Raw genomic sequence first — 42,663 nt, 5'->3', positions numbered from 1 at the left:
GCCCGAATATACTGGCGCAAGCACTCTGGAAAATCAGGGAGACTAAAAGCGAAGGGGAAGCAAAAAGGTTGATAAGCAAGCTCAGAGTATACACGATTTCGGACCAGGACAATTCGGGACCATGGATACGCAGGAATTTCCCCGGCCTGTTCTACATCGCAAGCCCGGGAAATTATTATACGGCTACATGGTCGGCCATCTTAAGTGTATTTCCCGGCGCCAACAACGAAGTCGTGAGCAATGATTGGCTTATGCGAAATATCCAGCAGGGACATGGGCCGCTGGGGGCAATTTATCCGGATGTGTCTTTTGGCATGGAGGGTGATACCCCGTCCTGGCTCTCGCTGATCCCCAATGGACTGAGCAACCCGGAGCATCCAAACTGGGGAGGTTGGGGCGGACGTTATGAATATTACAAACCACCCTTTGACCCCAAGCTGAAATGGATTGTTCCGCTGGAAGAAGAGACCAGACCATTTTGGACAAATGCCGAAGACGAATATACACCCTGGGTGCCGGGCAAATGGGGGAGAGCCATGGTAAAAGACACAGGTACATACAAAGACAACCATGTAACCATTTGGAGATGGAGAGCAGAAATTCAGAATGATTTTGCGGCACGAATGGCCTGGTGTAATACGGATTATAAAGCTGCCAATCACCCCCCGGTTGTTAAACTCCATATGCCTGAACAACTCACAGTAAAATCCGGCGAGACATTTAGTCTGGACGGCAGTGCATCCTATGACCCCGATGGAGATGCCCTGAGTTTTCATTGGTTTCAATACCGCGAAGCGGGAACGTTGCACAACACAATAGTTGTCGGTCCGGCAGAAAACATGTCTGTCATTCCAGAGTTAAAAGCGCCGGAGGTAAGTAGTCGCCAAACTACTCACTTCATCCTGAAGGTTACCGATAAAGGAACGCCCCGGCTAACCCGGTATAAAAGAGTAATTGTAACCATTCTGCCGAAGTAATGAACGACAACAACATGGCATTTTTTTACAGCCAATAATAGTCGAAAAGGGGAGGTGGAAAATTTCATTTGAGCTTACGTCCAAAGGCCGCGGTTAATGCGGCCTTTGGTTTTATGCGGTGTCCGTCCGTCCGGTTGTGCCGGGGGGATGGTTGGATAGGCGGGCAAGGTTTTAACGGTGCTTATCTCCTCCATGTCGAGGAACGAAGCAATCTCCGGGCTGTGCATGGTGGCTATGCATGGCGTATACTTAGCATGCGGACCACAAGGGTGGACCCTTGCGGTAGCGAGGAGGAAAGCGTGTCTTGGAACAAGCAATGACTAGTTAAAAAATCAACCAGTCTTTATTTGCTCGTTAATGTAAATAACACTAACTTTATTAGTCTATACACCACCAATTTTGAGTAAGAGCAAACAGAAACCGAAGTCACAACATCAGGAAAGGGTAGCGAAGTTTTTGACTAATTTCTATGTCAATGCAAAAACTCAGGCTATCCAGTTACGTCCTTTGCTCGGCGTACTGAAAGATGATTATTCCCTTGGTGAAATTTTTGCCGCAGCAAAGGCGCTCGACAAACATCCACTCGCTTATAACTATTTCTACGGGACGCCATTACCGCGGTCTTATGACCAGCTTAGAAGTGGGAATTGGACGTTGCAGGTGAGTGTCGAAAAAGAAATTGGTTGGTATTCACTTTCCATCGTCCGCTTTTCAACGCAGATAAATATCTTCGTACAATACCGCGATTTGTATGAAAATGCGATGCTAATGGGAGACTATAGTAACGCATCATCTATCTTAGATAAGATAGATGCAGAAGTCTGCTATTCATTTTGGGGAATGGAACAGCGTTTCATTGTGGCTGAACTGAGCGGGGGCTTAAAGAGTAATAAAGATTTTTTAAGTGCTATCAATAACTCGAGTCAGGATATTTTCGTCACCACCTTTGCCTATTTTTTCAGTAATCGTTCCGAAAACAAAATGTCTATACAGCGATTCAATAATTTTTTTAATAACTTTTTTCAGACCCTCGGAGATGAGATCCGCGAGTATTTTCTGTTCGTGGCTAATAGTTTTTCAAGTGATGAGTTTAAAGAACTGGAGGGCATTTTATCCTATCACAGTCTATCTTCGGTTATTGATCGCTACCTTACTTTCGTAAAAACGACGCATTCATTGTTGACTTGGAATAGTGGACGGGAATTCTTACCGAAAATCGTATTACGCGTTAATAAAGTGATTCACGACAGGTTGATCGATAGTATTTCCTTGTTTTTGTCGGCTAAAACACCTGTAGATAATATGCAGGAGACAATTAATGCACTTGATATCTTTGATCTCTATTCAAAGGGCAATTATCAAGAAGCGATTGTTCAATCGAAAAGTTTCATATTGCGTTGTCCCTCCGAGCTCAGTATTTATGAGATATACATTAAATCGCACCTTTTTTTAAAAAAAGAATTTGTCAGCGCTGTTTCCCGCGAGAGTCTGGTCAGCGAAGTACTCGATAATATGTACAATATCTTACGTAAGAATGAGGCGACATCTCAATCAATTACTAATATTTTAAAGATTGCAACAACGTTACAGAATACGACTTTCGGCCATCAGTTGTATATTTTTTACAATCGGTCGATATTAGATAATAAATATGCAAATTGGAAGTATTTGGATATCCTCAACTCACAGATTTTAAATCCTCTTTTTGTTAAACGCCATCCCGAAAAAGCTGAAGCTGAGAATTATTTCGATAATCTGAAGGAGCAGTTCCCTGGTTCTGTTACTGTAGCGTTATTTAATAATTATCTTGAACAAACGGGAAATAGCAGCAATGATTGGCTACTTAGCGGTGTTCCAGACTATCGCAAAACGTTTTACAAAGCCGAGTTCTACAAGGAAATCGGTGAAACGGCAAAAGCAATCGGTCTTTATAATGAACTGCTTGATATCGATAAAGTAAACATTGTTATCTATGAAGAAGCGCTAGTTAATCTGCTGGACTGTTATTATAAAACCGAACGTTATGAAGATTATCTGAACTCTTATGTACAGCACCACTTTTTTAATCCCAATTTGCTCATACGGGTGGAAATTAAAAACGTAGTGCTTCGACTGCAGTTGGCTAAGTTCCGTAATGTATTACCATCAATTCAACTGCCAATATTCTTTTCTATTACGAAGCAGGATTCTCATAACATCAATATCGCGCTTCGAGTCTTTCTTAAAGGTCTAGGCCTTGTTCGCTCAGCCGACCTCAAATTGAAAGTAGAGATTTTAAGTATAGAAGCTTTAAAGTTTCTTTTGTCGGCCATTTGTACCCCCGAGATTCTTAAATACAGCACATACTTCGAGAATGCCAACGATATCCTCTTGGAACGTGTAGAGGTATTGCAAATTCTGGTTAGCATTGACAAAGCTAATTCAGCACCATACGATGCTGAAATTAATAAGATTAGTCAGGATCTTGCGGTAAGCGATGCGATACGACAAATAGACGAAAGTAAGATATATGTTGATGAAGTAAGCCTAATTAATTCCGAGTTTACCGACGTTCGGAATAATTTCACCCGATATATTGAGATAAGTAAATTAATTTCAGATCAGGGGTCAAGTTTTATAGATATTTCTTTAAATCGAAAACTTCTATTGAAGGTAAAAAATAATAACGTTGTTGCTGAAGATTTGGGGCATTCCCGCGTTTCAAAAAATGTCAAATTTGAATTGTTTAAAGATGTTTTCTTTGAAATTCGCGATCAGTTTCTTTTTAATAACCGTTATGGTTTGGAAGTGTATGTAAGCACACGCATTCGGCACGGAACTTTGTTAGGCCAGTTTCGAAATGAATTTCTGACGCAGCACCTTATCACCCAGAAGGAGAAGTCAAGTGAAAATTATTACCGTAATGAATATTGGGACGATAAGCTGACTAATCTTGATGATACCCAGAAAAATAAAATTCAAGAACTCTTGTCTGCTTTTTCAGAGAATATCGATAAGACTGCTAATAAATTAAAAGAGCAAACTATACAAATTAAAACTGAAGATCGGAACAGGTTCGGCCTGTTTGACTATACTATACCCAGTGATCGGTTGCTAGTTTATTATGATCAGGTATTTAAAGAAGTAGACGTTTACACTGATTTCGTGTTTATGGCGATGCAGTTTCTATGGAGATTGACAGAAGTCAATCTTGAATATATTCGCCAATATATATCCGAAATTATCAAAAAGCGGCTGATACAATATCTTTCAGATCTGGAAACGGACCTTCGAGCCACAGTCCAAAAAGAGAAAGATATTCAGGAATTGATTAATAGCATCACAACCTGTAAAACTCAGATACATCTAGAGTTGGATAAGATTGCCGCTTGGTTTAGGATTCGCAAGATCAATATTCCTGACTTCGAGCTGTCTAAAGTAATTAACAGCTCATTAGAGATTACAAATAAGATTTCTCAAAATGCCAAAATTATTGCTCCTGATATTGATATAAACTCCCCTACACTATTCAAAGGGAAGTTTTTTATTCACCTCTTTGACTTGTTGCGTATTTTTCTGGAAAATATTGTCAATTATGCAGAACTTGACTCAGAACAACTTAAAGTAGTAATCTCTGCGCAAGAAGAAAATGAAGTCTTGCATTTCAGGATACTAAACAATCTGGATCCAGATGTGAATAGAAAAGAAATACAGGAAAAGTTTAAGGCGAAAAGAGACGAGCTGATAGCCGTAAACTGGGATATGAATCGAATACGAAAGGAAAAAGATACAGGTTTTTACAAAGCGAAGAAAAACTTGACGAGTGACTTGCAGGATGAGAAGAACTATTTCGATTTCAATATTAACGAAACCGATCAGATCGAAATAAATATCTTTATACACACAGAGAAGCTAAAAGCATGAAAATATTGCTCGTTGAGGATGATGAAATTAAGATCAAGAATCTGGAAGCATTTCTATCGACTCTCCGGCCTGATTATAATATTGAGTTCGATATCCGGAGGTCCTATCAATCAGGTTTAAAGGCCATACTTAATAAATTGTATGATCTCATTTTACTAGATATGAGCATGCACAATTTTGACAAGACAATCGATCAGTCCGGGGGCTCTCATATGCCGTTCGCAGGCGAAGATATACTTCGAGAAATGGCATGGAACGATATTGCTACTAAGACAGTAATCGTAACGCAATATGACTTAATCGGTAATAAAGTGTTGACAGAGCTTAAAGAGTCATGGGCAATCAACTTCTCGGACAACTATATTGGAACAGTTTTTTATCGCGACAACGAAACTAGCTGGCAAAACGAACTAAGTACATTCATATTTGATCACTATAACCAATGATTTCAATCTTAATCGTAGACGACATCCCTGCCAAAATTTCAGAGATTGAGAAAACGTTATTAACTGTAACTCCGATCATTAGAGATCAAATTACAATTGCGTCGGATATAATTAATGCCAAACGTTTGCTGGCCGCGAAACAGTTCGACCTAATGATCCTCGATCTATCCCTACCGCAGCGGTTCGGCGATGACCCCGATGATAATGGAGGTACCCAATTTTTGGAAGAAATTGGTGCCGATCCGACTATGAATGCCCCGTTTCATTGTCGGTCTTACGGAGTATCCGGAATTGCTTGATAAGCACACCGGTTTCTTCAATAGTAATTTGTGGTATTTGATTAAATATGAACCGGAATACAGACTTTGGGAGGAACAGATTGCCAACTATGCACGCTACCTTATCAAATCAAAAATGGAACTAGCGACTCCCTCTAACGTTAGATTCGAATACGACCTGGCCATTGTGACAATTTTGAATGAAACAGAGCTAAAAAAGGTAAAAGAATTAGACGGACATTGGAAAGAGCAGAAATTTCCCAACGATCCAACCTTTTATTATACAGGATATTTTAAAAAAGGTGACAAAAATATTAGTGTTGTCGTCGCCTCTACGGACAATGCTATGGGTATGCCGGCAGCTTCGGTTCTTTCAATGAAGATGATCCAGCGTTATCGCCCTAAATACATTTGTATGGTCGGCATCTGTGCTGGTGTTAAAGGTAAAGGCAACATCGGAGACCCCATTATTGCTGATAGGGTGTGGGATTACGGCAGCGGTAAGCATATCATTAAAAAGGTTGATGGCAAGCGCATAGAGGCATTCAGACCATATATTAACCAGATTGCGTTGGATCGGGAACTAGCCGCTCAATTTTCTAATATCATTTCGAAGAATCTATATTTTGAACAAATACAGTCCGCTTGGTCGCAAAAATACAATTATGCTTTAGCAGCTAGGATTGGCCCATTTGCGTCAGGCTCAGCTGTTATTGCAAACGAGAATAAACTTAATGAAATCAAAGAGCAGCATGGACAGTTGGTAGGATTTGATATGGAGTCTTATGCGATATTCTATGCTGCAGACAACTGTTCTCATCCTAAGCCAACCCCGTTTATTATCAAATCCATTTCAGATTACGGAGATTCCCATAAAAACAACCCTAAAAAAGATGAATTTCAGGAATATGCTGCTTTTACCAGCGCAAATCTGCTGTATCACTTTTTAATAAACCATTTATATCAATAAGATTAAACTGTGCCATTGTTTAGTCTTTGGTCGATGATTTTCCGAGACTGGCGCACGCGAGTCACGTGAACCCTAACTCCTCAACTCCCACCTCCCCCGTTAGCGATTGAAACGGATACCGGCCAGGCGCCTAATGCCTTATGCGCGTATGAGTGTAAAGCGCGGGCCGCAGGCAACGGCAAGAAAAGAATCAAGAGTCAAGAATCAAGACAAAAATGTTCGGTATGTTAAGGACGAAATTATTTCCTTTGTTTTCCGGTGGTAAAAAGTTCATTAATAGATGCTTCCTTCGCCAGCATGACAAGTTATATTTTTGAGTTGTGTGGGTCTGTCACCGATGCTGGTGCAACGCGTGTCGTGTGTGCCCCACATGGTTGGATATCCGAAATTCAGTGTTCGATATTATTTTTCATCCAACTGACAACTAATTTGGCAATTGCAGCTAAAGAGCCGTCGGCCCGGCACATGATGTAGCGCTGGGTTTAACGCCGGCGAATAAAACCAACAATAACGTAGCGTGCCATGGGCAGGGTTTATATTAGCCACCAGGTAGCTTTGCAATCACGAAACCGCCCCCATCTCCCGCAGCCGAATTAATCCAATGAATTTAACGCCACACATCGCCGGAATTAAAAATATTAACCACCGGTAGTGCACCACCCCGTACCAGGGTGTCTCCCCGTGCTGGTACACACAGTTTGCGGTTAATTTAATCGGTTTTGAACGCCTCTTCCACAGGTCGATTTAATATTCAACACCGAATGTCCAATTTCGAATAATGGAGGAAAAACTTCGGTGTTGGATATTCGATGCTTTCTTTGTCAGCATGACATATCCCATTTTCCTGTTATCCTGGGGAACGAAGGATCTATCAGCTATGCATGACCGATAGAAAAGTTCGCGAATAGATGCTTCGTACCTCAGCATGACAGTCTTTTATTTTTGTATGTCACCCCTCCTTCAGAGTTTACCTAAATTTGATAACTACCCAAAGCAAGTTAAAAAACGGAAGTCATCCTGAACTTGTTTCAGGATCCCACAGGACAGGTGACCCGCATGAAGTACACTTAGCATGTGGGGTGCCGAAACAAGTTCGGCATGACATTGGGGATTAACCGATGTAATCCACCTTCAGAATTTTGCGAAATTTTACCACTCAGCATGACAAGTTATATTTTCGAGGCGCGTAGGGCTGTAATCATTCGCAGTAAAAGATCATTTACCTCTATACTCAAAAGCCCTCACTCCCTGGTACCCACAATCCCTCCACACAAATAACTTACCTGCCATAGGTTGTTGTTCCAGCTGGCGGGCAGTAAGGCCTTTTTGGGCGGTGGTGATGTATATATCGGTCAAATCCGGGCCGCCAAAGGTGCAGGAGGTTACGTTGGCTACGGGTAGGGGCAGGGTAAATAATTTGGTTGCGGTGTGCGGGTTCCAGCGGCTTACCTGCCAGCCGTTCCAGTGGGCAATCCACAGCATGCCTTCGGTATCAATGGTCATGCCATCGGGGTAACCATCTTTTTCGTCGATAGTAATCATCGTTTTTTTGTTGGAGATTGTGCCGCTGTGTACATCAAAATCATAGGCCACCACGTTCATGGTCGGCGTATCGATATAGTAAAACGTTTTGTGGTCGGGGCTCCAGGCCATTCCGTTAGATATGGTTGTGCCATGTATTTTGGGCGCGGTTTGCAGGTTACCATCCAGCGTATACAGTTTCCCGGCGTTCGGCGTTTCGTCAATAGCCATCGACCCGATCCAGAACCTGCCGGCCGGGTCGCATTTGCCATCGTTAAAACGATTTTGCGGCAAATGAGCTTCGGGCTGGGCAAAAAATGCCGGTTGGCCGGTTTCTCGGTCAACCATAGCCAGCCCGTTTTTTAACGCGGCAAGCAATTGCCCATCGCTGCAAACCGTTACCGCGCCAACCATTTGTTTAACATCAATGGTTCTGAAAGCCTTGTTTTCGGGGTTGTATTCATGAATATGGCCGCCCATAATATCAACCCAGTATAAAATGTTATTACGCCAGTCCCAAACCGGGCCTTCGCCCAAAAAACTGGCGTGGTTAATTACTACTTCTACCATCCTGTTATTTTATTTAATGCCATCGGGCAAAGTACTTACCGATGTCCAGCCGCCATCAACAATCAGGCTTTGGCCGGTAATGTGTTTGGCCTCATCCGATACCAAAAACAGCGCCGTATGGGCAATATCGGTAACATAAGCCGGCCTGCCCATGGGGGTAATGGCCGACCATACCCGTTCATAATCCGCCTCCTGCGTAGTACGTTCGGTTAAGGTGGCGCCTGGCGCAACGGTATTTACATTGATGCGGTACTGCGAAAGCTCGATCACCAGGTTTTTAGCCAGCATCTCTAACGCGGCTTTTGTCATGGCATAGGCCGCAAGGCTTTTAAGCGCCTGGTGCCCCACTACCGACGATGTAAAAAGGATTGCCCCGCCATTGGTCTGCGCCTTCATTTGTTTAGCGGCGGCCTGCGCTAAAAAGAATGAGCCGCCGAGGTTTACGTCCATTACTTTGGAGAATGCTTCCTTGGTATAAGCAAAAAAATCGCCATACAACGTAATGCCGGCATTGGCTATCACAATATCCAGCCGGCCGTATAACTTTACGGCAGTATCAACCATGTTATTGATGAAACCTAAGTCGCTTGAATCGCCGGGCATAGCTAAACAACTATCCGGATGGTTTTGGTTGATCAGGCCTTCCGCGTTTTTTGCTAAATCGATATCTATATCATTTAATATTACGGTAGCGCCTTTTTGGGCCAGCATGCGGCAAATTTCGAACCCTATGCCCTGGCCTGCGCCGGTTACTATGGCTACTTTATTGTTAAAACTCATTATATCAACTTAATGTGAATCTCTTAAAACCTTACTGCCCGAACCACCCACCAGGAAATCCATATCGGCCCCCAGGTGCGCCTGCTGCACATGGTCGATATACAATTTTACATAACCACGATTGGTAACCGGTTCGGGCGGAATGTATTGACGCTTTCGTTCGGCAAACTCTTCGGTACTGATAGCCACATTTAATGTTCGGTTGGGCACATCAAGCGTTATCAGGTCGCCGGTTTTGATGAGGGCAAAATTGCCGCCTGCGGCTGCCTCCGGCGATACATGTAGTACTACGGTGCCAAAGCCGGTTCCGCTCATGCGTCCGTCGGATATGCGCACCATATCGGTAATTCCCTTTTCCAATAGCTTTTTGGGGATGCCCATATTGCCAACTTCGGGCATACCGGGATAGCCTTTGGGGCCCACATTTTTTAATACCAAAACGCTGGTTTCATCTACCTCCAGTTCGTCGGTATCAATACGGGCTTTAAAATCTTCGATGTTTTCAAACACTACGGCTTTGCCGGTATGCTGCATTAAATGCGCGCTGGCCGCTGATGGTTTGATAACCGCGCCCGACTCGCACAGGTTACCTGTTAAAATGGCCAGACCGGTAGCTGTATTAAAAGGCGCATCAACGGTAGTAATTACGTTGCTGTTATAACCCACGGCATTGCTGTAATTATCGGCAATGGTTTTGCCGTTTACCGTTATGGCATCCCGGTGAAGTATGCCATCCAGTGCTTTTAAAACAACAGGCAGGCCGCCGGCATAAAACAGGTCTTCCATAAAGTATTGGCCAGATGGCTGCAGGTTGGCTATCAGCGGGATGTTTTTTGATAAGGGGTCAAAATCCTTCAGTTCAAGCGGCACTCCAATGCGGCCAGCAATAGCCAGCAAATGGATCACAAAATTGGTTGATCCGCCTATGGCGGCGTTGGTCATGATGGCGTTTTCAAAAGCCTGCCGGGTAAGTATGTCCGAAAGTTTCAAATCTTCCTTAACCATTTCCACAATGCGTAATCCCGAGAGCTGGGCCAAAACCTTCCGCCTGGAATCAGCAGCGGGGATGGCAGCGTTGCCCGGCAGCGAAAGGCCCAATGACTCTACCATACAAGCCATAGATGAAGCTGTGCCCATAACGGCGCAATGCCCCTGGCTGCGGCACATGGCCGCCTCGATGGTGAGCAATTCCTCTTCTATGATCTTGCCAGATCGTACATCATCATGATAGCGCCAAACGTCGCTGGTGCCTATTTGCTTGCCCCGGTGGTTGCCGGTAAGCATTGGCCCGCCAGATACCACAATGGTGGGGATATTTACACTACAGGCCCCCATTACCAATGATGGGGTTGTTTTGTCGCAGCCGCAAAGCAATACTACACCATCCAACGGGTTGGCGCGGATTGATTCTTCCACATCCATACTGGCCAGGTTGCGGTACAGCATGGCGGTGGGTTTCATTAACGTTTCGCCAAGGGACATCACCGGGAACTCGACCGGGAAACCGCCGGCCTCTAAAATGCCCCGTTTTACCGATTCGGCAAGCTCGCGAAAATGAGCGTTGCAGGGGGTAAGCTCGCTCCAGGTGTTGCAGATGCCTATTACCGGTTTGCCTTGAAATTCATAGTCGGGGATGCCCTGGTTTTTCATCCAGGCGCGGTAAATAAAGCCATCCTTGCCTTTACGGCCAAACCATGCCCCGCTTCGTAGTTCTTGCTCGTCCATTGGTTGATATTGTTTTGCAGCCCGGGGGCCAAGCCTGCGGGTAAGTTTTAACTGGTGTTCAACAAATATAACCGCAATATTTAATTATTGGGGGGGAATGGATGGCTGGTTTTCTTTTTTCTGCGGAGGCGCATAATTTGCTTTTGTGTTAAAAAGGGAGGGAAAGTGCGATTCCCCTCTTGAGAGGGGCGGAGGGGTGTGTTAATGAAGCGGCAATGAACGCCGGTTAACACACCCCTGCCACCGCTCAGTCTTTCGCACCCCCTCTCGAGAGGGGAACCCCAATAATGGTGTGATTTGCATGTTCAATTTGCATGCGAGAGACGCAATTATGCTCTCTACGAAAAAAATATGTTCCTTTTCATTTCTTGTTGTAGGTCAAGTTTCCCTTGCCAATCTCGCCTTACTTTTGATGTAAATAAAACAGCAACACATAAAATAATCAACATCATGGAAAATACAGTAAACGGCATTCACCACATTACAGCAATAGCAGGCAATGCCAAACGCAATTATAATTTTTATGCCAACGTACTGGGTTTACGCCTGGTTAAAAAAACCGTAAACTTCGACGATCCTGAAACTTACCATTTATACTATGGCGATAAAGAGGGTACGCCCGGTACTATCCTTACCTTTTTCCCCTGGGAAGGTATTACTGCAGGCCGCAGGGGCGCACGCCAGGCTACCGAAATTGGTTACTCGGTTCCTGAAAGCAGCTTTGATTTTTGGCTAAAACGTTTTGATGCCAACAATGTCATATACAACAAGGTATCCGAAAAATTTGGGGAACCATACCTTACCGTTTTAGACCCCGATGGCTTAAAACTGGAATTGATAGCTTCAAAAACTTCCGATAACCGTTTGCCATGGGAAACAGCTGACGTTAAGGCCGAAAACGCTACCAAAGGTTTCCACAGTGTAACTATTACCACCAATAAAATGCAGCCTACGGCCGATATTTTAACAGGCGTATTTGGCTACCGTTTGCTGGAGCAGCATGTAAACCGTTACCGCTTTATTACCGATGCGGTTGAAAACGCCGCCATTGTCGACCTGGTTGAAGTTGCCGGCGAAGTTGCTGGCCATGTGGCCGGTGGTTCGGTTCACCACGTAGCATTCCGCGTTAAAAACGAGGAAGTGTTGATGCAATACCGCGAAAAAATTGCCGCCCTTGGTTTGCACATTACCGATAAAATAGACAGGAACTATTTTTACTCGTTGTACTTCCGCGAACCAGGTGGTGTATTGTTTGAATTGGCTACCGATAATCCCGGCTTTGCTGTTGACGAACCGGTTGACGAATTGGGCACCCATTTAAAATTGCCTGCACAACACGAAAGGTTCCGCAGCACTTTAGAGAAAACATTACCTCAATTATATTGATCATGTACACACATCAAAAAAATTATATAACCACAGGCACCCCGGCTACCGAAGCCGGGGCCGCCCTGGTCATGATTCACGGTCGTGGCGGCACTGCCCAAAACATTGTCAACCTGGCCGAGAGCTTAAATGTACAGGGCATGGCTATTTACGCCCCGCAGGCAACCAATAGTAGCTGGTACCCCTACAGCTTTATGGCCGGCGATAAAATGAATCAGCCGGCTTTAAACTCGGCCCTGGATACGATAGATCAACTGGTGCAACAGATTAAAGCTGATGGCATCCCCGAAGAAAAAATTTATTTCCTCGGATTTTCGCAGGGTGCCTGTTTAACGCTGGACTGTATTACCCGTCATGCCAAAACATATGGCGGTGCCGTAGCGTTCACGGGCGGCCTGATAGGCGAGGGCCTCGACCTTAGTAATTACCAGGGTAATTTTAACGGAACACCGGTACTGATCACCACCGGTAATCCCGATCCGCATGTACCTTTAACAAGGGTTGAGGAAAGTGTTGCCATCATCAAAAACCTTGGTGCCGATGTAACCCTTAAGGTGTACCCCGGAAGGCCACATACTATTAGCCAGCAGGAGATAGACCTGGCCAATCAAATAGTGTTTAAATAAGGAGTGACAATAGCAGACGGGTTAAACTTCCATGTTCCAGAACATTGGAGGGTTTAACCCGCCCTGCTATTTTTTGCCTGCCTGTTTAATGATTGCCGCTACCGGCGAATAGCTTTTCGCCGGCTTTTACGGCCATGGCCAAACGGTTTTCATCCGGTGGCTTAGGGCACGAGTAATTAGGGCTAAAGGCGCAGTAAGGGTTATAGGCCTTATTAAAATCTACAGTCAGGCTGTCCCCTTTAAACTCGCCCTTTTTCAGGTCGATATAACGACCACCGCCATATGTTTCCTGTCCGTTTGTGTCATCGGTAAATGGCAAAAACAGGTAATCGCTAAACAAAGGGTTTTGCGATAAACGAATGCTTTTGTAAACCGAAAGCTGCATCGGTTTGCCATTAAGGCTGAATTGGAGCAGGGCATATTTTACATACTGGCTGCCTGTGCCATGAAATACCGGCATCACAAAGTTGTTTTCGTTACTAAGGAAGGTTACTTTACAGGTAACCCTAAAGGTGCTATCGGCGTCATAAAACCTAAGATTTTGTAGATCATCCTTTTTTAACGGGGAATTGGCATCTTTCAAAAAATCGTCCATATAACCTTTACGAAACTGGTCTATTTGCGTTTTATAGTCCTGCGCAAAACAGTTAATGCCGGTCATTAATAGCAGGATCAGGAGGTATTTCATAAGTTTTATAACTATTGCCTTATTAGTTGATGGCAATATATAAATTACAAAACTTAATGCCGAATGAAACGAAAGATACCGTTTAATTATTAAGCGATAATGCCCGACTGTAATCCCGGGTTATTGCTCTTTGTTTATCGGCTGCTATCTGGTTTTGCAGCGTTTTGCTGGTAAAAATGGCAACCCCCAGGTCGGCCTTGTACTTGTACCGTAACGAAAGGGTTAACAGGCCCGAATTCCAGTTATAAATATCCGAATAGTTATCGGGCCTGTCGGTAAACTGGCCATACATACCGATGAATTTTTGTAAAACTTTATACGCATCCGTCATTTTAAAAAACAGGTAAATGTTCACAATCTTATCCCTATAAACGCGGATGCCCACCATATCAAGGTTTAAGCTATCGCCCAGGTCCAACACATTTGGATCATTGTAGGCATATTTTAAGCAACTGTCGGCGTCAACACGGGTATCGCCATCAAGGTAGGATAAGTTAGCAGCCTGGAGGTCTTTGATATCAGAGCCTAAAACAACATTGTTGCCGGGTCCGTTATTTAATGTTAAGTACGATATGGAGCCTGTTTTAAGCGCTTGGGCATTTGCCATAAACCACTGACAGCCAACAATGATAAACAGAACTATTTTAATCCCTGAAATAGCCCTATGGTAAATTCTTTTTTCCATATCTCTCCACTTTGCATAATGATGGAGAGACAAGTTTAATACCGAACTTTAATTTATGCTTATTTTTATTAATTTTTGATTAATTAATAAACTTGCTTATGAAAAATGAAATGAACAGGCCTTTTCCTGTTCATTTGCCTTGTTTAGTTTTTTGTACACTGGTTTACAGTAGGTTAAATACTGTACAAAATAATATTCAGCACCTATTTAACCGCCCAATCATGAATGATGTTCCGGCCGCCGCCAAATGTTTCCTGTCCGTTGGTGTTATCAGTAAAAGGCAGAAACAAATAATTGCTGAAGGGCCAATAAGTATCAGTCAAAAAAACGTTCATGTAACCCTGGTGAAACTGGTCTATTTGCGCTTTATAGGTCCTGCGCAAAACAGTTAACGCCGGTCATTAATATCAGTACCAACGATACTTAAAGCCGAACGAAATGAAAAAAGCGGTTTAGTAATTGAGGGATAATGCCTGTTTATAATACAGGCTGATTGCTTTTTGTTTATCGGCTTCTATTTCGGTTTCCAGCTTTTTGCATGTAAAAATGGCGACCCCCAGATCGGCCTTGCACTGGTAGCGTAACGAAAGGCTTACCAGGCTTGAATTCCAATTATAAATATCCGAGTAGCTATCGGGCCTGTCGGTAAACTGGCCATACAGGCTGATGAATTTTTTTAATACTTTATATGCATCCGAAAGTTTAAAAAACAGGTAGATGTTCACTATCTTATCTTTATAAGCGCGGACAGCTACCATGTCAAGATCTATGCTATCGCCAAGGGTAAAAGCATAAGGTTCATTGTAGGCATATTTTATGCAACTGTCGGCATCAATGCGGCTATCGCCGTCGAGGTATGTTAGTTTACCAATCGGCAGCGTTCGGATATCTTCGCCCAAAGCAATGCGGTCATTGAACCCATTGGAGGTCATTAGGTATTTAAGAGTACCTGGTTTAAGCACCTGGGCATGTGCCATAAACCATGGGCTGCCAACGATGATAAATAGGGCTGTCCTGATGCCTGAGATAGCCGTATGGTAAATTCTTTTTTCCATATCTCTCCACCTTTCATAATAATGAAGAGACAAGTTTAACACCGAATTTTAATCGGGATGTTATTTTGGTTAGTTTCCGATTAAATTGTAAATAAAGTGTGAAAAGAAAACAGAACATTGCAATTGATTTACAATTGTAATGTTCTGTTTCAGGTATAAATATTTCTTAATGGTTAAAGGAGATCTGGAATATTATTCAATTTTATTTGACAACCCACTCATGGATGCCGGCCGAGTTATCAACGGAAAGCTGAATTTCCATCCGCAAAGCGGTAGTACTTACCGGCTCAAAACTCACTGTATTAAAGTTATCCTTGCTGATGGTATAAGGCGTTGTGTTTTTTACCGGTACCCATTGCCCATCTTTTTTATACAATATTTTGTACGATGCCGGGATACGGCAACCACCCCAGGGTCCATCGTCAAACCAATAAACTTTTGATTCGCTTACGGTATGCGCTGCGTCAAAGTCGTACTGTACAAATTCGCTGGTATCCTTAGCGGGCCACCAGTGCATAAAGGGGAAGCTGTTATCGTTGGAGCCGGCCGGTTCATACTGGTCTTTTATAGATGCAAACATTTTTTTATTTTTTAATGATGCACTTACTTTACTGGTACTTGCAATGGTAGGTGCCGGCTGCGGCCTGGATGCCGATGCTTCGTAAGGAATCCAAACCGTCATTTCGCTTGGGCCGCGATTGGCCCAGGCATAGTAGGGGATGGCCTTTACCTGTTGGCTGGTTTCGGTAAGCTTGTCGCTGTTGAGTTGCCTTTTGGTGCTTTTGCCTTCGGCGTTTATAACATCTACACCATTTAGCAGGTCGGCCTGGTAATTGGCGTTTGCTATGGCGTTTTTATCTATCATGATATTTTGCACCAGGCTATCACGGTTATCCGGGCCTTCCAGGCAATAAACAATAGGGCCGCGTTCAAAGGCAAAGCGGTCTTTATCGTCTTTTACCTTTTGGTTTGCTAACACCTTTTCGGTTTCCATAGGCAGGTTAAGGGTTACTTTATCGCCTTTTTTCCAACTGCGTTTTAGTACGGCGTAACCTTTTTCGGTTACAAATGAGGTTGCTTTGCCATTGACAGATAGTACGATAGGCAGCTGTGTGTTATTCATAAACGAATACAGATCGCCGGGAACAGGCTGTTGCTTAGCCCATCCAGGGATGCGTACCCTTAAGGTGAACGCCGAAGTTTTTGCCGGGTTAACTGTGATATCAACCCTGCCTTTCCATGGGTAATCTGTCGCTTGCACAATGTTTACAATGCCCGATGTCAGCTTGATGTTGCTAGAGCTGCCCATGAACAGGTTAACATACAGGTCGTTTTTGTTTTTGGCATAAACATAACCCGGTAACGATGGCAAAAAGCGCGTCATGTTACTGATGCAGCAGGCGCAGCTTATCCATGCACTGCGCTGGTGCTGGTTCATAGATGCCAGCGGATTGGGGTAAAAAAAGCGGTCGCCGCTCAGCGAAACGCCCGAAAGCAGGCCGTTGTAAAGTGTACGTTCCAACACATCGATATATTTAGAATCGCCATGCAGTAAAAACATGCGGTTGTTCCAGTATACATTGCCAATGGCAGCACAGGTTTCGGCATATGCCGACATGTTGGGTAACTGGTAAGCATCACCAAAAGCCTCGCCGTTGCCGGTTGCGCCAATACCACCGGTTATGTATAATTTTTTGTTAACCACATCGCCCCAGATATCATCAATGGCGCTCAGGTATTTGGTATCGCCGGTTAGTGCAGCAATATCGGCCATGCCGGTATACATGTAGGCTGCACGTACAGCGTGGCCTTCGGCTTCGTGCTGGTCAACCACTTTTTTATTGGCCTGGTTGTAGGAGTCGCCTTTGGGGCCACGTACATCCAAAAAGAACTTGGCCAGTTCAAGGTATTCTTTTTTGCCGGTAACGCGGTACATTTTGGATAAGCCTATCTCCACAATCTGGTGGCCGGGGTATTCCTCAATTTTGCCCGGTCCAAAGGTTTTCACCAGCAGGTCGGCATTTTTTATGGCGATGTTAAGCAAAGTACGTTTACCGGTAGCCTGGTAATGTGCTACGGCGGCTTCGTATAAATGCCCGCAATCATACAATTCATGGCTTAATACCTCTTCATTCACCCAGCGCTTATCGCCAATCCACTCATGCGGTTTTTTGGCGTTAACAGTACGGAAGGTATACAGGTAACCATCCGGTTCCTGTGCCGCCCCAATAATATTGATGAGCGTATCGATGTACCTATCCAGCGTAGGGTTCTTTTTGTTTTGCATGGAATATGATGCCCCTTCAATGGCTTTGTACACGTCGGTGTCGTCAAACGGGAATTCGCTTAGCTTATCGCCATCCAATTGTTTGGCGGCGCGTAAAAAGTTATCCATGCGGCCGTTCTTTTTACATTGGGCAAGCACATAGGGAATAGTCACCTTGGCATTTACCTCCATTTTGGGCTGCCAGAATTTATCGTTCACATGCACACTGGTAAATGCAACAGGCTGAATGGGGTAATCCTTTTGCTGGGCAAATAATTTGCTGCTTACACCTAATACCGATACCGGCAACAGGCAGGCTATTTTAATTTTACTGGTCATCATATTTTAGTTTTTAACCATGCGGCTGCCATAAACCGGGCCTGCACTGTTGTCTTTTTTTGGTAATAATTTAACGCTTACTTTTTGCTTGCCTTTGGTTAACTCAATTGGGATAAGATAGCTGATATCGTAAAAACGGCTCTCTTTGTACTTGTTTAAATCCTCGGTTGCCACTTTGGTGCCATCTATCATGATATCAAATGTACGGCCGCGGTTATCCATGCCCCAGTAAGTATTAATGAGCGTGTTTTGGGTGCTGGCATCAACCTTCATATCATAGGTAAAATAGCCGCCGTTCTCTGTCGACCGCCATTTCTTTTGATGGTCCTCGCCGGTAGTGGTGTTTTCGCCGGCAAAATTATGGTCGCGCTCGGGCTGCATTTCGCCTATGCGTAAAACATCGGTAGTATGGGCTTCCAGTTCCTGTTGTTTTTTCTTTTGCTCGTCATAAGCTTTTTGCTGCACCACCCAGGCATCCGGCGTAAATACATCCCAATAAACCGAGTAATATTCATTTTTGGTTTGGTTAAAGGGGATCAGCTTCACTTCTTCGGGATTTGATACGTTTTCGGTACGGAAGCTTAACTGCGTTTTATCAACCATCTGCAGCCATTTGTTGGGGTCGGTTTCGCTGGTTACAAAAACGGGTACACCCTTTAGCGGGTCGGGCTCGGTGTTGCCCAAAACACCGGCTAGTAACACCGGACCATAAAATATGGCGCGCCTGTTGGCATTATCGGGCATGGCCTCGGTATATAAATTCTCGGGCGTAGTAAACGTTACTTTATCGTTATTGCGCCATTTGCGGTTCAGCACAAAATAACCTTCCGCATCGGGTGTAAGCTGTTGTGTTTTTCCGTTGATGCTGATTGCAGGGTTGCTTGTCCATTTGGGTTTGCGGATGCGAATGGCAAATGTGGCCGGTTTTGTAAGGTTGATGGTATAGGCCATTTGATCGGCCGAAGGCAAATTGCCTTCCTGTTTAATGCTCAGCCCTTTCTGCTTCCAGTTTAATACGGACGGAATGAACAGGTTGATATAAACACTGCCATCGGCACCTCTGAAGTAAATGCTTTCGTTATACTTTACATGGTTTTCCATGCCCGAGCCTACGCAGCAGGTAAAATCATCAAAGGGGGTGCTGTAGCTTTTTTTACCGCCCATGCGCAGAGGCACAAAATAGCATACCCCGCCTGTTTCGTGGTTTTGCGATGCCAGGATGTGGTTATATAAACCCTTTTCGTAATAATCCATCAACCTTGCCGAAGGCTCAACCGCAAATAAATGGCGGGTAAGTTTTAGCATATTATAGGTGTTGCAGGTTTCGGTAGTGTTTTCGGTAAGCTTGTCATTTAGTTTACCCGGCTCGGTAAGGTATTCGTAATTACTGTTGCCGCCGGTTGCGTAGGAGTGAAAGCCTGTAACGGTTTCCCAAAAGAAATTTGCTATGGCTTTGTCCTTTACGTCGCCGGTAAGTTCGTACCGGCGGGCGCTGGCTATTATTTTAGGTATCTGGGTATTAGAGTGCTTGCCGGGCAATATATCGTTCTTTTCGGCAAGCGGATCTAATATGCGCTTGTCATAAAACTTGTACGATAGATCGAGATATTTTTTGTCGCCGGTTATGGCGTATAAATTGGTCAGGGTTTCGGCCATGCCGCCATACTCGCAAAGCAGCATTTTTTGCAGCTTGTCGTCGTCAAGGTTTTTGATGGTTTCGCCTGTCCAGTTGGCCATGCCCTGGCATATTTTGAGGGCCTGTGTATTGTTAGTATATAAATAGGCATCCAAAAGCCCGGCCATAACCTTATGTACTGTATACCACGGCGACCAGCCGCCGTTTAAATCAAACCCGCGGGAACGGATATCGCCTTTGGCTACTTCAGCCCATATGGTATCTTCTTTGGGTATAGCCCCAACATAGCCGGTTTTACGTGCCACCTGGCATTCGTTCAGTTGGCTTACTATATAGTTTGTCCGTTTCAAAAACTCCGGGCCGCGGGTTGATGCGTAGTGCATGGCAATGGCCGATAGGTAATGCCCCAGGGTATGCCCGGCCAGGCCCGAGTTTTCCCAACCATCGTATATTTTCCCTTTAGGCTGTAAGCCCGAGTGCGAACGGAAGCCTGACAGCAGACGATCGGGCTCGATAGTTAATAAATAAGCGGCATCAACCTGCATAGCCTTTTTAAAGGGGCTTTCTAAAAGCTGTACATCCTTTAAGTCAAAGCTATAGGCCTTAACCGGAACAATGGGTTTTACTTTAAAGCGCGTATCGTTCCACTCGGGTACATAGGATTGCGCCTGCGTTTTTTCTGCAGCAATAAAACACACAACGGCACAGCAGCTTATTTTAAAATACTTGTTTACAAACATTAGCATAAGGTTAATACTATAAATTCAATTTATAAAATTACCGGGATGAAATGAATGTTTATGGATAATAATTGGCAGGTTTTAGCCGGATATTAGCCCTTTTTATGTGGCATTAGCATTTTTGGGGTTTTATTAATGTTAATAGTAAAATAGCCATTACTGGCGGGCTTTATGCAATAATTACAATTTATTAATGCCATTGTAATAAGAAAGTTAATATATGGGCAGCTTTGGCAAAATTTTGTAAAAAATGCAGTGTTGGGGGCAAATAGATTTACATATCTGAAAATCAGGTTGTAGATAAATAGATTTTAACCCCAAAACTTTAATTTATGAAGTTGAAACAATTACTAAAAAAGTTCATTTTACCTTTAGTAACGCTGTTTGTATTTTGCATTAACGCTAATGCCCAAACAGTTACCGTAAAAGGAAAAGTATCTGACGATAAAGGCTTGCCCCTCCCCGGTGTCACTGTCAGATTAAAAGGCACTAACAAAGGTGTAAGTACCAATATTAATGGCGCGTTTAGCATTAGCTACCCGGGTACTGGCACGCTTAACTTTTCGGCCATTGGGTACATTCCCAAAGAAGTTAAGCTTACCGGCGAAACTGAAATCAATGTTGTTTTACCTGAGGATAGCAAGGCGATTAGCGAAGTTGTTGTTACCGCGCTTGGCATAAAGCGCGATAAAAGGGTGCTAAGCTACAGCAGCCAGGAAGTAAAAGGCGCCGAGCTGGTTCAGGGTAAAGATCCTAACATTGTTAACGACATTGCCGGTAAGGTATCCGGTGTGCAAATTACCAGTTCATCGGGTAACCCGGGCAGCTCTACCCGTATTGTAGTTCGCGGCGCATCGTCATTTTATGGCGATAACAACGCGCTGATGGTTATTGACGGTATCCCGATTGATAACAGCGAAACAGGTAACCTTAACTCCGGCCCTGGAACAAGCAGGATTGCCGATTTGGATCCTAACATTGTTGAAAGCATCAACGTGTTAAAAGGTGCGGCAGCAACAGCGTTATATGGTTCGTTGGGTGCCAATGGTGTTATTATCATTACCACCAAAACAGGATCGGCCGGCAAAAAAGCTACCGTCAATTTCTCGTCTGATTTTTCGTCGGAAAACCCACTGCTGCCACAAATACAAAGTAAATACGCGCAGGGAACAAACGGTCAGTTTTATGATGGTACAACTTTAAAAACCAGCACTTCCTGGGGGCCACTGATGGATACCCTGAAGATAAACGGCCAGGCTGCAAAAAAATACAATCAATCAGACCTGTTCTTTAAAACCGGCCATACCTATAATAATGTGGTGAGCATTAATGGCGGCGGCGAAGCTTCAAACTACTATATATCGTATTCTAATTTTAATCAGCAGGGCACGGTGCCAACTACCTCGTTTATCCGTAATTCGTTGTTTGCCAAGTATGGTGCTAAGATTCTGCCTAACCTGACCACCACGTTCCAGCTAAATTATTCCAATTCGCAAAACGACAGGCTGCCCGAAGGCTGGGCTTTAGAGAGCCCGGTATGGACAATTTTTACCGCTCCCGTATCATATAATCTGCAGCCATATGAAAATGCCGACGGAACGCAACGTTTATACCGCTACTCCAGGAACAATCCTTACTGGGTGCTTGACAATATCTCCAACAAATCGGGTGTAAACCGCTTTATGCCAACTTTTACTGCAGATTACAAGCCTTTAAAATGGCTTACCATAACCGAGCGTTTTGGTGCCGATGTTTATGTTGAGCAGGATAAATACCATGAATCTGCCAATTCGGTATCTAACCCTAATGGCCGTATTGTAGTTAATAACGCGAATTTCAGGCAGATCAATAACGATCTGATTATCAGCGGTAACCATCAGTTTGGCGATTTTAACATTGACGGTGTTTTGGGAAATAATATTTTTTCGCAGTATACCGAAAATTCGTACGCCAACGGCGTTGGCCTTTCGGTGGCCGATTTAGATAACATTAGTTCGGCATCTACGGTAAGCTATTCTGAAAGCCATGCGTTGGTGCGCAGAATAGGTTTTTACCTGCAGACCAACATCGATTATAAAAAATTCCTGATACTTTCTCTTACCGGCAGGTATGATGGCAGTTCGGTACTGTCAACATCCAATAATTTTTATCCATACGGATCGGCAGCGGCCAGCTTTATATTTTCGGAATTTTTCTCCAAAGATTTCCAGGATGTGATGAACCTGGGTAAATTCAGGGTTTCGTATGCTACAGTTGGTGGCAGTAACGTAGGCGCTTATTCACTTACTACGCCTTACTACAGCCAAACTATCCGCAATATTACTTTCCCTTACCAGGGCCAGTCGGGATTCTTGCTTAGTTCAACATTGGGTAACCCTTTCCTGAAAAACGAAAGAATAAACGAGTTTGAAGCGGGCTTCGAAACCGGATTTTTTAACAACAGGATAAGCCTGGAAGCATCATATTTTGCTAAAAAGACTGTAGATGGTATCATTCCTGGTGTAAGTATAGCCCCTTCAACAGGTTATAGCGGTACAACGGTAAATACCGGTGTAATGCAAAATAGAGGCATTGAGTTATTACTTAACGTGGTACCCGTTAAAACCAGGGACTTTAACTGGTCGGTAACCATGAACTTTACGCGTACCCGTAATAAGGTATTAAACCTTTACGGCGATTTGCAACAACTGGGCAACGGTTTTACCTCGCTTATTGTAGGCCAGCCTTACGGTATTATATATGGCACACGTTATGCACGCAACGCCCAGGGTAAATTATTGATTGATGCCGGTGGTTTACCTTATGCCGACGATACACAGGGAATTATTGGTAATACCAATCCTGATTGGACGGGCGGTTTCAGCAGTAATCTGCGTTATAAGCAATTTAACCTGAGCTTCTTTTTCGATGTGAAAAAAGGCGGCGACATCCAAAACAATGTTGACGGCTACGGATATTTTTATGGAACACCCAAAGTTACCGAAAACCGCGGGCCAAGGGTGGTTGATGGTATAAGCGCTACAACCGGCCAGCCCAATACTATCTCTGTTAACGGCCAGGCTTATTACCAGCGTATAAATGGTATCACTGAATCGGTAATACAGGATGGTACCTATATTAAGTTGCGGAATGTGAGTGTAGGTTATACTGTAAAACCATTATGGTTAAAAAGTACTCCTTTTAAAACGCTTAATTTTAGCGTAACCGGTCGTAACCTGTGGATTTATGCGCCGCATTTTACCGGCGGCGATCCGGAAGTAAGCTCATTTGGTGCATCAAACGGCTCGCAGGGTATTTATTCCTTCTCTACCCCAACCTCCCGTTCTATCGACTTCAGCTTAAAATTCACACTTTAATCCATTTATCAAACAAAAAAGTATCATGAAAAAAATATCAATGATTTTAATATCATGTATCCTGATAAGTGCTTCGGGGTGTAAAAAATATATAGATGTAAACCAGAACCCCAATCAGCCCATTGACGTGGCCGAGGCCCAGATCCTGGCGCCGGTTGAACTGGATATATCATCAAGCCTGCATGCGGGCAACGTAGCCGTAATTGTACAGGAATATATGCAGGTTGCTGCCCTTAACCAGGTAGCACCTAATGCAGGCACGTACCTGATGTATAACTCGGATATGGATGGCGACTGGGGCAACCTGTATGTAACCTGCCTGAATAACCTGGTAACGCTAAATCAAAAAGCTACAACCGACGGAAAATCAAACTACGCCGGGATAGCTAAAATTTTAACAGCATACTGCCTTGGTACGGGTACCGACCTTTGGGGAGATATGCCATATTCGCAGGCCTTTAAAGGAAGCGCTGATTTTACGCCTATATATGACGCGCAAAAAGATATCTATACCCAGATACAAAGTTTATTGGACGCCGGTATTGCCGATATTGCCAAAAACGGTACGGTAAAACCTGGCGGCGACGACTTTTTTTACGCCGGTGATATGAGTAAATGGACAAAATTGGCCTACACTTTAAAAGCCCGTTATTACATGCACCTAACCAAAGCGCCGGGTTACACCGCATCAGCGCAGGCCCAACTGGCGCTTACCGCGTTGGCAAAGGGCATGCAATCAAACGATGATGATTTTAAAATGGCCTATACTGGCGCGGCCGGCGGCGAAAACCCGTGGCAGCAAAACTTCATATCGGCCAGTACGGTTGTTTTGGGTAGTACTTTTGTTAATGGCTTTTCAACCCGTAACGACCCTCGCTTAAGCAAGATGGTAGCCCCGGCTACGGCAACAGGCTTATACACAGGCCTTGGTCAGGGTTTAAATACCATTGGTCAACTGGAAGACTACTCGCGCCCCGGCGACTTTTATGGCGCAACCGAAGCCACCAATTACATTGTAAATTATTCTGAAGCATTGTTTTTAAAGGCCGAGGCTACACTGATAACATCGGACTATGCAAGCGCAGCACCTGTTTACCAAAGCGCGGTTTTATCGCACATGACCAAGCTTGGCATAAGTACGGCTAATGCCAATACCTACCTGGCTTCAAGAGCACTAACAAGCAGCAATGCCCAGCAATTGATCATCGAGGAAAAAGAGATAGCCAACTTCCTTTCGCTGGAAAATTTTACTGATTACAGGCGTACAGGCTACCCTGTTTTGCCTGTTGTGCCAAACGCGCTATCGGCCATACCACGCAGGGTGCTATATCCGCAGGCCGAAATTACATCCAACCCGCAGCCACAGCAAACGGCTAAACTAACCGACAGGCTTTGGTGGGATGTTAAATAATTGCCTAATCCCCTTGTTAATAGTATAATTATTGCACCCGTATTCCCTAACAGGATGCGGGTGTTTTTTTGCCGCGCAATTTTAGTTGTCAGGCGTTCCGGTCCGTTTGAATTCTTCGCAAAACGAGCGGTGTCTGTCAATTTACTTTTAATTGTTTATGTAACAATTAACCGATTTAGTAATGAGTCAAACACCTAAGTGATAGTCATAAAATGTAATTTATTATTGTATATCTAACATTTAATCGGGTTGGTGAATTGGCTGAAAAAAGGGTCATCGGTCAATGTTTTTACCGGTCAATCTGCATGAAATTAACAGATGATAGCAGCATTTTACCCGTTTAAGGTAAAATGTTGGTTATTAGAGTTAAGTAATTGTAAATTCATAGGACATTAACAGTAATTAAAATAATTAATATGAAAGTTTTACAATTTACTATCCCTGTACCCCATGATAAGAGCGTGATAGCAGAAAAAGTTTCGCTTCCATACCATTATCCTTATTTGCACCGCCATAAAGAAATACAGATAACCTGGATCCAGAAAGGAGAGGGGACGCTGATTGCAGGCAACAATATGCATGATTATTCATCGGGCGATATTTTTTTACTGGGCGCCAATTTACCGCATGTGTTTAAAAGCAATCCCGAATATTTTGTAAACGGCGGCGATAAACAAATTGAGGCCATATCTATTTTCTTCAACCCAGAAGGAACTTTGGCCCCGCTGTTTGATTTACCAGAGCTAAAATCAAGCAAAATATTTTTGCAGCAGCACCAGCAAGGGTTTAAAATACCCCACAGCGCTACCGACAAGGTATCGCAAACCATGATAGCTTTAAGAAACGCCGGCGGCACAGATCAGCTTGTTCAGTTTTTTAACCTGCTTAAGGCGCTGGTGAATATGAAAGTAAAGCTCGATCCTTTATCAACCTATGGCAATCTGCCGGGCATCACCGAGAATGAGGGGATAAGGATAGGTAATATTTACAATTTTATTATGCAGCATTACAGCGAGCAGATAACCCTGGAGGACGTTGCCAAAGTAGCCTTCATGACACCCGAATCGTTTTGCAGGTATTTTAAAAAGCATACCGGGCATACCTTCATTTCATTTTTAAACGAGATAAGGGTAAACGAAGCCTGTAAAAAACTCATAGCCCATAAGTTTGAAAGCATTAATACCGTTGCTTACAAATGTGGTTTTAAAAGCATCACCAATTTTAACCGGGTATTTAAATTTGTTATAGGCAACTCGCCGCGCGGCTACCTCGATTCGTATAACAATAACCTGGTAAGCCTGAACAGGGCTGCAAGCTAACATGCCACCAGGCAGGGTCAATTAATTCAACAGTCCTTTAGCTTTAAGCCTTGCGTTTTTAGCTTTAAGCTTTTAAACTTGTCAATAAATCAACAGTTCTTTAGCTTTAAGCCTTGCGCTTTCTGCTTTAGGCTTTCAAACTTACCATCTAAAAAACTAAACTGTGTTTACCATCACAAAAACAACCACTACCTTTTTCGCTGTACTTTGTTTAGCAACCTGCTCATTGGCGGGCAAGGCACAAACGGCTACCGCTAACAATGCCCTTTATGAGCAAACCAGCGAAATGGCGGGCACTATCATTCGTTACGGGCAGGATATTAATGCCATAAAAGATTTTTACTCGCCTTATTATGTTAACGAGCATAACGAGGATGAGTATAAAATGAATGTGCTTAATTCGCCCGAGCAGCGCAAAAGGCTGGTTGAGATTGATAACGATTACCTGAAGCAATTACAACAGGCCGATTTTGAATCGATGAGCATTTATGGTAAAGTAGATTATATTTTGCTAAAAAAAAGGATAAAATTCGACCTGAATGACCTGAAAAATGAAGAGGAAAAGTATAACCAGGTTGCCAAATACCTGTCATGTGCCGATGGTATTTACGCCCTTGAAAAGAAACGCCGTCATGGCGATTTTATGGATGGCGAAAAAGTAGCAACCGAATTAACCGCCATACTAAAACAATTAAAAGCCGATACCGCGGCCTATAAAAAACTGCCCAGCCTGGATATGCCATTGGCGCGCATTACCAAAGAAGCGCTGATAGGCCTTAAGGGTCGCCTGAAAGACTTTTATAGTTTTTATAATACATACGATCCCGCTTTTACATGGTGGGTGCCCGCGCCTTATAAAGCCCTTGATGCCGCCCTTGGCAAGTACAGCGATATAGCTTTGAGCAAAGGCAAAGTAATTACAACCCAAAAGCCCGATAGCAGCGGCATAAAGGGCGTGCCTATTGGCCGCGATGCCCTGATAAGCCAGTTACAGGCCGAAATGATACCCTATACCCCCGAAGAGCTGATCCTGCTGGCTAATAAAGAATTTGCCTGGTGCGATAAGGAAATGTTAAAGGCATCGCAGGAAATGGGTTTCGGCAGCGATTGGAAAAAAGCGCTGGAAAAGGTAAAGAATAGCTATGTGCCGGTAGGCCATCAGCCGGAACTGATTGTGAAATTATATAACGACGCCATTAGCTTCATTAAAGAACGCGACCTGATCACGATACCGCCATTGGCCGAAGAAACCTGGGGAATGACGATGATGTCGCCCGAGCGGCAATTGGTTAACCCGTTCTTTTTGGGTGGTAAAGAGATCATGATATCGTACCCAACCAATAGTATGGAAGCGCAGGATAAGCTGATGAGCATGCGCGGCAACAACCCTTATTTTTCGAGGGGAACGGTACAGCATGAATTAATACCCGGCCATAACCTGCAATATTTTATGAACAGCCGGTATAAAGCTTACCGGCAGGATTTTGTGACCCCATTTGGGGTAGAAGGCTGGTCGTTATACTGGGAGTTGTTATTGTATGATAAAGGCTTTGCAAAAACACCCGAAGAAAGGGTAGGGATGCTTTTTTGGCGCATGCACCGTTGCGCAAGGATTATCTTCTCGCTCAACTATCACCTGGGCAAATGGACGCCGCAGCAATGTATCGACTTTTTGATTGACCGTGTAGGTCACGAAAAAGCCAATGCCGCAGGCGAAGTGCGGCGCTCATTTGAGGGGGGCTACAGCCCGCTTTACCAGGTAGCCTACCTGTTGGGCGGCCTGCAAATTATGGAGCTTAAAAAAGAGATGGTTGACAGTGGTAAAATGAGCTACAAACAATTTCATGATACGTTTATGAAGCAAAACCTTATCCCAATTGAAATGATGCGGGCCACATTTATCAACCAGCCATTAACCAGGGATTTTGCTACCAGCTGGAAGTTTTACGATTTCAATAAATAACAAATGCAGCCCGGTTTTAGTGCCGGGCGGCATTAAAAACATTCATCAATTTCATCTGTCTCCAAATGCGATACACTCGTTTTTGTTTGTTGCTGGTTTTTGCAGCTAACTTTAGCTACGCCCAAAAGCCCGCGGTCACCCCATATTTGCCAACCCATCAACAAATACTGCAGGCCTATGCCAATGCCGACAGGTTGGATTCTGCCTGGAAAAAGATTCCGGTTGTAACCAATATCAGGCCCAACTGGCAGGCAAACGGCAAGCAGTTTTGGTATGATAAGCGTGCCGGGGCCGATGCTACCGAATATTACTTTGTTAATGCCGGAAAGCAAACCAAACATCAGGCCTTTGATACCAAAAAAATGGCCGATGCTGTGGCTGCCGCGTTAGGTAAACCTGTACCAGCAAATAAGCTGCGCATCGTGGCCATGTTTTATGGCGCTGATGAAAAACAGGTTACTTTTAAAACCGGCAAAAACTGGCTTAAATGCGATTTAAGCAATTACCATTGCGAAAAAACTACCGATACCGTTTTTAAGGAGTACGACCCAACCGCCCCGCTGCAAAAACGCACTTATCGCTGGGAGGCTAATGTTACCGATTCTGTTTCGCCTGATAAGCAATGGATGGCTTTTATCAGGAACGGGAATTTGTATGCCAGGGCATTAAAGGGCTCTGCCGAAATACAGTTTACAACTGATGGTACAAATGATAAGCCATATGCCGAAATCACATGGTCGCCGGATAGTAAGCATTTGGTGGCTTACCTTACCGATCCTAAAAAAACAAAAAAGGTATATTACGTATTAAGTTCGGTACCGGGCACTACGAGGGGCCAACTCGAATCGCATGAGTACGACCAGCCGGGCGATGAATTTACATCATACCAGCCCTTTATTTTTAACATAACCGATAAAAGCAAGCTGGCCGTTGATGCCGAAAAGATTGATTTTTTTGGAGCGCCCATACTGCACTGGCGCGATGGTAACAGCCGCTATTATACCTATGAAAAGGTTGACAGGGGGCACCAGCGGTTCAGGGTAATTGAGGTGGATGTACAAACAGGAAAAACCCGCAATATCATCGACGAGAAAACAAACACCTTTATTTACGAACAACGATTATATACGCGTTATCTCCCCAAAACGCATGAGGTAGTTTGGATGACCGAAAAAGACGGCTGGCGGCATATTTACCTGGTTGATGAGCTTACCGGCAAAGAAAAACTAATTACCAAAGGCAATTGGGTGGTACGGGATGTTGATAGTGTTGACGTAAACAAAAGGCAGCTATGGTTTACAGCCAGCGGCAAAAACGCGGGTGAAGACCCTTATTTTATTCACTATTACCGTATTGGTTTTGATGGCAACAACATGGTTGATTTGACGCCCGAAAAAGGTAACCATCGCTTAACTTTTTCGCCAGATAGGAAATATTATATCGATACCTGGTCGGAGGTAAATGTAGCGCCTCATATTGTGTTGAAAAACACTGCCACGCTTAAACCAATCATCGAACTGGAACACCCGGATCTTGCCCCGTTATTAAATACCGGCATAAAATTGCCCGAAGTGTTTGTAGCTAAGGCGCGCGATGGGGTAACCGATATTTGGGGCGTAGTTTATCGCCCTGCCAATATGGACGCCGCTAAAAGTTACCCCGTAATTGAAAATATTTACGCCGGGCCACAGGATTCATTTGTGCCTAAAAACTTTGCAGCCGTTAACGAGATGCAAAGTATAGCCCAGCTTGGCTTTATTGTGGTACAAATTGATGGCATGGGCACCGCCAACCGCTCCAAAGCTTTTCATGACGTATGTTGGCATAACCTTGCCGACGCGGGTTTTGCCGATCGGATTTTATGGATGAAAGCGCTGGCAGCCAAATATCCGCAGGCTGATATCAGCAGGGTGGGTGTTTATGGCACATCAGCAGGCGGGCAAAATTCGGCCGGTGCGGTATTGTTTCACCCCGAGTTTTATAAAGCGGCAGTATCTGCCTGTGGCTGCCACGATAACCGAATAGATAAGCAGTGGTGGAACGAGCAATGGATGGGTTACCCCGTAGGCCCGCATTATGCCGAACAATCAAACATAACCAACGCCGCAAAGCTGCAAGGCAATTTAATGCTGATAGTAGGCGAGGCCGATACCAACGTTCCACCCGAGTCCACCTATCGTTTTGCCGACGCGTTGATTAAAAACAATAAGTTTTTTGATTTGCTTACCGTGCCGGGCATGGGCCACGGTGATGGTGGTGTTTATGGCCGCCAGAGGAAACGCGATTTTTTTGTAAAGCATTTACTGGGTACTGATCCTCCCGCACGGAATAGCGGCGAAACAACATCGGCAACGGCAGGGTTTTAAGTCGGGGAAACATGATAAATGGAAAAGCACAGAGCGATATGCCCTGTGCTTTTCTGTTGGTGCGGCTGTGCTTTTTTAGCTTAAAGCCCCGCCATAAAATTTAAAATATCGCCGCCAATTTCATTAACATGGGTTTCTAATGCAAAGTGCCCTGTATTATAAAATTTAACGGTAGCGTTAGGGTTATCGCGTTTGTAAGCTTCGGCCCCCGCTGGTAAAAAGAAGGGGTCTTTGTTGCCCCAAACGGCCAGCAATTTGGGTTTGTATTGCCTGAAATAAGCCTGAAATTTGGGGTATAGTTCTACATTGGTTTTATAATCTTTCATCAAATCCAATTGAATCTCCACATTTCCGGGGCGATCTAAAAAATGCTGGTCTAACGTGTAACTTTCCGGGGCTATCAACGATGGATCGGCTACACCTTCGTGGTACTGGAACCAGGTTATTTTTAGGTTAACAAAATCCCGCAAAGCATCCCTGTTCGCTTTTGAATCTTGTTTCCAGTACCGTTGAATAGGGCTCCACGAGTCGCCCAGGCCCTCAACATAGGCGTTGCCGTTTTGCGATATGATGCCCGTGATTTTTTCTGGATTGGCCATTGCCAGCCTTAATCCGGTTGGCGCACCATAATCAAATATGTATAGTGCAAAATGTTTAAGGCTAAGTTCGTCTATAAAAGCCTGCATGGTGTTGGCCAGGTTATCAAATGTGTAGGCAAACCGCGTATGGTCGGGTGCGTCTGAGTAGCCAAAGCCAGGCAAATCGGGGGCTATTACGTGGTATTTTTCGCTAAGTATCGGTATCAGGTTCCTGAACATATGTGATGATGTTGGGTAGCCGTGCAGCAATAAAATTACAGGGGCATCTTTTGGCCCGGCTTCGCGGTAAAATATATTCAGGCCGTTAGCTTTAATGTTGCGGTAATGAATTTGAGTGGTTTCCATGGTGTTGTTATTTGGTTGTGAACGTTTAACAGCTGAAGCTTGCGATTGGCTACCTGCCAGGCTGATTACTGTTAATAGTGAAAGTGTTGTTTTTGTTATGTTTTTCATTTGCTGTTTTGCTTATTCAAAACTAACCCTTACATTTGATTGTCAAAAACGATTTATAATGATTTGTATTATCATGTTTTGTGATTTATGAATACCAACGATCTTAAAATATTTGAAGCCGTGGCGGCCAATGGCAGTTTTACCAAAGCCGCCGAATCGATGTTTACGGTGCAATCAAACGTAACGGCACGCATTAAAAGTTTGGAAGAAGAATTTGGCACTGAGCTTTTTACCCGAACATCGCGTAAGGTTGAATTGACAGCCGCCGGCCAAACTTTGATGCAGTACAGCAAACAGGTAGGCCACTTGATTGAGGAGGCCAAAAAAGACATCCAAAATGCCGACCAGGTTAAAGGGCACATTAAAATAGGTTGTATTGAAACTACCATGGCACTCAAAGCTCCCGGGATCATAAACCATTTTGCAGATACCTATCCGGAGGTTGAGCTGGAGTTCAGATCGGGTATGGCGGGCAGCCTTATCAGCGATGTTATGAACTATAAACTGGATGCAGCTTTCGTGCCTGCGCCGGTTAACATCCCCGAGTTGGAGCAGGTGATGATTAAAGAAGAACAACTGGTTATTTTAGCGCCGGCCAGCATCAAAAAAATTGACGACGCCATTGCCGTTAGTCCCTTAAAAATTGTGGTATTTGACCAGGGCTGTATTTTTAGGTCGAGGTTAGAATCGTGGCTTGGTTCAAAAGGCATCATCCGCTATAAAAGCATTGTGGTTAACTCCATCGAAGGCATTATCAACTTTGTAGAAGCCGGCCTTGGCGTCAGCATATTACCGGAAGAAGTGATTAGCCAGTATTACAGCAACCGCAAAATAAATACCTTTGCCATGAATAAGGAAATTGGTACTATGGCCACCGTACTGATAACCCGAAGAGATGTACCGCAATCAAGGGCGTTAAAGGCGTTTATGGGGATGTATTGATCGTTATAAAATTCGTTTATCTACTTCAAATAATCCGTAAACACCTGCTGCATAAAAGCCTTGGCATAATCCAACGTTTTGTCAGTATAAGCTTTTGGTGCGTTCTTGTTTTGGATATAGCTAATCGTTTGGCCGGCATTATCATAACTTACTGACTGTTCGGGCAGCATAAAGCCCATGCCGTTATCCCAGTCAAAAAATGCGAAATCCCGGCTATAGGGGTTCAGTAAATCCTTCGACCATTTGAATTGCTGATGTGGCAGGTTTAATGGTGCCAGCAGGGTTGCGGCGATATCTGTTTGGTTACCTAGCTTTTTTACCCTCAGGCCGCGGTACTCGGGTTTAATGGCATCGCCGAAAAACAATACGGGGATGTGGTATTTACGTGGCTCGTAAGGTTCCGATTTATCCAGCGGTAAGCGGTGCCCATGATCGGCCACTAAAATGAACAGAGTATTTTTGTACCAGCTTTGTTTTTTTGCGGCATCAAAATATTGTTTCAGGCTGGCATCGGTATAGTAGGCGGTACTCCTGAATTTGTTGCCCATATCATCGCCGGGGAAATGCGGTGGAACTGGAAGCTCAAAGGGCTCGTGGTTGCTTAGCGTTTGAACATAGCTAAAAAACGGCTTTTGTACCTTGTTGAGGTAGCTGATATTCCGTTTGAACAAAATATCGTCGTGCGCGCCCCATTTGGAGTTCATTTCTTTGGCTTCAAAATCTCTTTTATCTACCAGGTCGGTTATTTTGTGGCTTAACAGGTAGGCCTTAAAGTTCATGAACTCGCTTTCGCCGCCGTAAAAGTATGAGGTATGGTACCCCTGGTCGGCAAAAACATTGGATAGTGCCGGCAGGCGTTCCTGCCTTTCGTTATCAATAATAATGGTGCGCGTGGCCTGCGACGGGAAAGCGCTCATAATGGCTACAATGCCTTTATCGGTACGGTCGCTGGCGGCGTATACGCTATCAAACAAAACGCCTTGTTTTATAAAATCTTCAAAGTTGGGTGCATCACCTTTTTCGCCGCCTAATGATTCAATTAAATCAGCTGTAAAACTTTCCAGTTGAAAAATTACTACGTTGGGACGGTTGGTATTCAGGATATGTAATGTGCTGTCCGTTTTTACGGCATACATGCTGTCAACCATCGCCGCGGCCTTTTCGGCAGGCATAAACACATATGGGTTTCCTGGTGATTGAAGGTTCTCTGCCACATTCTGAATCAGGTTCCATTCGGTATTTAATGCGCACTGGTTAAGGATGGGTTTGGGCGAGAAGTAGGCATTGCTTTGAGCTATAGGTGCTACCTGTAGGCCGCCACGGATAATGATCAGATTTATACCCAGCAATAAAACCCCTATAACAGGCTTGATAATCAGCGGCGCTTTTGGCTTTTTAAAATCAAAGTCGATAATGTATTTTGATAAAAAAATTCCGCCTGCCATGAGCGCCACAAACAATACAAAAGTTAAAAGCAGGGGCGACGAACTGGATGCGGCAAACGCCTCGGACGGCGCATTAAAAAAAACATCAAACGCCCTGAAATTTACCTTGGTACCCCACTCGCGGAAAATGTTGAGGTTAACAACCGTGACAATAGCGATGATAACCACAGCCAGGTAAACATAAAACCTGAGCCATTTACTGCCGATGTGCCTTTTGGTAAACCAGCTAACACAAAATACAAGTAACGGAATAGAACTGATATACGCTGCGACCGAGGCATCCATCAACAGGCCGTATTGAAAAGTTTGCACAATTTCTGAAAAACTTGCGCCGCTGAGCTTGCTGTGGAAATATATTTCGAACAACACCCTGGTAACAATAGCCACGATGATCCAGAAAATAAAAAATCGGCAAAAACTGAAAAGGCTCCTTAACATCGGGTTCAAAAATAACTATTTAAACCTGATGTTAAGAAGCCTTTAATGTAAGGTAAACATAATATGGACTTTAGCTGACAAGCATGCTTTTTAGTTCGGTACAAAGTATCTGTATCTCCGCCTCTGTGTTATAATAATGCACCGATGCCCTTACGTTGCTTGGCAACTGATTTTTATCCATATAAATAAGGGTAGATATAGCTTTGCCAACAGATACATTGATGTTTTTATCGGCCAGTTTATTTTTTACGAACGCGCTCTCCAATCCTTTTACCGAAAAAGTAACAATACCGCATTGCTGCGCACCAAAATCATGAACGGTAATGCCATCAATCGTGGCCAGTTCACGGCGCAACAGGGTGGCTAAGTATTGTATACGCTCCCAAATCCTGTCCACGCCGATGTTTAAGGCATAGTCCACCGCTTTACCCAGTCCAAGGGTAAGGGCGCGGTTCTTTTCATACAATTCAAAACGCCGGGCATCGTTTCTTAGCTGAAAATTATCAAGGCTAACCGATGGGGCGCTAAAACCATCCATAAACAGGGTATTCAGTTTATCTTGTACCTGTTTACGTACAAACAAAAAGCCGGTTCCCCTTGGCGCCCGCAGGTATTTGCGCCCGGTTACTGCTAACATATCGCAGCCAATCTCCTCCACGTTTAAAGGGATTTGCCCGGCACTTTGGCAGGCATCAACCAAATATAAAACGTTGTGCCTGCCGGCTATTTTCCCAATCTCCACAACCGGGATCATGCCACCTGCGGTTGAGGGGATCTGTGTCATGGCGATGAGTTTGGTTTTGGACGATATAGCCTGTTCAAAAACATCCAGCGGAAAATTGCCCTGTGCATCGTTGGGTATTATTTTGAGGCTTACACCCAACTTTTTTTGAGCATTTAAAAAACCGATGATATTGGTTACATATTCCATTTCGCAGGTAATGATCTCATCGCCGGGCTTGAAGTCTATCCCGTTAAAAGCTATTCCCCATGCTGTGCTGGCATTTTCAACAAGGGCAATTTCGTCTGCATCGGCGTTAATGAGCCGGGCTATCAGCTCATAGGTATAATCTAATTGGTCCTTGTATTTATATTCGGTTTCGTAGCCGCCGTAAATTGCCTCTTCATGTAAGTAATTAACAACCGTTTCAACCACCACATCGGGCGGTAAGGATGCTCCCGCATTATTAAAGTGGATCCTCTCGGCGGTTCCTTTGGTTTCGGCTCGTAGTTGCTGTATTTCCTGTTCGCTTATTGGGCTAAGTTGCATCGTGTTTTAGTTTGGTGTGTAAAGTATGTTATTACTGTCCCCTCAGGGTCTCCTTGAAAAGGGACCCTGAGGGCGCCTGCTAAGTGTAAATCTTGCTTGTTCAACCTGCGTGCTGCCTCAGGGTCCTCTTCGAGAGACCCTGAGGGGACTAAATGAGTTTGGCTATCAGTTCATAAGTATTATTTAATTCGCGTTTGTATTTATCTTCAATTTCATAGCCGCCGAGGGTTGCTTCTTCGCGCAGGTAACTAATAACAGTTTCTACCACTACATCGGGGTTTAAAGACGACCCCGCGTTGTTGAAATGTATTTTTTGGGATGTTCCTTTGGTTTCGGCTCGTAGTTGCTGTATTTCCTGTTCGCTTATAGGGCTAAGTTGCATCGTGTTTTAGTTTGATATGTAATAGTTATCGCTGTCCCCTCAGGGTCTCCTTGAAAAGGGACCCTGAGGGCGCCTGCTAAATGTAAACCTTGCTTGTTCAACCTGAGTGCTGCCTCAGGGTCTTCTTCGAGAGACCCTGAGGGGACTAAAAGTATGTTATCGCTAAAAATTTATCTCCATCATAATATCGGCGCGGCCATAAGTGCCTGGCGTAACCGGGATTTCTGTAAAGCCTAATTTGTGATAAATGTGAATAGCGTTTTTTAGTATGCGGCTCGAAAACAGGATGAGTTTTTTAACACCCATCTCCCTGGCTTTGTCAATACCCGACTGGCATAAAAACTGACCGGCGCCGCCACCATGATAAGCCTTATCAACTGCCATTTTGGTGAGCTCATAAACGCCATCCTCAATAAAGCGCAATCCTACGGTACCAATAATAGTATCGCCTGCTGCTGCAAAATAAATTTTGCCACCTTGTTTTAACATGGCTTCGTCGGGGTTTTCTAAAACCCATTTGTCCAGTGCTTCAACCACGAAAAATTCTTCGAGCCATGCTTTGTTGAATTTTTCAAAGTACGACTGATACTTTGGCTGATAATCAATTAATTGAAGTTCCATTTTTTAATAAATTTTGATCATTACAAAGTAAAAGCATCTGCGTATAGCAAAACAGATTCAGATTTGTTAATTTTGGCCATAACAGATTTTAAAATGGAGAAATTGATTACCATGGTTAATGATGATTTTTTATATGCGCAGATAGCTGCCCGTATTGAAACGCAGATAAAACAGAACCTGTTAAAACCCGGTGATAAGCTGCCGTCGGTAAGGGCATTAAGTCTTGAGCAGGGCATCAGCATCAGTACATCATACAAAGCTTATGTAGAACTGGAAAACATGGGCATGATAGAGGCCAGGCCAAAATCGGGCTATTACGTTAAGTTTTCGCCGGCAAGATTAACCAAAGCGCCCGAAACCAAACCTCCGCTGAAAAAGATTGAGCAGGCTACAGTTACCCAGATGATAGCTATGGTTTACCAAAACATGAGCGAGGAAAGTGTTATACGTTTGTCGCGCTCATCGCCACCGCTAAGCCTTATTCCTATGGCTAAGCTCAGTAAATCTATGATGGAATCTATCCGTAAAAGCCCGACGGGTAATATCAATTATGAAAATTTGCAGGGCAATATTTCACTGCGTAACCATGTGGCCAAAAACGCTTTTAACTGGGGCGGCAACATTACCGGAGACGATGTGGTAACCACGCAGGGCTGTCTTGAAGCCCTGATATTTTGCCTGCGGGCGCTTACCAAACCGGGCGATACCGTTGCTATTGAAAGCCCTACCTTTTTCGGGATCTTTAATATAATGCTCAGCCTTGATCTGAAGGTGCTGGAGATTCCGGTTAATCCTGATACGGGTATTGATATTGATTACCTGGCCGAGGCTATGGATAAAGTGGATATTAAAGTATGCCTGTTTGTAACCAACTTTAGTAACCCGGTAGGCAGCTGCATGCCCGATGATAGTAAACAGCGATTGGTTAAATTAATAACAGAAAGGCAGATCCCTTTGATTGAGGATGATATTTACGGCGAAATTTATTTTGGCAAAAGCCGCCCGCGTACCTGTAAAAGTTATGATACCGAAGGCTGGGTGCTGTTATGCTCATCAGTTTCCAAATCAATTGCGCCGGGCTACCGGGTAGGCTGGTGCATACCGGGCAGGTTTAAAGAGCAGGTTATTAATATCAAAATGATGCATACCATCAGCTCGGCCACGCCAACCCAGGCCGCTGTTGCTCATTTTTTTGAAACAGGCCGGTATGATTTGCATATGCGGAACCTGCGTAAAACATTGTACACCCAAAGCCTGCGTTATACCCAGGCCATTGCTACTCATTTTCCGTCAGGCACCAAAATAAGTCAGCCCCAGGGCGGCTATGCCCTGTGGATTGAGTTAGATAAAAACATTGATGCATTTGAGCTTTACCAGCTTGCCATTGCCCAAAACATCAGCATTGCTCCCGGACAAATTTTTAGTACCGATGCCCGCTTCACCAATTTTATCCGCATTAGTTTTGGTTTAACCTTTGATGCCGTGGTGGAAAATAGCTTTAAAGTTTTAGGAGATTTGATAAGACAATTGGGATGAAACACTAACGTCGTGTCAACGATAAATTGACGGATAGTCTTTAGCCTAAAGTCCTAAGTTCTAAGTCAAAAAAATAACTTTAGACTTACGACTCAGTACTGTTGACTTAATACTAGCCCAGTTTCAACTGTCGTCAAAAGATCATAAAAACGGTAAATATATAACCGCTTACACAAACGGGGTATCTTTGCGGCTTATTTAATAATTGACCAGAAAAAAGAGCTTTGGATAGTTCTTTCCAGCCGGTCGGTAAATTTTATTAATATGTACTCAACGCTTTCTGTGCCAAAAACAATTAAGCAAAGGCACCAGGGTATTGCCAATTTACTGGCTTTTGCATTAATACCACTTTCGGGCTTTGCAACTGATATATACATTCCGTCGTTACCAACCATGGCTGCCGAATTGCATGTGAGCAGTATCCAGGTGCAGCTTACTTTAACTTTGTTTTTAATAAGCTATGGCGTTACACAACTATTTATTGGCAGCGTACTGGATAGTTTTGGCCGGTACAATATAAGCCTGGTGTGCCTGGTGCTTTTTGCTGTTGCCAGTATTGTTATAGCTACCTCAACCAATATTTATGTAATATACCTCATGCGGATAGTACACGGTATTACCGTAGCTGGCGTAATTGTTTCCAAGCGCGCTTATTTTATCGATCTGTTTTCGGGCGAAAAGCTGAAGCATTACCTTAGCATGTTTTCCATCATCTGGTCTACCGGGCCAATTGTAGCGCCTTTTGTTGGCGGATACCTGCAAACCGGTTACGGGTGGAAATCAAACTTTTACCTCCTGGCCATATTTGCTGCAGTATTCGTGGTTTTGGAGCTGATCTTCAGCGGTGAAACTTTGAAAAACTTTTCGGCATTCCATATCAAAAAGATCGGTAGCATTTATGCGGACATGATCAAAACTACCAGTTTTACCCTCGGTCTTATTATGTTGGGACTTGCGTACTGTATGGTGATGATCTATAACATGACAGGCCCTTTTATCATCGAGCATACTTTGCATCTGTCGCCGGTTGTGGCCGGCTATAGTTCGTTGGTATTGGGCATAGCCTGGCTTATAGGGGGGCTTATCGGTAAAGCCACCATCAACAAACCGTTTTTTAACCGTATGGTGGTTAACCTTACCCTGCAGGTAATATTTGTAATAGTAATGCTGATAAGCATGAGGTATATAGCCAATTTATACACCATTATATTTTTCGCTTTTATAATCCATATAGCGGCAGGATATACTTTTAATAACTTTTTTACCTATTGCTTAAGCCGCTTCCCCAAAAACGCCGGTATAGCCAGCGGACTTTCGGGCGGGATAAATTATGTTATCGTATCGTTTTTTAGTTATGGCATTGTTTTTCTGCTGCCCGCTAAAGATGAACATAACCTGGGTTACAGTTATTTTGTACTGATAATGCTATCGGTTATAGTAATGCTGATCTTAAAAATGAAGAAGGAGTTGCTGAGCGAAGGAGTATAAGCGAGCGAGTTGAATTCTGTTCCCTCATCGTACCAGGATTATTACCCGCTTACACAACTACCGGCACCGTTACAAATTGATCAACCGGCGGTATAGTTCGAAAGATTAACGGTCTGTTTTTTATTTTTAGACGATATAAGAAAATGGAATTTAATTTAACTGTAATAGTTGTGGCCCAAATTCTTCAAAAAATATCTTGTCGGCATTTATTCCTGATTCCCTCAGGTCATTAAACTGTTTCTGAATAAAAAACGATGGCCCGCACAAATAATAACGGGTTTGGGGATGGTGCTGCAGATCTTCAATCCTGTTTATATCCAAATACCCGTCATGTATATCTTCGGCTATGTTTTTGGGCGATGGTGCATCATAAAAAATATGCTGGTTAAAATTTGAATTGTTAATTGCCAGCTCATTGATATTGTCTTTAAAAGCATGTACCGATTCGTTACGGCAGCCATGAAGCCAGGTGATGGGCTGTTTTGTTCCCTTTTGGGTTAAGTGCTGCACCATGCTCATTAAAGGAGTTAAGCCAACTCCACCACTAATAAACATTACCGGCGTATCTAAATTATCGGGCAGGGTAAAATTGCCTGCCGGCGAGGTAAGCTCCACCTGTTTTCCTTCGGTAATTTCGTCATGCAGTAAATTGCTTATCATGCCATTAACATCAACGTTTATACCTGCTTCCCGTTTAACAGAAATACGGTAATAATCATTATTCGGCGCACTTGAAATGCTGTATTGGCGTACCTGGGTTATGTTTAGCTGCGGAAGAAAGAGCTTGATACTGATGTACTGACCCGGTTTGTGGTGCGGAACTTTCCCGCCATCGGCAGGGTATAAGTAAAAGGAACATATTTCTGCCGATTCCATTTCTCTCTTCCCCACTTTAAATAAGCGCCAGCCTGTCCAGCCGTTTGGTTTTAAAACCTGGTCCTGGTATAAGTTTGCCTCATGGCCGCTCATTAATGCGGCTAACTGGTTATAAGCTACTTTCCAGGCTTCTAAAATTTCGGGGGTAGCGGCATCGCCTAAAACCTCGCTGATAGATGCCAGCAGGTGCTTGCCAACTATGGCATAATGCTCCGGGCGGATATCTAAACTGACATGTTTTTGGCCAATCCTGTCAACCACAGGTAACAGTACAGATGGATTGGCAATGTTTTCTGCATAAGCAAGTACAGCCATAGCCAGGGCGGTTTGTTGTTTACCTGTTTGCTGGTTTCCCATGTTAAACATATTTTTTAATTCGGGGTTGTGTTTAAACATCCTGCCATAAAAATGAGTGGTTAGCAATACGCCATGTTCTTTCAAAATCGGAACGGTGGCAAGGATGAGCGCTTTTTGATCGTTTGTCATAATAAATATATTAATACCTTTTTATCTTAAATATGAATACTTGTTTAAGATGTCCGGTTGTTCAACGGGGCAAATCTAAGCTTTAATTAATAAAAGACAAAAATATCTTTTATTAATTCTTATCTTTGCTTCACAGGATGGCAATTTTTTCAAAAACATGCGAGTATGCTATAAGGGCGGTGTTCTATATAGCTCATAAAACAGCTGCAGGGGGTAGGGTTAGTATAAAGGATATTGCAACCGGTATCGATTCGCCCGAGTTATACCTTGCTAAAATATTACAGGATTTAAGCAGAAAGGGGCTCATCAGTTCGTTTAAAGGTCCTCATGGTGGTTTTTTTATAGCCACCCCCTCGTTAAGTCGGCCATTAAGTGATATTGTAGAGGCTGTTGATGGCGATAGCTTGTTTTATGGTTGTGCTTTAGGGCTTAAACAGTGCTCGGAAGTAAACCCTTGCCCTTTGCACAACGAGTTTAAAGATATCAGGGACCGGATACACATTTTATTAAATACAACCACCATAGGCGAGTTTAATACCGAGCTGATTGATGGTTTATTGTCATTGAAAAAATAGGGGAAATGTTAAACTGCAGCCGCAAACAGCTATAATCATAAAATAATTATATATGCTGACTAAAGTTTTTTGCTGTGATATTTTCACAGAATTATTAAATGAGGCGGGTAATAAGGGATTCTCTATTATTTCGGTTGAATATCAGGATACCTATAGGTTTTTTTTACAATCAAGAAACCTTGATTATAGAGATCACAAAGACAAAAGCTTTTCCATTGCGCAAAGAAGTATAAATTTTTGCCCGTGGTGTGGGGCTGATTTATCAGAAGTTATTGCAAATAACATTCATGATATTTCTGCATTTTCAAAAAAGAACAGTTATCTATTTATTTGACATCAGCTATAAGATTGGCAATTTTCTGTCCCCTCAGGGTCTCCTTGAAAAGGGACCCTGAGGCGCTTGCTAAGTATTAAACTATGCAAATTCGATCTGCATTGTCCCTCAGGGTCCTCCTTTGGAGAGACCCTGAGGGACGAAAAAAATAGAGGTCCTGGGTGGCCGGCTTACTGTTTTATTATCAAACCACTATATGATACGTCAGGCGT

Annotated in this window: 33 protein-coding genes; 17 read left to right on the top strand and 16 right to left on the bottom strand. The window is 43.7% G+C overall.

From position 1 onward, the window contains the following. The first annotated feature begins 8 nt into the window (after window positions 1-8). Window positions 9-977 (top strand): DUF1593 domain-containing protein, encoded by a 969-nt coding sequence (locus AC1DXF_RS27600; protein WP_477451913.1) that lies wholly within the window; start codon window positions 9-11, stop codon window positions 975-977. A 74-nt stretch (window positions 978-1,051) separates the two neighbouring features. Here AC1DXF_RS27600 and AC1DXF_RS27595 read toward each other — a convergent pair whose 3' ends face one another. Beyond that, on the bottom strand, window positions 1,052-1,204 hold the full coding sequence (locus AC1DXF_RS27595; protein WP_477451912.1) for a hypothetical protein: 153 nt from the start codon (window positions 1,202-1,204) through the stop codon (window positions 1,052-1,054). Window positions 1,205-1,376: 172 nt separating this feature from the next. On the opposite strand from AC1DXF_RS27595, the gene AC1DXF_RS27590 reads away from it, so the two are divergent. Genes AC1DXF_RS27590 through AC1DXF_RS27575 form a run of 4 tightly spaced genes read left to right on the top strand, consistent with a single transcriptional unit; the run spans window position 1,377 to window position 6,574 of the window. Next, a complete protein-coding gene (locus tag AC1DXF_RS27590; RefSeq protein ID WP_477451911.1) occupies window positions 1,377-4,880 on the top strand; it encodes a hypothetical protein in 3,504 nt (1,167 codons plus the stop codon). Beyond that, entirely contained in the window at window positions 4,877-5,326 is a 450-nt protein-coding gene (locus AC1DXF_RS27585) for a hypothetical protein (protein ID WP_477451910.1), read from the top strand. The genes AC1DXF_RS27590 and AC1DXF_RS27585 overlap by 4 nt, the downstream gene beginning before the upstream one ends. After that, window positions 5,323-5,625, top strand: coding sequence for a response regulator (locus AC1DXF_RS27580; RefSeq protein WP_477451909.1), 303 nt, complete (start codon window positions 5,323-5,325; stop codon window positions 5,623-5,625). The genes AC1DXF_RS27585 and AC1DXF_RS27580 overlap by 4 nt, the downstream gene beginning before the upstream one ends. Then, on the top strand, window positions 5,579-6,574 hold the full coding sequence (locus AC1DXF_RS27575) for a 5'-methylthioadenosine/S-adenosylhomocysteine nucleosidase family protein (RefSeq protein WP_477451908.1): 996 nt from the start codon (window positions 5,579-5,581) through the stop codon (window positions 6,572-6,574). The genes AC1DXF_RS27580 and AC1DXF_RS27575 overlap by 47 nt, the downstream gene beginning before the upstream one ends. A gap of 1,215 nt (window positions 6,575-7,789) precedes the next feature. On the opposite strand, the gene AC1DXF_RS27570 is transcribed toward AC1DXF_RS27575, so the two are convergent. Genes AC1DXF_RS27570 through AC1DXF_RS27560 form a run of 3 tightly spaced genes read right to left on the bottom strand, consistent with a single transcriptional unit; the run spans window position 7,790 to window position 11,170 of the window. Further along, complete coding sequence (locus AC1DXF_RS27570; protein ID WP_477451907.1) at window positions 7,790-8,665, bottom strand: SMP-30/gluconolactonase/LRE family protein; 876 nt, start codon at window positions 8,663-8,665, stop codon at window positions 7,790-7,792. Between the two features lie 9 nt (window positions 8,666-8,674). After that, window positions 8,675-9,445, bottom strand: a complete 771-nt coding sequence (locus tag AC1DXF_RS27565; RefSeq protein WP_477451906.1) for an SDR family NAD(P)-dependent oxidoreductase — start codon at window positions 9,443-9,445, stop codon at window positions 8,675-8,677. A 9-nt stretch (window positions 9,446-9,454) separates the two neighbouring features. Next, window positions 9,455-11,170, bottom strand: a complete 1,716-nt coding sequence (locus tag AC1DXF_RS27560; protein ID WP_477451905.1) for an IlvD/Edd family dehydratase — start codon at window positions 11,168-11,170, stop codon at window positions 9,455-9,457. A gap of 450 nt (window positions 11,171-11,620) precedes the next feature. Here AC1DXF_RS27560 and AC1DXF_RS27555 point away from each other — a divergent pair, with 450 nt between their 5' ends. Together AC1DXF_RS27555 and AC1DXF_RS27550 are read left to right on the top strand one after the other, a co-directional pair. Further along, complete coding sequence (locus AC1DXF_RS27555; RefSeq protein WP_477451904.1) at window positions 11,621-12,556, top strand: ring-cleaving dioxygenase; 936 nt, start codon at window positions 11,621-11,623, stop codon at window positions 12,554-12,556. Between the two features lie 2 nt (window positions 12,557-12,558). Beyond that, on the top strand, window positions 12,559-13,182 hold the full coding sequence (locus AC1DXF_RS27550; RefSeq protein ID WP_477451903.1) for an alpha/beta hydrolase: 624 nt from the start codon (window positions 12,559-12,561) through the stop codon (window positions 13,180-13,182). Window positions 13,183-13,267: 85 nt separating this feature from the next. On the opposite strand, the gene AC1DXF_RS27545 is transcribed toward AC1DXF_RS27550, so the two are convergent. The 6 genes from AC1DXF_RS27545 to AC1DXF_RS27520 form a co-directional block, all read right to left on the bottom strand. After that, window positions 13,268-13,870: a DUF1684 domain-containing protein gene (locus tag AC1DXF_RS27545; protein WP_477451902.1), complete on the bottom strand. Its 603-nt coding sequence runs from the start codon at window positions 13,868-13,870 to the stop codon at window positions 13,268-13,270. Between the two features lie 82 nt (window positions 13,871-13,952). Next, window positions 13,953-14,555 (bottom strand): hypothetical protein, encoded by a 603-nt coding sequence (locus AC1DXF_RS27540; protein ID WP_477451901.1) that lies wholly within the window; start codon window positions 14,553-14,555, stop codon window positions 13,953-13,955. A gap of 203 nt (window positions 14,556-14,758) precedes the next feature. Then, window positions 14,759-14,938, bottom strand: coding sequence for a DUF1684 domain-containing protein (locus AC1DXF_RS27535; RefSeq protein ID WP_477451900.1), 180 nt, complete (start codon window positions 14,936-14,938; stop codon window positions 14,759-14,761). A 69-nt stretch (window positions 14,939-15,007) separates the two neighbouring features. Continuing rightward, window positions 15,008-15,610, bottom strand: a complete 603-nt coding sequence (locus AC1DXF_RS27530; protein ID WP_477451899.1) for a hypothetical protein — start codon at window positions 15,608-15,610, stop codon at window positions 15,008-15,010. Window positions 15,611-15,812: 202 nt separating this feature from the next. Further along, window positions 15,813-18,218, bottom strand: a complete 2,406-nt coding sequence (locus AC1DXF_RS27525; RefSeq protein ID WP_477451898.1) for a glycoside hydrolase family 127 protein — start codon at window positions 18,216-18,218, stop codon at window positions 15,813-15,815. Between the two features lie 3 nt (window positions 18,219-18,221). Next, the gene (locus AC1DXF_RS27520) at window positions 18,222-20,597 is read right to left on the bottom strand and encodes a beta-L-arabinofuranosidase domain-containing protein (RefSeq protein ID WP_477451897.1); all 2,376 of its coding nucleotides are present in this window, start codon (window positions 20,595-20,597) and stop codon (window positions 18,222-18,224) included. Window positions 20,598-20,923: 326 nt separating this feature from the next. Between AC1DXF_RS27520 and AC1DXF_RS27515 the strand changes: the two genes are divergently transcribed. From AC1DXF_RS27515 to AC1DXF_RS27495, 5 genes are all read left to right on the top strand, one after another. After that, window positions 20,924-23,947: a SusC/RagA family TonB-linked outer membrane protein gene (locus AC1DXF_RS27515; RefSeq protein ID WP_477451896.1), complete on the top strand. Its 3,024-nt coding sequence runs from the start codon at window positions 20,924-20,926 to the stop codon at window positions 23,945-23,947. A 25-nt stretch (window positions 23,948-23,972) separates the two neighbouring features. Further along, window positions 23,973-25,358: a SusD/RagB family nutrient-binding outer membrane lipoprotein gene (locus AC1DXF_RS27510; protein WP_477451895.1), complete on the top strand. Its 1,386-nt coding sequence runs from the start codon at window positions 23,973-23,975 to the stop codon at window positions 25,356-25,358. 416 nt (window positions 25,359-25,774) lie between these two features. After that, on the top strand, window positions 25,775-26,677 hold the full coding sequence (locus tag AC1DXF_RS27505) for an AraC family transcriptional regulator (protein WP_477451894.1): 903 nt from the start codon (window positions 25,775-25,777) through the stop codon (window positions 26,675-26,677). A gap of 163 nt (window positions 26,678-26,840) precedes the next feature. After that, complete coding sequence (locus AC1DXF_RS27500; protein ID WP_477451893.1) at window positions 26,841-28,640, top strand: DUF885 family protein; 1,800 nt, start codon at window positions 26,841-26,843, stop codon at window positions 28,638-28,640. A 65-nt stretch (window positions 28,641-28,705) separates the two neighbouring features. Further along, window positions 28,706-31,006: a S9 family peptidase gene (locus AC1DXF_RS27495; RefSeq protein ID WP_477451892.1), complete on the top strand. Its 2,301-nt coding sequence runs from the start codon at window positions 28,706-28,708 to the stop codon at window positions 31,004-31,006. Window positions 31,007-31,086: 80 nt separating this feature from the next. Here AC1DXF_RS27495 and AC1DXF_RS27490 read toward each other — a convergent pair whose 3' ends face one another. Beyond that, window positions 31,087-32,058 (bottom strand): alpha/beta fold hydrolase, encoded by a 972-nt coding sequence (locus AC1DXF_RS27490; RefSeq protein WP_477451891.1) that lies wholly within the window; start codon window positions 32,056-32,058, stop codon window positions 31,087-31,089. 87 nt (window positions 32,059-32,145) lie between these two features. Between AC1DXF_RS27490 and AC1DXF_RS27485 the strand changes: the two genes are divergently transcribed. Beyond that, complete coding sequence (locus AC1DXF_RS27485) at window positions 32,146-33,000, top strand: LysR family transcriptional regulator (RefSeq protein WP_477451890.1); 855 nt, start codon at window positions 32,146-32,148, stop codon at window positions 32,998-33,000. Between the two features lie 20 nt (window positions 33,001-33,020). Here AC1DXF_RS27485 and AC1DXF_RS27480 read toward each other — a convergent pair whose 3' ends face one another. The 4 genes from AC1DXF_RS27480 to AC1DXF_RS27465 form a co-directional block, all read right to left on the bottom strand. Then, the gene (locus tag AC1DXF_RS27480) at window positions 33,021-34,832 is read right to left on the bottom strand and encodes an LTA synthase family protein (RefSeq protein WP_477451889.1); all 1,812 of its coding nucleotides are present in this window, start codon (window positions 34,830-34,832) and stop codon (window positions 33,021-33,023) included. A gap of 121 nt (window positions 34,833-34,953) precedes the next feature. Next, complete coding sequence (locus AC1DXF_RS27475) at window positions 34,954-36,153, bottom strand: aminotransferase class V-fold PLP-dependent enzyme (protein WP_477451888.1); 1,200 nt, start codon at window positions 36,151-36,153, stop codon at window positions 34,954-34,956. Window positions 36,154-36,301: 148 nt separating this feature from the next. Then, window positions 36,302-36,535 (bottom strand): hypothetical protein, encoded by a 234-nt coding sequence (locus tag AC1DXF_RS27470; RefSeq protein WP_477451887.1) that lies wholly within the window; start codon window positions 36,533-36,535, stop codon window positions 36,302-36,304. A gap of 162 nt (window positions 36,536-36,697) precedes the next feature. Further along, complete coding sequence (locus tag AC1DXF_RS27465; protein ID WP_477405180.1) at window positions 36,698-37,156, bottom strand: GNAT family N-acetyltransferase; 459 nt, start codon at window positions 37,154-37,156, stop codon at window positions 36,698-36,700. A gap of 93 nt (window positions 37,157-37,249) precedes the next feature. Between AC1DXF_RS27465 and AC1DXF_RS27460 the strand changes: the two genes are divergently transcribed. Together AC1DXF_RS27460 and AC1DXF_RS27455 are read left to right on the top strand one after the other, a co-directional pair. Continuing rightward, window positions 37,250-38,692 (top strand): aminotransferase-like domain-containing protein, encoded by a 1,443-nt coding sequence (locus AC1DXF_RS27460; protein ID WP_477451886.1) that lies wholly within the window; start codon window positions 37,250-37,252, stop codon window positions 38,690-38,692. A gap of 264 nt (window positions 38,693-38,956) precedes the next feature. After that, complete coding sequence (locus tag AC1DXF_RS27455) at window positions 38,957-40,180, top strand: MFS transporter (protein WP_477451885.1); 1,224 nt, start codon at window positions 38,957-38,959, stop codon at window positions 40,178-40,180. Between the two features lie 150 nt (window positions 40,181-40,330). On the opposite strand, the gene hmpA is transcribed toward AC1DXF_RS27455, so the two are convergent. Next, window positions 40,331-41,542 carry an NO-inducible flavohemoprotein gene (gene hmpA, locus AC1DXF_RS27450; protein ID WP_477451884.1) on the bottom strand — a complete coding sequence of 404 codons (1,212 nt, stop codon included), beginning with the start codon at window positions 41,540-41,542 and terminating at the stop codon, window positions 40,331-40,333. A 137-nt stretch (window positions 41,543-41,679) separates the two neighbouring features. Between hmpA and AC1DXF_RS27445 the strand changes: the two genes are divergently transcribed. Both AC1DXF_RS27445 and AC1DXF_RS27440 read left to right on the top strand, forming a co-directional pair. Beyond that, on the top strand, window positions 41,680-42,117 hold the full coding sequence (locus AC1DXF_RS27445) for an RrF2 family transcriptional regulator (RefSeq protein ID WP_477451883.1): 438 nt from the start codon (window positions 41,680-41,682) through the stop codon (window positions 42,115-42,117). 52 nt (window positions 42,118-42,169) lie between these two features. Then, window positions 42,170-42,451 carry a hypothetical protein gene (locus tag AC1DXF_RS27440; protein ID WP_477451882.1) on the top strand — a complete coding sequence of 94 codons (282 nt, stop codon included), beginning with the start codon at window positions 42,170-42,172 and terminating at the stop codon, window positions 42,449-42,451. The last annotated feature ends 212 nt before the right edge of the window (window positions 42,452-42,663 follow it).

It is taken from the genome of Mucilaginibacter sp. P2_A5, assembly GCF_056404995.1.
The sequence above is the reverse complement of the archived record's forward strand: the minus strand, read 5'-3'. Positions and strand labels throughout refer to the sequence as shown.

Excerpts from the sequence above, each read along its gene's own strand:
- AC1DXF_RS27440 (WP_477451882.1), top strand. The coding sequence starts at position 42,170 with ATGCTGACTAAAGTTTTTTGCTGTGATATTTTCACAGAATTATTAAAT.
- AC1DXF_RS27585 (WP_477451910.1), top strand. The coding sequence starts at position 4,877 with ATGAAAATATTGCTCGTTGAGGATGATGAAATTAAGATCAAGAATCTG.
- AC1DXF_RS27460 (WP_477451886.1), top strand. The coding sequence starts at position 37,250 with ATGGAGAAATTGATTACCATGGTTAATGATGATTTTTTATATGCGCAG.
- AC1DXF_RS27580 (WP_477451909.1), top strand. The coding sequence starts at position 5,323 with ATGATTTCAATCTTAATCGTAGACGACATCCCTGCCAAAATTTCAGAG.
- AC1DXF_RS27540 (WP_477451901.1), bottom strand. The coding sequence starts at position 14,555 with ATGGAAAAAAGAATTTACCATAGGGCTATTTCAGGGATTAAAATAGTT.
- AC1DXF_RS27555 (WP_477451904.1), top strand. The coding sequence starts at position 11,621 with ATGGAAAATACAGTAAACGGCATTCACCACATTACAGCAATAGCAGGC.
- AC1DXF_RS27570 (WP_477451907.1), bottom strand. The coding sequence starts at position 8,665 with ATGGTAGAAGTAGTAATTAACCACGCCAGTTTTTTGGGCGAAGGCCCG.
- AC1DXF_RS27565 (WP_477451906.1), bottom strand. The coding sequence starts at position 9,445 with ATGAGTTTTAACAATAAAGTAGCCATAGTAACCGGCGCAGGCCAGGGC.
- AC1DXF_RS27495 (WP_477451892.1), top strand. The coding sequence starts at position 28,706 with ATGCGATACACTCGTTTTTGTTTGTTGCTGGTTTTTGCAGCTAACTTT.
- AC1DXF_RS27575 (WP_477451908.1), top strand. The coding sequence starts at position 5,579 with ATGCCCCGTTTCATTGTCGGTCTTACGGAGTATCCGGAATTGCTTGAT.
- AC1DXF_RS27515 (WP_477451896.1), top strand. The coding sequence starts at position 20,924 with ATGAAGTTGAAACAATTACTAAAAAAGTTCATTTTACCTTTAGTAACG.
- hmpA (WP_477451884.1), bottom strand. The coding sequence starts at position 41,542 with ATGACAAACGATCAAAAAGCGCTCATCCTTGCCACCGTTCCGATTTTG.
- AC1DXF_RS27560 (WP_477451905.1), bottom strand. The coding sequence starts at position 11,170 with ATGGACGAGCAAGAACTACGAAGCGGGGCATGGTTTGGCCGTAAAGGC.
- AC1DXF_RS27475 (WP_477451888.1), bottom strand. The coding sequence starts at position 36,153 with ATGCAACTTAGCCCAATAAGCGAACAGGAAATACAGCAACTACGAGCC.
- AC1DXF_RS27595 (WP_477451912.1), bottom strand. The coding sequence starts at position 1,204 with ATGCACAGCCCGGAGATTGCTTCGTTCCTCGACATGGAGGAGATAAGC.
- AC1DXF_RS27510 (WP_477451895.1), top strand. The coding sequence starts at position 23,973 with ATGAAAAAAATATCAATGATTTTAATATCATGTATCCTGATAAGTGCT.
- AC1DXF_RS27470 (WP_477451887.1), bottom strand. The coding sequence starts at position 36,535 with ATGCAACTTAGCCCTATAAGCGAACAGGAAATACAGCAACTACGAGCC.
- AC1DXF_RS27465 (WP_477405180.1), bottom strand. The coding sequence starts at position 37,156 with ATGGAACTTCAATTAATTGATTATCAGCCAAAGTATCAGTCGTACTTT.
- AC1DXF_RS27445 (WP_477451883.1), top strand. The coding sequence starts at position 41,680 with ATGGCAATTTTTTCAAAAACATGCGAGTATGCTATAAGGGCGGTGTTC.
- AC1DXF_RS27525 (WP_477451898.1), bottom strand. The coding sequence starts at position 18,218 with ATGATGACCAGTAAAATTAAAATAGCCTGCCTGTTGCCGGTATCGGTA.
- AC1DXF_RS27490 (WP_477451891.1), bottom strand. The coding sequence starts at position 32,058 with ATGAAAAACATAACAAAAACAACACTTTCACTATTAACAGTAATCAGC.
- AC1DXF_RS27550 (WP_477451903.1), top strand. The coding sequence starts at position 12,559 with ATGTACACACATCAAAAAAATTATATAACCACAGGCACCCCGGCTACC.
- AC1DXF_RS27530 (WP_477451899.1), bottom strand. The coding sequence starts at position 15,610 with ATGGAAAAAAGAATTTACCATACGGCTATCTCAGGCATCAGGACAGCC.
- AC1DXF_RS27545 (WP_477451902.1), bottom strand. The coding sequence starts at position 13,870 with ATGAAATACCTCCTGATCCTGCTATTAATGACCGGCATTAACTGTTTT.
- AC1DXF_RS27455 (WP_477451885.1), top strand. The coding sequence starts at position 38,957 with ATGTACTCAACGCTTTCTGTGCCAAAAACAATTAAGCAAAGGCACCAG.
- AC1DXF_RS27485 (WP_477451890.1), top strand. The coding sequence starts at position 32,146 with ATGAATACCAACGATCTTAAAATATTTGAAGCCGTGGCGGCCAATGGC.
- AC1DXF_RS27520 (WP_477451897.1), bottom strand. The coding sequence starts at position 20,597 with ATGCTAATGTTTGTAAACAAGTATTTTAAAATAAGCTGCTGTGCCGTT.
- AC1DXF_RS27505 (WP_477451894.1), top strand. The coding sequence starts at position 25,775 with ATGAAAGTTTTACAATTTACTATCCCTGTACCCCATGATAAGAGCGTG.